This window comes from Bradyrhizobium sp. UFLA05-153 (assembly GCF_054185185.1).
Genome location: NZ_JBBIAM010000079.1, coordinates 1 through 45,560 on the forward strand (window position 1 = coordinate 1; position 45,560 = coordinate 45,560).

Annotated in this window: 38 protein-coding genes and 2 pseudogenes; 19 read left to right on the forward strand and 21 right to left on the reverse strand. The window is 60.1% G+C overall.

Annotation, left to right across the window (positions count from 1 at the left end; genetic code table 11):
* Positions 1 to 49 precede the first annotated feature (49 nt).
* Together Q2941_RS34225 and Q2941_RS34230 are read right to left on the reverse strand one after the other, a co-directional pair.
* A pseudogene (locus Q2941_RS34225) lies at positions 50 to 631 on the reverse strand (SOS response-associated peptidase family protein); the annotation flags it as partial.
* Positions 632 to 741: 110 nt separating this feature from the next.
* Positions 742 to 948 carry a hypothetical protein gene (locus Q2941_RS34230; protein ID WP_458195177.1) on the reverse strand — a complete coding sequence of 69 codons (207 nt, stop codon included), beginning with the start codon at positions 946 to 948 and terminating at the stop codon, positions 742 to 744.
* Positions 949 to 962: 14 nt separating this feature from the next.
* Between Q2941_RS34230 and Q2941_RS34235 the strand changes: the two genes are divergently transcribed.
* From Q2941_RS34235 to Q2941_RS34255, 5 genes and pseudogenes are all read left to right on the forward strand, one after another.
* Positions 963 to 1,556, forward strand: coding sequence for a hypothetical protein (locus Q2941_RS34235; RefSeq protein WP_458195178.1), 594 nt, complete (start codon positions 963 to 965; stop codon positions 1,554 to 1,556).
* A gap of 44 nt (positions 1,557 to 1,600) precedes the next feature.
* Positions 1,601 to 2,098, forward strand: coding sequence for a thermonuclease family protein (locus tag Q2941_RS34240; RefSeq protein ID WP_458195212.1), 498 nt, complete (start codon positions 1,601 to 1,603; stop codon positions 2,096 to 2,098).
* A 135-nt stretch (positions 2,099 to 2,233) separates the two neighbouring features.
* The gene (locus tag Q2941_RS34245) at positions 2,234 to 2,416 is read left to right on the forward strand and encodes a hypothetical protein (protein WP_027555090.1); all 183 of its coding nucleotides are present in this window, start codon (positions 2,234 to 2,236) and stop codon (positions 2,414 to 2,416) included.
* A 571-nt stretch (positions 2,417 to 2,987) separates the two neighbouring features.
* On the forward strand, positions 2,988 to 3,944 hold the full coding sequence (locus tag Q2941_RS34250; RefSeq protein WP_458195179.1) for an ArdC family protein: 957 nt from the start codon (positions 2,988 to 2,990) through the stop codon (positions 3,942 to 3,944).
* Positions 3,945 to 4,052: 108 nt separating this feature from the next.
* Positions 4,053 to 4,340 (forward strand): annotated as a pseudogene (locus Q2941_RS34255) (ParB/Srx family N-terminal domain-containing protein); the annotation flags it as partial.
* Positions 4,341 to 4,468: 128 nt separating this feature from the next.
* Here Q2941_RS34255 and Q2941_RS34260 read toward each other — a convergent pair.
* From Q2941_RS34260 to pqqA, 15 genes are all read right to left on the reverse strand, one after another.
* Positions 4,469 to 4,681 carry a (2Fe-2S)-binding protein gene (locus tag Q2941_RS34260; protein ID WP_458195180.1) on the reverse strand — a complete coding sequence of 71 codons (213 nt, stop codon included), beginning with the start codon at positions 4,679 to 4,681 and terminating at the stop codon, positions 4,469 to 4,471.
* Between the two features lie 126 nt (positions 4,682 to 4,807).
* Positions 4,808 to 5,818, reverse strand: a complete 1,011-nt coding sequence (gene cydB, locus Q2941_RS34265) for a cytochrome d ubiquinol oxidase subunit II (RefSeq protein WP_458195181.1) — start codon at positions 5,816 to 5,818, stop codon at positions 4,808 to 4,810.
* The gene (locus Q2941_RS34270; RefSeq protein WP_458195182.1) at positions 5,818 to 7,218 is read right to left on the reverse strand and encodes a cytochrome ubiquinol oxidase subunit I; all 1,401 of its coding nucleotides are present in this window, start codon (positions 7,216 to 7,218) and stop codon (positions 5,818 to 5,820) included. The genes cydB and Q2941_RS34270 overlap by 1 nt, the downstream gene beginning before the upstream one ends.
* A gap of 180 nt (positions 7,219 to 7,398) precedes the next feature.
* A complete protein-coding gene (locus tag Q2941_RS34275) occupies positions 7,399 to 7,842 on the reverse strand; it encodes a hypothetical protein (protein ID WP_458195183.1) in 444 nt (147 codons plus the stop codon).
* Between the two features lie 15 nt (positions 7,843 to 7,857).
* Positions 7,858 to 9,117, reverse strand: coding sequence for an NAD(P)/FAD-dependent oxidoreductase (locus tag Q2941_RS34280; RefSeq protein WP_458195213.1), 1,260 nt, complete (start codon positions 9,115 to 9,117; stop codon positions 7,858 to 7,860).
* Positions 9,118 to 9,270: 153 nt separating this feature from the next.
* Entirely contained in the window at positions 9,271 to 9,450 is a 180-nt protein-coding gene (locus tag Q2941_RS34285; RefSeq protein WP_458195184.1) for a hypothetical protein, read from the reverse strand.
* A 72-nt stretch (positions 9,451 to 9,522) separates the two neighbouring features.
* Entirely contained in the window at positions 9,523 to 10,308 is a 786-nt protein-coding gene (locus Q2941_RS34290; protein WP_458195185.1) for an enoyl-CoA hydratase, read from the reverse strand.
* 38 nt (positions 10,309 to 10,346) lie between these two features.
* Positions 10,347 to 11,570 (reverse strand): CaiB/BaiF CoA transferase family protein, encoded by a 1,224-nt coding sequence (locus Q2941_RS34295; protein WP_458195186.1) that lies wholly within the window; start codon positions 11,568 to 11,570, stop codon positions 10,347 to 10,349.
* Positions 11,571 to 11,599: 29 nt separating this feature from the next.
* Positions 11,600 to 12,451, reverse strand: coding sequence for an enoyl-CoA hydratase-related protein (locus Q2941_RS34300; RefSeq protein ID WP_458195187.1), 852 nt, complete (start codon positions 12,449 to 12,451; stop codon positions 11,600 to 11,602).
* Positions 12,452 to 12,496: 45 nt separating this feature from the next.
* Positions 12,497 to 13,699: an acyl-CoA dehydrogenase family protein gene (locus Q2941_RS34305; protein WP_458195188.1), complete on the reverse strand. Its 1,203-nt coding sequence runs from the start codon at positions 13,697 to 13,699 to the stop codon at positions 12,497 to 12,499.
* Between the two features lie 57 nt (positions 13,700 to 13,756).
* Positions 13,757 to 14,959, reverse strand: coding sequence for an acyl-CoA dehydrogenase family protein (locus Q2941_RS34310; protein ID WP_458195189.1), 1,203 nt, complete (start codon positions 14,957 to 14,959; stop codon positions 13,757 to 13,759).
* A 57-nt stretch (positions 14,960 to 15,016) separates the two neighbouring features.
* Positions 15,017 to 15,988: a 3-hydroxyacyl-CoA dehydrogenase NAD-binding domain-containing protein gene (locus Q2941_RS34315; RefSeq protein ID WP_458195190.1), complete on the reverse strand. Its 972-nt coding sequence runs from the start codon at positions 15,986 to 15,988 to the stop codon at positions 15,017 to 15,019.
* 14 nt (positions 15,989 to 16,002) lie between these two features.
* A complete protein-coding gene (locus Q2941_RS34320; protein ID WP_458195191.1) occupies positions 16,003 to 16,917 on the reverse strand; it encodes a 3-hydroxyacyl-CoA dehydrogenase in 915 nt (304 codons plus the stop codon).
* A 242-nt stretch (positions 16,918 to 17,159) separates the two neighbouring features.
* Complete coding sequence (locus Q2941_RS34325) at positions 17,160 to 19,625, reverse strand: membrane-bound PQQ-dependent dehydrogenase, glucose/quinate/shikimate family (RefSeq protein ID WP_458195193.1); 2,466 nt, start codon at positions 19,623 to 19,625, stop codon at positions 17,160 to 17,162.
* A gap of 111 nt (positions 19,626 to 19,736) precedes the next feature.
* Positions 19,737 to 19,883, reverse strand: a complete 147-nt coding sequence (gene pqqA / locus Q2941_RS34330) for a pyrroloquinoline quinone precursor peptide PqqA (RefSeq protein ID WP_458195195.1) — start codon at positions 19,881 to 19,883, stop codon at positions 19,737 to 19,739.
* 797 nt (positions 19,884 to 20,680) lie between these two features.
* Here pqqA and Q2941_RS34335 point away from each other — a divergent pair.
* Positions 20,681 to 26,593, forward strand: coding sequence for an AAA family ATPase (locus Q2941_RS34335; protein ID WP_458195196.1), 5,913 nt, complete (start codon positions 20,681 to 20,683; stop codon positions 26,591 to 26,593).
* 63 nt (positions 26,594 to 26,656) lie between these two features.
* Here the strand turns inward: Q2941_RS34335 and Q2941_RS34340 are convergent, their stop codons facing one another.
* Genes Q2941_RS34340 through Q2941_RS34350 form a run of 3 tightly spaced genes read right to left on the reverse strand, consistent with a single transcriptional unit; the run spans position 26,657 to position 30,200 of the window.
* A complete protein-coding gene (locus Q2941_RS34340; RefSeq protein ID WP_458195197.1) occupies positions 26,657 to 28,573 on the reverse strand; it encodes a PAS domain-containing sensor histidine kinase in 1,917 nt (638 codons plus the stop codon).
* The gene (locus Q2941_RS34345; protein ID WP_458195198.1) at positions 28,570 to 29,025 is read right to left on the reverse strand and encodes a response regulator; all 456 of its coding nucleotides are present in this window, start codon (positions 29,023 to 29,025) and stop codon (positions 28,570 to 28,572) included. Before Q2941_RS34345 ends, Q2941_RS34340 begins: the two co-directional genes overlap by 4 nt.
* Entirely contained in the window at positions 29,022 to 30,200 is a 1,179-nt protein-coding gene (locus Q2941_RS34350) for a sensor histidine kinase (RefSeq protein WP_458195199.1), read from the reverse strand. Before Q2941_RS34350 ends, Q2941_RS34345 begins: the two co-directional genes overlap by 4 nt.
* Before the next feature lie 71 nt (positions 30,201 to 30,271).
* Between Q2941_RS34350 and Q2941_RS34355 the strand changes: the two genes are divergently transcribed.
* Positions 30,272 to 30,526: a hypothetical protein gene (locus tag Q2941_RS34355; RefSeq protein WP_458195200.1), complete on the forward strand. Its 255-nt coding sequence runs from the start codon at positions 30,272 to 30,274 to the stop codon at positions 30,524 to 30,526.
* A gap of 737 nt (positions 30,527 to 31,263) precedes the next feature.
* Positions 31,264 to 37,179, forward strand: coding sequence for an AAA family ATPase (locus Q2941_RS34360; protein WP_458195202.1), 5,916 nt, complete (start codon positions 31,264 to 31,266; stop codon positions 37,177 to 37,179).
* On the opposite strand, the gene Q2941_RS34365 is transcribed toward Q2941_RS34360, so the two are convergent.
* Positions 37,145 to 37,537, reverse strand: a complete 393-nt coding sequence (locus tag Q2941_RS34365; protein WP_458195203.1) for a response regulator transcription factor — start codon at positions 37,535 to 37,537, stop codon at positions 37,145 to 37,147. The two genes, Q2941_RS34360 and Q2941_RS34365, sit on opposite strands and share 35 nt — an antisense overlap.
* Positions 37,538 to 38,121: 584 nt before the next feature.
* Between Q2941_RS34365 and Q2941_RS34370 the strand changes: the two genes are divergently transcribed.
* From Q2941_RS34370 to Q2941_RS34420, 11 genes are all read left to right on the forward strand, one after another.
* On the forward strand, positions 38,122 to 38,337 hold the full coding sequence (locus Q2941_RS34370; protein WP_458195204.1) for a hypothetical protein: 216 nt from the start codon (positions 38,122 to 38,124) through the stop codon (positions 38,335 to 38,337).
* Positions 38,338 to 38,560: 223 nt separating this feature from the next.
* A complete protein-coding gene (locus Q2941_RS34375) occupies positions 38,561 to 39,196 on the forward strand; it encodes a response regulator transcription factor (RefSeq protein ID WP_458195214.1) in 636 nt (211 codons plus the stop codon).
* A gap of 23 nt (positions 39,197 to 39,219) precedes the next feature.
* Complete coding sequence (locus Q2941_RS34380) at positions 39,220 to 39,498, forward strand: ATP-binding protein (protein WP_458195215.1); 279 nt, start codon at positions 39,220 to 39,222, stop codon at positions 39,496 to 39,498.
* Between the two features lie 198 nt (positions 39,499 to 39,696).
* Positions 39,697 to 39,987, forward strand: coding sequence for a putative quinol monooxygenase (locus Q2941_RS34385; protein ID WP_458195205.1), 291 nt, complete (start codon positions 39,697 to 39,699; stop codon positions 39,985 to 39,987).
* A gap of 697 nt (positions 39,988 to 40,684) precedes the next feature.
* On the forward strand, positions 40,685 to 41,155 hold the full coding sequence (locus Q2941_RS34390) for a winged helix-turn-helix domain-containing protein (protein ID WP_458195206.1): 471 nt from the start codon (positions 40,685 to 40,687) through the stop codon (positions 41,153 to 41,155).
* A gap of 46 nt (positions 41,156 to 41,201) precedes the next feature.
* A complete protein-coding gene (locus Q2941_RS34395; RefSeq protein WP_458195207.1) occupies positions 41,202 to 43,016 on the forward strand; it encodes an FUSC family protein in 1,815 nt (604 codons plus the stop codon).
* Positions 43,016 to 43,219, forward strand: a complete 204-nt coding sequence (locus Q2941_RS34400) for a DUF1656 domain-containing protein (protein WP_458195208.1) — start codon at positions 43,016 to 43,018, stop codon at positions 43,217 to 43,219. Before Q2941_RS34395 ends, Q2941_RS34400 begins: the two co-directional genes overlap by 1 nt.
* 11 nt (positions 43,220 to 43,230) lie before the next feature.
* Complete coding sequence (locus tag Q2941_RS34405) at positions 43,231 to 44,415, forward strand: HlyD family secretion protein (RefSeq protein ID WP_458195209.1); 1,185 nt, start codon at positions 43,231 to 43,233, stop codon at positions 44,413 to 44,415.
* Positions 44,416 to 44,654: 239 nt separating this feature from the next.
* On the forward strand, positions 44,655 to 44,963 hold the full coding sequence (locus Q2941_RS34410; protein ID WP_458195210.1) for a hypothetical protein: 309 nt from the start codon (positions 44,655 to 44,657) through the stop codon (positions 44,961 to 44,963).
* A 186-nt stretch (positions 44,964 to 45,149) separates the two neighbouring features.
* Positions 45,150 to 45,383, forward strand: coding sequence for a DUF6894 family protein (locus Q2941_RS34415; protein WP_458195211.1), 234 nt, complete (start codon positions 45,150 to 45,152; stop codon positions 45,381 to 45,383).
* 7 nt (positions 45,384 to 45,390) lie between these two features.
* The coding region (locus Q2941_RS34420) for a ClpX C4-type zinc finger protein (RefSeq protein ID WP_458195216.1) at positions 45,391 to 45,560 on the forward strand (170 nt) is incomplete at its 3' end.

Genomic DNA, 45,560 nt, shown 5'->3' on the forward strand with positions numbered 1-45,560 from the left:
AATGGTGATCACGATGCTCTGGAATGGGTGATCACGATGGCCTGGAATCGGTGATCACGATCGGCTGGAACGCGCACTCTTCGTTGGGATCGCATGTGAGAAAGCCATAAACATCGGTGGTGACTTCACCTTCCTTGGCCCTGCGCACACTCGTCCAGTTCGTCCAGAGGCCGGCGAAGGCGAGTAGCGGTCGGCTCTCGTCGGGCGCGAACCAGACGGGCACCTTCTTGCCGTCGATGGTGTCATACTCGCTGAACGACGTGAACGGTACCAGACAGCGATGCGCTGGATCTAGCCATCGTTTCCAATGCGCGCTGTTGACGTTGCGGATGTTGGTCGTGCCGCTGTCCGGCTCTGCCCGCAAGAGTTCCTTGAAGTCAACAGTCTTGCCCTTGGCCTCAAGCTTCTGCGCTCGCTTCTTCGTAGCGTCCATGAGTGCCCACTGCGACGACGGCATGCCCCAGCGCGCCATAACGATCTCAGTCCCATCCGGTGCGTTGCGGACGATCGGTGCCGGGTAGTCCGGGAAGATACCCGGCATCGACGGCAAGTTACCAACCCTGCTGTTGAGGGCGCCAAACAACCGGCGGATCGCATCCACGTTCTTGGTCATCGAATAGAGATTGCACATTCAGGGCTCGCTCTCGGTCATCAAGCATGAACTGGATCGCCATATCGGTGCCTGTTCGTCTGTCATAAAGTAATGTGCGGATGTTTCATCGTCACCTCAGTGCATGGCATCTAACCCGTGTAAGTCCGAAAGCGCCCGCGCGTGTAGGCGTGCGAGACAGCCTTCTTCAACTCCGAGATCTCCGATTCCAGGAAATTGTTCGTGACGATCAGCGCGCGAACGGCCGCGCGCCTATCGCCGCCGCAAACGGCGATCGCCTGCTCGACGGCGGCATCCAGCCCATCGTCCTGTTCGTTCGGCTCTGAGACCGAGGACATGGCCGTATTCCAGGTTGACCGTCGATGCGGCATGTTCTTATTTTGTTCTCATGGAGTCAAGCCGCCGTTTCAAGCCGCCCTGGACGTTGGTCCGGGAAAATTCCGAGTGCTACGTCGTCAGGGATGCCAACGGCGTAACCCTGGCGTGGCTCTATTGCCGCGATGACGCGCAGCGCTACAGCTTCGGCGTTGGCAAGCTCTCCTCGGATGAAGCGCGCCGGATCGGCAAGGCGATCGCGCGCATTCCGGAATTCCTGATGCCCCGCCAAGGCTTTTATCCACGCAGCGGCGGATCGCGCTGGCGCGCCGACCGGCCGTATCACGTGGCGCTCGAGGACCGTTATATCCGCGAGCACTGGGATGAGATCTACGCTCTGTGCAAGCTCAACAGCCTGCCGTTCAACGCAACTGGCGAAGTCATAAAGAGCGACGGCGTGTGGAGGGTCTATGAGTTTACCTGGCAAATGGATGCGATCTTGTTTTGGGACCGCTTCGAGGGTCGATGGCTGCGCGGCACGGAGTTTCATTTTCCCGGGCGGCCGGAGAATCTGCCGGTACTAAAGCCACTTGAGAACTGGCCGAAATCCAATCCCCGCGATCTGCGGTAATCCTTGGTACCAACGCTATGAACAAACACCGAGCCCTTGTGTTGATGCTCCTGCTGCTGTCGAGCTCGGCCCTGGCCGACAATTTTGTCGGTCAGGCCAGCGTGATTGACGGTGACACGCTGGAAGTTCACGGAACAAGGATCCGCCTTTGGGGTGTGGACGCTCCGGAAACTACTCAGCTGTGTCGCGGTGAGAACAGTTTACAGTACCGCTGTGGCTCGCAGGCAGCGAATGACCTCGACGCCTACATTGCCCGCCGTCCCGTCAATTGTGCCCCACTCAGCCTCGATCCATATGGCCGCACGGTTGCGACCTGTTCGGTCGGTGGCGCGGATCTTGGGGAATGGCTTGTGCGCAACGGTCATGCGTTGGATTGGCCCCAATACTCGAAGGGTAGATATCACGAAGCCCAGCGCGAGGCTGAGCGCGCCGGTCGCGGACTCTGGAAAGGCAGCTACGTCGAGCCGTGGCTCTATCGTGCATGCATCCGCGCGAACGGAAAGCCGTTCGCCTGTTCGGACGACGCAAATGCTCATCCTTGATGGGCTCCGCTGCGAGGCGTCAATCCGCAACGTGTGAAGGCCGATCACCACAGTTGCGCAAGTGGCTCTAGCGTGGTTTGGGCGACTCAAGTTAACCCATCATTCCGAACCACCTCACTGCACAATGGGAATGAAATGGTTGCAGCCAACCGTGAACTGCCGGCCTCTGGTTACGCGCTTGAAGTGGACGGCCGCCTCAAAGCCGAATTTGCAACCAGAGACGGCGCCAGAGCAGGTGGAGAAGAACTCAAGAAGCGTTTTCCCATGCTTCAGATCAGGATCTATGACGCGCAAACGAATGCGCGCGAGGAAATTTAGATCCTCCGACCAGCGGACTCTTCCGCTTGCGCGCGTGCGGCTGCCGCCGCATCGGGCCCTCGTGAACCGAGCCGCCTTGCGTCTCGGCCGTGCGGCGTCGATCCCTCGCGCAAAGACTGCGGAGCTCCTCGCCGGGGGCACTCGGGAAAGGGGCTCGCCTTCGGCGATCGCTATCACTGCCCCTGTCCCGGGTGCCGCTGTTAACCGGTCTCGTCGCTGCACTCGGACCCGCGTGCCCCTTCGGGGCGCTATGCTCACGTTCTCCGGGTGCCATTTTGCGTTGAGGCGATGCGCCATTGGCGCAAGCCTGTCGGGCCTGCGGCCATAGGCATCTCAAGACCAAGTGCCATGAAGAAATGGGACGGAAGGCGGGCCGGCTCGCGCGCATTCTCTCACTTGTGCATGCGGCGAGGGCCAGACCGGGCTCTCGCAAGCCGAACCACGCGGCCGCTTGGTCACACGGCATCGATTCCTCGCGTAGGAGGCTGAGAGTGAGAGTGCCGGCCGGGTTTTGCCGTGACGGGTTACAGGCTGCGAGAGAGGCTCGCGGCGCCCGTCGCGGAGACCCGCGATGTCCAGACATTATCCTCGGGCGCGCTCCGGTGGGGACCGGACAAGCCTTTATGACGAAATCACCGACAAGATCATTGCTGAGCTGGAGATCGGCCGTGTACCCTGGATTCAACCTTGGGGAACCGCAGCCGCCAAGGCGCCGCTTGCGATGCCGAAGAACGCGGCGACGAGTCGGCACTACAGCGGAATCAATGTCTTGATTCTGTGGGGCGCGGTTATCGAGCGCGGCTTCGCAGGCCAAAGCTGGCTTACGTTCCGTCAGGCCATGGCACTCGGCGGCCATGTTCGCAAGGGCGAGCGCGGAACGACTGTCGTCTATGCCGATCGCTTTGTGCCGGTCGATGAAAAGCGGCGCGCGAGCGAAACGGGCGATGAAGCGCAGGCCATCCCATTCCTCAAGCGCTTTACGGTCTTTAATGCCGATCAGTGCGCCGACCTGCCTTCGGAGATCGCAACAACAGCGCCGCCTCCGCCACCAGGCCTGATCGAGCCGCGGGTCGAAAAGCTCATCAAGGCGACTGGCATCGACTTCCGGATCGGCGGCAATCGCGCATTCTATGTGCCGGCAGAAGACTATGTGCAGGTGCCGCCACCGCAAGCCTATTTCGAGCCGATCAATTGGCATCGAACGGCCTTGCATGAGTTGGCCCATGCAAGCGGCCATCTGTCACGTCTCAACCGCGATTTGTCGGGCAGTTATGGTACCAAGAAGTATGCTTTTGAGGAGTTGATCGCGGAGATATCGGCTGCGTTCAGCTGCGCGTCGCTCGGTATTGTGCCGACGGTGCGCCATGCCGATTATATTGGCTCCTGGCTCGAGGTGCTGCGCGAGGACAATCGCGCGATCGTGCGAGCTGCCTCACAAGCCAGCAAGGCTGCGGATTATCTGCTTGGCTTTCTGCCGGAGTCCGTTGTTGACGTGACGACCGAGAGAGCGGAGCAGGAGGCAGCGTGAAGATCTCGCCAGTCGCTTCGGAAGCGAGAGTGAGAGGGGAGATGCGGTTTTCGCGACGGGTTGGAGGCCGAGAGAGAGGCTCCCGGCCGCCCGTCGTGGAGAATCGATATGACGAAGGCTGTCCAAAAGATCACCCTGTCGCCCTCGCGGGACATTCCGTTCAACAAGCTGGTGCTCAGCCAGTCCAACGTGCGGCGGGTGAAGGCAGGCGTTTCGATCGAGCAACTCGCCGAAAGTATCGCTCAGCGTACGCTCCTGCAAAGTCTCAACGTGCGGGCGGTCGTGGATGCGGAAGGTAATGAGACCGGCATGTTTGAGGTGCCGGCGGGCGGCCGGCGTTATCGTGCGTTGGAACTTCTCGTGAAGCAGAAGCGCATGGCGAAGACGCAAGCCGTTCGCGGGCGCCTGTCTGCCAAAGCGTGACCGTGGAATTTGCGAGCGGAGAGTCGCTCGTCTGGACTTGTCTCTCAATACGGACGGCCGCCGCTGCCGACCGGTGGAGATCGTTTGGTCGGCCGCCGCATCTAGGCCGACGAGAGATGGCGCAGAGGCTTGTGCCGCAAGATTCTTCTGACCGAGCGGGAGCAAAGTCCGCAATGCACCAAACAGCCGAGGCAATTGTAGACCTGCGCAGTCGAATTTAGCTCGGCATCAGCGGAGGTGAGAGCCTCTCTGATGTCATGATCGCTGATAACATTGCATGAGCAGATGATCATTCTGAGTGCGCTCTCTGGCATTCCGTCAGCGTGCGAGTGGATCTAATCCGCTGCCGACCCATCACTGCCCCAGACAAATAGTGGTCTACGACGTGGTCCAATGATGGGTCGTTTCAGCGCTTGACCTAGCAGATTGCCAAGAGAGGATCAGTGATACCCCACATCGGCGCGAACCTTTCCGCGAAACACCCAATATGACCAGCTCGAATAGGTCAGGATGACAGGAATCAGGAACAGCGTTCCCACCAGAAGGAAGGCCTGAGTGCGCGGCGACGAGGCGGCCTCCCACAGTGTCAGCTGGTAGGGCACGATCATCGGAAACAGGCTGATCGCCATGCCAATGTAGGCCAGGACGAAGAGTGCGATCGCGCCAAAAAATGGCGCCGCCTCGACCTTGCCGCCGAGAGACCGCCATGTCCCGAGCGCGATCATGCCGGACAGTACGGGTACCGGTGCGAACAGCGCGATGTTGGGCCAGCTAAACCAGCGCGCCGCCACCGCGGGGCTCATGATTGGGGTCCAGATGCTCACGATCGCGATCGCGGTTACGACACCGACGAGGCAGACGCGGCCTTGGCGACGTGCCGCAGCCTGAATGTCACCGTCGGTTTTCAGAATAAGCCAGCCGGCGCCGAGAAGACCGTAGCCGAACATCAAGGCGACGCCGGTCAGAATGGAGAAGGGCGTTAGAAACGCAAAGGACGTTCCCGCAAATTGCCCGTCGCGGACCGGAAAGCCCTGGACGAATGCGCCAAGCACGACGCCTTGCGCAAACGTGGCCGTAGCAGATCCGAGGCAGAATGCGTGATCCCAGAACGTCTTGTGTTCAGCGTCGCGAAACCGAAATTCGAATGCGACGCCGCGGAACACCAGTGCGAGCAACATGACCAGGATGGGAAAATACACCGCTGGGATGATCACGGCGAACGCAGTCGGGAATGCCGCCAGAAGGCCAAGGCCGCCAAGCACTAGCCAAGTCTCGTTGCCATCCCAGATCGGAGCAATCGAGTTCATGATGGTGTTACGGGAGCGCGTATCGGACGCCAAGCCAAAGAGCATCCCCACTCCAAGATCGAAGCCATCGAGCAGCACGTAGAAGAAGACGGCCAGCGCGAGGATTACCGTCCAGATCGGAACCAAATCGAGCACCTGGGTCATTACACTTCTCCTTTCACGACGTTGATTGCGGGGGCCAGGACCGGCGCGGCAGGAATGCCAGCCTCGATCGCCGAAGCCGATTCACTGGTCTCGAGCGGGCCTTTGCGAACGAGCCGAAACAGCAGGATTAGGCCCGAGGGGTAGATCAGCAGATAGGCCGCCATGTAAGCCAGGAGCGACAGCGTAACGTCATGGCTTGTCAGAGACGGCGACACCGAGGCTGCAGTTCGCAAGAGTCCATAGACTGTCCACGGCTGCCGGCCGACCTCGGTCACGAACCATCCGGCTACGACCGCGATAAAGCCAAGCGGAATCGCACACTGACATGCCAACAGGTACAGCCGTGTGTCATAGAGTTGCCCGCGCCACCGCAACCAGCCGCCCAGAAGCACGAGCCCCAGCATCAGACCCGCGCATCCGACCATCGCGCGGAAGGCAAAGAAGGGGATCGCGACGGGCGGACGCTGATCGGCGGGGAAGTCCTTCAGGCCCTTCACCTCGCCATCGATATCGTGGGTCAGGATCAGGCTTCCGAGCCAGGGAATTTCGATGGCGAACTTGTTATGCTCGGCCTTGTCATCCGGAATTGCGAAGACAGTCAGCGGCACGCTCTTCGCGGTTTCCCAACGAGCCTCAATGGCCGCCAGCTTCGCAGGCTGATATTTGCGGGTGTTGAGGCCGTGCATATCGCCGATCACCATCTGCAGCGGCACCAGCACGGTCAGCGCCCACAGCGCCATCGACATCATGGTACGTGCTTCCAGGACGGATCGATTGCGCCTGAGCAGGTATGCGCCCACACCGAGGACGACGAATCCGGTGGTCGTGAAGAATGCGAACGCCGTGTGCGCGAGCCGATAAGGAAACGACGGATTGAAGATCGCCTTGATCCAATCTGTCGGAATGAACTGACCGTTGACGATCTCGTAGCCTGCCGGCGTCTGCATCCAACTGTTGGCGGACAAGATCCAGAACGTGGAAAACAAAGTCCCGATCGCCACCATGAGGGCCGCGAAGAAGTGCGCCCATGGCGGCACCAGCTTGCGGCCGAACAGCAGGACACCGAGGAAGCCGGCTTCCAGGAAGAAGGCCGTGAGGCCTTCATACGCAAAGAGTGGCGAGAGGACGTCCCCGGCTGCGGACGCGTAGCGGCTCCAGTTGGTGCCGAACTGGAATGGCATGACAAGGCCCGTCACGACGCCCATGCCGAATGCGATGGCGAAGATCTTGGTCCAGAATATCGAGTTGCGGACATAGACTTCGCGTCCGGTCGCAAGGCTCAAGCCCTCGAAGACAGCGATGAAGGACGCACATCCGACGGTGAATGCTGGAAGCAGAATGTGCCAGGCGACGACCCAGGCGAACTGGATGCGTGAGAGCAGGACTGGATCAAAATGCATCGCTGGACCTCTTGTGTTGTGGGGATGTAGAGAGAGAGAGCGACCGAAGGAGCCCTCAAAGCCGCCGGCAGGCATGCAGGCTCGTTGAAAATAGACCGCGCAGTTCAGATGCATGAGTAAACGCTGCCAAATCGCGGCAAATTCTTCAAAGTGGAGGAAGCAACGACGTTGAGCACACGCTCAACGGTCATTGAGCGCCCGCAATTCGGCACGGCATTCCTCGCTGAAGGCCCGCAGTGGATTGACGGCGTGGCCGTTCATCAGCTCGCGAACTTCAGAGAGGGTCTTGTTGGGCATGAAATATGTGTCGATGATCAAATGAATGACCGCGTCTGCCTTCTCGATCACGGCGGTGCTTGATACGACGCGCATCCGGTTGATCAGCGCGTAGACGCTGACCAATGCGGAGACCTCCGCCCGATCGTGGACGAGCGCGTCGGCGTAGAGCTTCGAGGCCTCATCGATGAATTTCTTGTACAGCTTTTGCCGTCTGGTCTTTTCCCCCGACAGCCGTTTTGCGCGATCCTGATGGTGCAGCGTGAGCCAGGCTGACGCGAACGACGTAAGGCCGCCGATCGTCGACCCCGCCAACGCTGCCAATGCAGGGAGGTAGACCGTGTTCATGGCGCAAGCGGCCCCTCAATGATCGGACCCGGGAGTAGCGACCCGCGCGGGCTCGGGGATCAGGCGCGAGCTGCGCTGGCCGGTGAAGTACGACCAGAGCCACTGCCGCTGCACGCGCAGGCGATTCTGTAGCTGCGGCAGGGCGAGGATGTGAACGCACGCCCACACCAGCCAGGTCAGGGACCCGCTTGTCCGCAGCCAGCCTCGCTCCAGCACGGCGTAATTCTTACCGACGACCGCCATGTTGCCTTTGTCGAAATAATGGAACGGACGTTTCTCTTTTTGGCCCTTCAGCTCCTTCGCGATCAGCCGCCCGACGTAGCGTCCTTCCTGGATCGCGGCCTGCGCCACGCCCGGCACCGGATGTTCGTTCTGCATGACCGACGCCGCATCGCCCACGACGAACACGCCGGGCGCGTCTTCGACCTTCAGGAAGGGATCAACGAGTGCGCGTCCCGCGCGGTCGGTCTTGGTGCCCAGCATCTTTGGAATAGGCGACGCCGCAACCCCGGCGGTCCACAGCACGGTGGCGCTGGGAATCCGGCTTCCGCCGGCGACCACGCCCTCCGCATCGACCGTCTCGACCTTCACTCCGGTCAAGACCTTCACGCCGAGCTTCGTGAGCCGTCGGGTCACCCTGTGTGACAGCGGCTCAGCAAAGGTCGGCAGAACCCGCTGACCTGCGTCGAGCAGAATGATGCTGGTTTGCGCTGGGTCGATATGGCGAAAGTTTCCGCGCAGCGTAACCTTCACCATTTGCGCGAGGGATGCCGCGAGTTCCACGCCGGTGGGGCCTGCTCCGACCAGCACGAATGTCATCTGGCGCGCGCGTTCGCTTGCGTCCTCGGTCGTTGCGGCAACTTCGAACGCGCTCAGGATCTTGGCTCGGATCGTCTCGGCGTCGTTGAGACTCTTGAGCGCCGGCGCAAATCGCGCGAACTCATCGTGCCCGAAGTAGCTCGGGCGCATGCCGGTCGCGACCACCAGATAGTCGTAGGCGATCTTGCGGACGCCCACGCCAGGGGAGGACGACTCGATGGTGCGGGAAGCAACATCGACGCCGGTGACCTCCGCCAGGAGCACGCTGAGGTTTCGCTGCTTGACCTCGAGCTGACGGATCGGCGCTGCTATCTCGGCTGGCGAGAGGACCGCCGTCGCCACCTGGTAGAGCAGCGGCTGAAAGATGTGGTGGTTACGGCGGTCGATCATTAAGACATCGACCTCAGCGTGCCGCAGCGCCCGTGTTGCGGCGATCCCGGCAAAGCCACCCCCGATGACGACGACCCGCTTGCGCTCTTAAGGGGGAGCCTCGACAACAGCGGTTGCTTCGTCGGGTCGGGTCTCAGCCAGCATCGCGCACATTGGTTCACCTCGTTCGTGCTCATTGTCATCGATGACGTCAGCAGGCTTCTGTCGGAAGCGATACCCTCAACGCCCCAGCCATTCTAGCTCGCTACGGCATGGCGCATGAGAAGTCGCCATTTTGCAATGCGCGGACTCGCTGAGTGCCGTGACTGCACTGAGCGGCTCTGGCTTCAGCGTGATCAGGAACACCACGAAGCCCAGGGCTCCCAGGACGAGCGTGACCATGCTCAAGACGTGCTTCATATCAGCTCCACGCATTTCCGCTTGGCGCCGCGGCGACTCGACGCGGCGCCCATCAATTGCCGCAAGCACGGACTATTCGGCCGCCACGTGCGCCGGGCTCTTCTCAAAATTGGGCGGACGTTTCTCGCGGATGGCCGAGATCGCTTCCTTGGCCTCTGTCGAGCTCACCCGCTCCATGAACTCCTGGCTTTCACTCTTGATAGCCTCTTTGAGCTGGCCAATCGAAGCCTGCTTGAGGAGCCGCTTGCTCGCCAGCAACGCGCCGCTCGGTTTTGCCGCCAGCTTCTCCGCCGTTGCGGTGGCAGTCGCGAGCAGATCGCTGTCGGGCACCACGCGAGTCGCGAGGCCCAACTCCACCGCCCGCGGGGCCGTGAAGGGGTCTCCCAGTAAGTACAATTCCGCCGCCCGGAGATGACCCACGCGCGCCGGTATCGAAAAGCTCGATCCGAATTCCGGCACCAGCGCCAGGTTGATGAACGGCAGTTGGAATTTCGCGCTCTCGCCCGCGTAGACGAAATCGCAATGCGTCAGCATCGTGGTTCCTCCGCCGATCGCCGCGCCTTGCACGGCCACGACGATAGGCTTTTCGAACCTGACGAACGCTTCCATCAGGAGGCCCTGCGTAAATGCGCCCGGCCTGGGCGGATTCTTGAGAAAATCCCCAAGGTCGTTACCGGCGCAGAACGCGTCTCCGGCACTGTGCCAGAGCACGACACTGACCCCGTCGTCCTTGTCAGCTTCGTTGAGAATGTTGGCCAGGCTCGTGTACATGCTGGACGTCATCGCGTTCTTTTGGGCGGGGCGATTAAGCTGGACCCGCAGGATCGCGCCGGTACGCTCGGTGATAATGTCGCTCATCGTTTGCTCCTTTGTTCGCTATACTTCGTCGCCATTTTCTAGGCGTGTTCCTTGACTTTCGGCACTGCGCCGCTCGCGCGCAGGCCGTCGATGCCCTTAGCGTCAAATCCCAGGTCACGGAGGATCTCTTCGGTGTGCTCGCCGAGGTCGGGCCCGCGCCGGGCCGGGACCTTGGTGACACCGTGCACCTGTATTGGGCTGCTGATCGTCGTGTTGAGGTTGCCGCCGGCGCCTTCGAGCGGAACGACGATGTCGTTTGCCGCCAGCTGGGGATCGTTAATCACCTCTTGGGGCCCGCGCACGGCGCCGAACGTGACGTGCGCGCCGCTGAAAACCTCATACCAATGCGCCATCGGCTGCGCGGAGAAAACCTCGTCGAGGATGGCCGTGAGTTCCGACATGTTCGCCATCAGCTTCGCCGAATCGGCGAATCGCTGATCGGTCAACAGATCCGGTCGGCCGATTGCCTTCGCCACAGCGGCCAACTTGTCGGGCGTGACGATAAGAACGAACCAGGTGCCGTCGGCTGCGCGATACACGTTGAGCGCCGCATTGGCCGGATGCATGCGATCATGCAGCCCAAAGAACTTTGCACCGGCCAGCGCAGCCTGTATCGAAACGCTCGCCGACCAGACACCCTCGGCGAGCAGCGAGGTAGTGACATACGCTCCCTTGCCGGTTCGCTCGCGGCGGTAAAGCGCGGTGACGATCGCCGAATAGATTCCGACACCTGTCGCGTTGTCGCCGCTGCCGGCGACCGGCCAGGTCGGCGGCGCGCCGGCATCGCGCGTCATCGACAGCAAACCACTACGCGCCCAGTATGCCGTGATGTCGAAGCCCGGCAGATTAGCATCCGGTCCCTTTTCGCCGAACCCCGTAAGGTCCGCGTAGATCAGGCGCGGATTCCAGCGCACCACATCGTCATATTCGAGCTTTAACTTCTTGCGTGCGGGATGTGGCGTATTGACGATGAATACATCGGCCCATTTGACAAGCTGCTCGAGGACTTGAGGGGCGCTAGGTGACTTCAGATCGAGCGTGATACTGCGCTTGTTGCGGTTGACAAGATGCCACTGATAGGGCTCGTCTGCCGCCGGCTGCGGAGGGATCTTGTGCACATGTCTCCAAGGGTCGCCGTTCGGCGGTTCGACCTTAATGACGTCGGCGCCGAAGTCCGACAGGATGACGGCCGCGCCGGGCGCCGCGACGAAGCTTGAGAAGTCAACCACCTTCAGTCCAGAAAAAATGTTGTCGCTTGCCATTGGGTCTCTCCTAAATCACCGTGTTTGCTTCACCGCCCCGCGAACTGCGGGGCGCGCTTTTCAAGGAAGGCGGACGTGCCTTCCTTCTTGTCCTCAGTCCCGGCGCATAGGCCGAAGTATGAAGCTTCGAGGGCGAAGCCTTCGCTCTGGCTCGTGTCCAAGCCCTTGTTCACCGCTTCGAGCGATTGCCTGACGGCGATCGGCGCGTTGGAAGCGATCAGCTTCAGGATGGCTTCCGCACGCGCCATGAGATCGGCTGCCGCTACGAGCTCGTTGACGAGCCCAATGCGCCAGGCCTCCTGCGCGCTGATGGTCTCTCCGGACAAGATGAGCTGGAGCGCGCGGCCCTTCCCAACCAGGCGCGGCAGCCGCTGCGTGCCGCCGCCGCCGGGAAGCAATCCCAGCTTGACCTCGGGCTGGCCAAACTTCGCGTGCTCGACGGCGATTCGGATGGTGCATGCCATTGCCGTCTCGCAACCGCCGCCAAGTGCAAAACCGTTGATTGCCGCGATCACCGGCTTGCCGAGATTCTCGATGAGATCGAGCACCTCCTGGCCGTAGCGGCTGGACCGTTCGGCGTCGATTGAACTCGCATGCGCGAGTTCGCTGATGTCGGCGCCGGCGATGAAGGCCTTGTCGCCTGCGCCGGTAAGAATGACGCCGCGCACGGCAGCATCGTTCCGCGCATGCTCGAAAGCAGTTCGCAGATCCTTCCAGGTCGGCGTGTTCAGGGCGTTGAGCACCTTCGGCCGGTTGACGGTCACATAGGCGATCGCGCCGCGCTTGTCGTACAGGACGTTTGCGAGCGTCAGGACTTCCGTCGATGAATCGGCAGGCGTCGTCGTGGGCGAAGATGCGAGCGTCGTTGTTGTCGATGACATGTTGATCTCTCTTCTTAAGGTTACGAGCCGGCGCGCTTGTGAGTCTCAGATGAAGGCGCTGAAGCCGGTGATCGCCTTGCCGACGATCAGGTTCTGCATCTGGTAAGTGCCCTCGTAGGAATAGAGAGCCTCGGCATCGGCAAAGAAGCGGGCGACGTTGTAGTCGGCGATGATGCCGTTGCCGCCGAGCACCTCTCGCGCCCAGGAGACCGTCTCACGCGCCTTGGCCGTCGTGAACGCCTTCGAAAGCGCCGCTTGCTGGTCCGTCAGTTTGCCTTGGTCGGCGAGCTGGGCCGTGCGCACCACCATGCCCTGGCAGGCAGTGATGTTGGCGAGCATCTTGGCGAGGAGGTCCTGAATCAGCTGGAACGACCCGATCGGCTTATCGAACTGCAATCGCTCCTGGGTATACTTGAGCGCGTGCTCGTAGGCGCCCATCGCGCATCCCGTCGCCTCCCATCCCACGTAGTACCGCGTCCCACGCAGCACGCGCGCGGTGTCGCGGAAGGATTGGGCGCCCGACGCGAGCCGGTTTGCTTCCGGCACCCGGCAGTTCTCCATGGTGATCTGGCCGTTCTGGACCACCTTGAGCGCGATCTTGTTCTGCATCTTCTCGACACTGAAGCCGGGCGTCGACTTGTTCTCGACGATGAAGCCCTTGACCTGGTTGTCGTCGACGTCGCGTGCCCAGATGATCGAGATATCGCACCAAGGCGCGTTGCCGATCCACCGCTTCTGGCCGTTGAGGACCCAGGTGTCGCCATCGCGCTTTGCGGTCGTGGTGAGGCCACCGGCCGCTCCAGAGCCGACCAGCGGCTCGGTCAGGCCGAAGCAGCCGATCTTCTCCATCCGCGCCATAGACGGCAGCCACTTCTGTTTCTGTTCCTCCGATCCAGCGATCGCGATTGAACCCATCGCCAGGAAGTTGTGGACGCCGAAGAAGGTCGCGAATGAGGCATCGACCCGCGCCATTTCCACGCCAATAAGGCCGACCAGCAATTGATTCCCGCCGGCGCAGCCGTACCCCTGGATGCCGAGGCCCCCGAGGTTCAGCTCCCTGACTGCAGGCAGCAGCTCGAACGGGAACGCGTCCTCGATCCAGTACTTGTTGATGATCGGCGCGACCTTGGACTCCATGAACGTGCGCACACTCTGATGGATCGCACGCTCGTCGACGTTCAAGAGGTCGGCGTAGTCATAGAAATCACTGTTCGGCGTTGGAAGCTGCTTCGGGGTTTTGGTGAGCATTTGGGACTCCTGTTGCTGTGTTTGAAAGCTTGGGGCGCCGGCGCGCACTTGCAAATCTCACACGAAGGCGCTGAAGCCGGTGATCGCCTTGCCGACGATCAGGTTCTGCATCTGGTAGGTGCCTTCATAGGAGTAGATCGCTTCGGTATCGGCAAAGAAGCGCGCGACGTTGTAGTCGACCAGGATCCCGTTGCCGCCCAGCACCTCGCGGGCCCACGCGACCGTTTCTCGCGCTTTAGACGTGCAGAACGCCTTGACAATCGCTGCCTGCGCATCAGTCAGCTTGCCGTCGGTCTCCAGCTGCACCGAGCGAACCAACATAGATTGACAGGCCACGATGTTGGCCAGCATCTTTGCCAGCAGCTCCTGAATGAGCTGGAACGACCCGATCGGCTTGCCAAACTGCAAGCGCTCCTGGGAGTACTTCAGGGCATTTTCGTAGGCGCCCATCTGGGCACCGGTGATTTCCCAGCCGACGCCATGCCGGGTACCGCGCAGCACCAGCGCAGGATCGCGAAACGTTCCTTTGCCTCCCTGGAGACGATTCGCATCTGGCACGCGGCAGTCGGTCATCGTGATCTGGCCGTTCTGCACGACCTTCAGCGCGATCTTGTTCTGCATCTTCTCGACGCTGAATCCAGGCGTCGTCTTGTTCTCGACGATGAAGCCCTTGACCTGGTCGTCGGCCACATCGCGCGCCCAGACGATCGAGATGTCGCACCACGGCGCGTTGCCGATCCAGCGCTTCTGGCCGTTGAGGATCCAGCTGTCGCCTTCACGTTTCGCCGTGGTCATGAGACCAGCACCGGTCCCTGAGCCCACCAGCGGCTCGGTCAGCGCGAAGCAACCGACCTTTTCCATGCGCGCCATCGGCGGCAGCCACATCTGCTTCTGCTCCTCGGTGCCGGCGAGGTAGATGGAATTCATCGCGAGACCGGTGTGGACACCATGGAAGGTGCAGAACGAAACATCGGTCCGCGCGATCTCGAGGGCGATCAGGCCGAACAGCAAGGGGCTTCCGCCCGGGCAGCCGTAACCATTAATGCCGAGACCGGCGATGTTTAGCTCCTTGTACGACGGCAGCAGCTCGAACGGGAACGAGTCCTCGACCCAGTGTTTGTTGATGATGGGTGCGACTTTCGTTTCCATGTAGGTGCGCACCTTTTTTACGATCCCCCGTTCCTCGTCGCCCAGCGTTTCAGCGAATTGAAAGAAGTCGCTATTCGGCAGCGGAAGCTGTTTCGGGGTTTTTGTAAGCATTTTGGGTCTCCTCTTGTTGTGGCTTGAAAGCCGGGAACCTGCGCCTGCAGCGGATCGTTACTCGGCTGCGACTTCGCGCCGAGCAACCGTCTCTGACCGCTTGCGCAGTTCGATGAGGCCGAGCAAAATCTCGTCGCGCGCACGCTCCAGCTCCTGGACGGAGCGTGATCCGACTTCGGCATGGACGCTGTCGATGAGCTTTTTCTGCACTTCCGGCGTCAGCACGGGTGAGCCGAGGGTCTTCCACCAAGCCGTCATTGGACCGGAGAACTGTTGGAAGAAGTGCTCGATGCCACCCGGGCCGCCGCCGAGGTGATTGAGCAGCATGTTGCCCATAATCCCCCAGCGCAGGCCCGGCCCCCAGGAGAGGGCGGTGTCGATGTCGGCGGCGCTCACCACGCCCTCGGCGACAAGATAGTAGACCTCGCGCCCCAATGCGGACTGCAGCCGGTTTGCGACGTGGCCGGGCATCTCCTTGTTGACGCGCACCGTCTTCTGCCCGATTGACGTGTAGAATTCCGCCGCGCGCTGGATTGTCGCTTCCGAGGTTTTTGCTCCGCCGACAATCTCGGTCAACGGGATCAGGTGCGGCGGATTGAATGGATGGCCGATGACACAGCGCTCGGGATGCGTCGCGGCGCCCTTCTGGATTTCGCTCATGGTGAGCCCCGACGAGCTCGATGCGATGATCACCTCGGGTGGCAACAGCTCATCGAGCTGCCCGTAGAGCTTTTGCTTGAAATCGATCCGCTCGGGCCCGTTCTCCTGAACGAGGTCGACGCCGGCAAGTGCCTCCGCGAGATCTGCGGTGAACTTGAGGTTCGACTGCGACGCACCCGCCGACAGGCCCAAGCGCTTTAGCGCCGGCCAGGCCGTCTCCACGAACTTGCGGAGCGAGGCTTCTGCGTTCGGCGCGGGGTCGGTCGCGACAACCTGCAATCCCTTGGCGAGGAACAGCGAGGCCCAGCTCGCGCCGATCACGCCGGTGCCGATGATGGCGATGCGGCGAATGGATTTGGCGTTGGTCATGTCATGTTCTCCGATCAGATTTCGGCGTAGGCGATGCCGGTGAGATTGCCCTGGGCGTAGAGGAAGTTGCGCTCGTTCTTGCCGTCGAGATCGGCGGAATAGATCGAGCCGGCGAAGTCGGTGACGAACATCCGGTTGCCGGGCACGTCGAGGGCGATGCCGATGCCCTCCATCAGATGCGTGACCACGATCTCCGGGGCAGCCTTGGTGTCGATCGGCGCGCGATTGACGGTGTTGCCGCGCGGGGGATCGCCGCGGTCGGTCCAGTAGAGGATGCGGTTGGTCAGATCGAGCTCGAGGTCGATCGGCTCCGGCAGGCGATCGAATAGCAGCTCGATGTCGGAGCGGTTCGCCGGGGTTTCGCCCTTCGGGATGTCAATGTTGGCGCGGAAGATGCGGCCCTGCTCGCCGTTGTCGGGACCCTTTTGCGTCCAGTAGATGTGCCGGCGTTTGGGATCGACGGTGATTCCGACGCACCAGCGGTTTTGATCTTTCCGGTCGTCGTCGCTGCGACCGGTCTCGACCAGTGTTTCGACCTGCGAGCCATCGAGATTGGCGCGCATCACGCGCATGCCTTCACGGTCGCACCAATAAAGCTTCTTGTCCGCCTTATCGAGGTGCATCTGCTTCGGCGTATACGTAACGCCTTGTGGAATGACGACCTGGCGATTCCCGCCATCGAGGTCGACGCGTTCAATCGAACCATCGTTGAGAGGGGGTACGCCCATGTTGGTCCAATAGATGTGGCCCGCCTCGACATCCACGGCGATGCCATCCGGGAGACGGCCATTCGTGACGAGGACCTTGCGGTCCGCACCATCGGGGTTCATCGAGTGAATGCGGTCACCGCTCAGTTCGAGAACGAACAGTCGACCGGAGCGGGTGGCGCCCGATGAGTTCTTCGATTTGGTTGCTTCAAGTACCGTCATGATCGTTCCTTCGCTGTCAAAGTTGCCTTGTCTCGAATTGACTTGCTTGGTCTAGAGATGATGACCGTCATGAAAATATTTGACCCATTTGCTCCATCGTTGCGAGTAAAGGCCGGCAAATCCCGCCAAATTGCTGCAAGGCAGCGTGCTCGTGAGTCGGTCGGCTTGATCGCTGTCTCTGTGCCCAGACAGCACAACGCGCGGCATCGGGTGATGGCGCGCGTTGCGGAGATCGCGTACTCTTACTTCTTGTCAGGCAGAGCGTAGGCGATCAGAGAGTCGCCCGGGGGCGTCATCATGAAGTGATGGCCGCCGGCCATGATGACCACATACTCCTTGCCATCCTGCTCATAGACGATCGGCGTGGCCTGGCCACCCGCGGGTAGCACGTTACTCCAAACGATCTCGCCGGTCTTGATGTCGATCGCCTTGATCAGATCGTCGGTTGCCGCCGAGATGAAGATCAGTCCGCCTGCTGTCACGACCGATCCGCCATTGTTTGGCGTGCCGATCTCGAGCGGAATGAAGGTCGGCATTCCGAACGGACCATTCCGCCGGGCCGAACCGAACGGGCGATCCCACAGGGTCTTGCCGGTGGCGAGATCGATTGCACGGATGCCGCCGTAGGGAGGCCGCGTGCAGAGCACGCCCGTCGGCATCTGCCATCCCGCGTTGACCAGGATGCCATAGGGCGTTCCCGTCTGGGCGCCTGCGCCTTCAGCACTCGAGGCGCTTCCCGCCGCACGGGGATCGCCGGCGGGGAACAGGCCCATCCCGTCCGCGTCCTTGCGGGTCACGAGCGTGTCGTAGTTGGGCATGTCGTTATAGTTCGCGATGATCACCCCGCGGTGCGGATCAACGGCAACGCTGCCCCAGTCCGACCCGCCGTTGTAGCCGGGATATTCGAGGTTGTGGCGGCCGAGCTCCGGCGGAGTGAACGGCCCTTCATAGCGAGCGCGCTTGAAGTTGATCCGGCAAATCATCTGGTCGATGGGCGAGATGCCCCACATGTCGTGCTCGACCAGATCGGCTTTACGCAGCGTATGGTAACGCGAGAACGGCTGCGTCGGAGAGCGCTGGCTGGGTTCCGCGCCGCCCCGCGGGACGGCCACTTCGTCGACCTGGTGCAGCGGCTTTCCGGTGGCGCGGTCGAGCACGAACATGTCGCCGCTCTTGGTCGGCAGCAAGACCGCCGGCACCTTGCCGCTGGCGGTGGGGAATTCGACCAGGGTCGGTTGAGAACCGAGATCGTAGTCCCACACGTCGTTATGCACGGTCTGGAACACCCAGCGCGGCTTGCCCGTGTTCACGTCCAGCGCGACGAGTGCGGAGCTATACTTCTTCTCCTCATCCGAGCGCAGCGACGTGTAGTAGTCGCCAGCCGAGTTGCCCATTGGCAAGTACACGAGGCCGAGCTTTTCGTCACCGACGCCTGTGGTCCACATGTTCGGCGTGCCAAGGGAGTAGGGCTTTCCGTCCGGCGGCAGCTTCGTGACCTCGGGCTGATTAATGTCCCAGGCAAAGCGCAGCTCACCGGTGACAGCATCGTAGCCGCGGATGACGCCCGATGCGGCCCAACGGCGTTGACCATCGAGCACCTGATGCCCGGAGACGACGATCCCATGCACGATGACCGGTGCCGAGGTGATGGCCGCTGTCCCCGGAATGACGGGTGTAACGGCACCCGTGGCGCTATCCTTCTGCGCGAGTCCGGCCTTGAGGTCGGCGGCGCCGTTCTTGCCGAAATCCTGGCATGGCTGACCCGTCTTGGCGTCCACGGCGATCAGGCGCATGTCGAGCGTTCCCTCGATGATGCGTGCTGCGCAGGCCTGGCCGGCTGTGGCCTTGGGATTCTCATAGTACACCACACCGCGACAAGCCGCCGTGTATGGCACCCAAGACGTCGGAACCTCGGGATCGTACATCCAAAGCTTCTCGCCGGTCGCCGCGTTCAGCTTGAACAGCTTGTTCATCGGCGTGCAGCCGTAGATGGCGTCGCCGACCTTGAGCGGAGTCAGCTCCGATCCATACTTCTTCGGAATGTCGCCGGTATGGAAAGTCCAGACGCGCTTGAGGTCCTTGACGTTTGCGGGCGTGATCTGGGCGAGATCCGAATAGCGCTGCCCGCCCTGGCCACCGCCATAGGCGTTCCACTCACCCTTCTTGGGCGCATATGCGGAGTCTTCGAAGACGGCGTTTGCGTGCGCCTGAGGGAGTGGATCCGGTGCCGCCTGCTGATTGAAGATCGGGATCGGGACGCCGAGTGCGGCAACGAAGAGTCCGGCGCCGATCGAGCCCAGCTTTCGGACATGCCGGCCGATCGTCTTGTCAATTACGGGAGCAGCGAGAATGGCTAGGACGAGGAGGATGAAGGGACCGACAAGACGCGGGATCAACTCCCAGCCCGAGAGGCCGACCTCCCAAAAGCTCCAAACGGCCGTGAAAGCGAATGCGCCGACATAGGTATAGATGCCCGCGATGCTTCCCCTTATCATGAGAACGCCCGCAGCGAGAAGCATCGCGCCTACCACAACGTAATAGAGGCTGCCTCCCAGCGAGGCGAGGTAAGCGCCACCACCTGTGAGGATCAAACCGAGCAATGCGACGATCCCGCCCAAAACCGTGGGCGTCCACGCGAGGTATCTCTGCAACTCTGATGCCCGCTGTCGAGTCGGTGCTGCCGGGCCTACATCTACTGTCGAAGACATCTCTTTCTCCTTTTGAGAACTTAGATTTCAAGAACGACGAACCGAGCCGCTCCTGCCGCCGAGCGTTTGCACGCGCCGATGGCTCGAGGCTCAGCTCGTTGATTGCTGGCGCTAATTCAGCTCGGCGCGGGCGTAAGAGTTAATCTCAAGGCCGACGGCGACCTCGACGATGCGCGGGCTGGTCCACTTCATGGTCGCTTCCTTCCGAATCGATAACAGAAGCTGCGTCGACACTGGTTTGGCTGCTGTGATGGTCATTTGGATCTCCTTGGTTTTCACGCACGGATGCGCCGGTTTCCATTTGACCCGCATGCGCAGGCGGCGCGAGTGAAGCGCCGCAAATCGCGCCAAATTGTTGCTAGTGAGAAGGGCGTATCGGCGTACGCTGGATCAGGAAGATCGATGGACGGCCGGCATGTCTCGGCACCGATCGATTCCATCCAATGTCTTGAGACAGGACTACGATCTGCCCGTTCCGAACGCACAACGACGGGAGATCGGCTGAACATGCGAATGACTTCGAGTGCGCCAACGACCGAATATGCGTGAGTGTCCCCATTGCGGTTCTTCCGGCACGTTGCACGTGCTCGGACCGAATCCCACTCTCCCTCTCCTGCATGGCCTGGAGCACTGAAGTTGGTGCGCCGTCATTCAGCACGTCTCGATATGGATACATGCCTTGGAAAGCGTCCGGATCTCCAAAGGGCGGCTGAGCGAGAGCCGGGATCGCCGTCGCGGCCCATACAAGTGTGGCTGTGGCGACAGCTTTGAGTGAGGTCAAAATGTTGTCGCGTGCTTTCGTCATGTCTTCCCATTGTTTCACAACGCCAACGTTGGTCTCCAGCTAGGCCGCTTGAGCTGCCACTGCGAGTAAAGCCCCACAAATCGCGCCAAATTACTGATAACGAGGGGGGAGATCCGCTTGCGTTGGGACTAGGCAAGGTAAACAGATGACTGGCATTTCTCAGGCGATGCGGTACGATTTCTGCTGAGAGGCACAAGCAAAGCTCGGTCGGCTGAAATCGACTCGGAAGCCAGACACCGGAGTCTGTCAGGTGGTGCCGCATTCGCTGAACAGTGCGTACCCGGACGGTAGCTCCCAGATCTTGTGGGAGGACGGCGAACGCATCTTCAGGCGTGGCTGGCGACTGGACGGCGCGGGGAAGCGCTCTGCCGTGTTGCTCATCGCTCCGGCCGCCGACCCTCCTTCCCGATCAAGCCTCGACCGCCTTGCGCACGAATTCGAACTTAGGGATCAGCTCGACAGGGCGTGGGCACTGCGGCCGATGGACCTCATTCGCGATGCCGGTCGAACCGTGCTGGTGCTTGAGGATGCTGGCGGCGAGCCACTAGAGCGGTTGCTTGGCGTACCTCTGGAACTCGGGCGCTTCTTGGAGTTAGCCATCCCCATTGTTGCAGCGCTCGGCAAGCTCCACCAGCGCGGGCTCGTTCACAAAGATATCAAGCCAGTCAACATCCTGCTCAACGACGGGACCGGCGACGTGAGGCTGACGGGATTCGGGATTGCATCGCGGTTCGCGCGTGAACGCCAATCGCCTCACCCTCCCGAGACGATCGCCGGCACACTCGCGTACATGGCGCCCGAACAGACCGGGCGGATGAATCGATCAATCGATTATCGCAGCGACCTTTACGCACTTGGCATCACGTTCTATCAAATGCTCACCGGTACTTTGCCGTTTGCCGCCATGGAGCCGATGGAATGGGTGCACTGCCATCTCGCCAGGCGGCCGGTGCCGCCTGCCGAGCGGCTGAAGCAAATTCCCGGCACCATTTCGGCGATCGTGATGAAGCTGCTCGCGAAGATGGCCGAAGACCGCTATCGAACGGCGGCCGGCCTCGAGAGCGATCTTCGCCGCTGCCAGCGCGAATGGGCGGCGCAAGGCCGGATTGACGACTTTCCGCTCGGTGAACGTGACACGCCTGATCGGCTCGTGATTCCCGAGAAACTCTACGGGCGGAGACGCGAGGTTGAGACTTTGCTCGCCGCCTTTGATCGCATCGTCAACGGTGGCGCCCCGGAACTGATCCTGGTTTATGGCTATTCCGGCATTGGCAAATCGTCGGTCGTCAACGAGCTGCAGCCGGTGTTGGTGCCACCGCGTGGCCTGTTCGCTTCCGGCAAGTTCGATCAGCTCAACCGTGATATTCCCTACGCAACGCTGGCACAGGCGCTTCAGAGCCTGATCCGGCCGTTGCTTGGCAAGAGCGACGCCGAGCTTGCGCCATGGCGCGACGCCTTGCAGAAGACGCTGGGTTCCAACGCCGGACTGATGGTGGATCTCGTTCCGGAACTGAAGCTCCTTATCGGAGGACCATCGGCGGTCCCCGAGCTTCCGCCGAAGGACGCGCAGCGGCGCTTCCAAATGGTGTTTCGGCAGTTGATCGGCATCTTTGCTCGGCCGGAACATCCCCTGGCGCTCTTCCTCGATGACTTGCAATGGCTCGATGCGGCGACGCTCGACCTTTTGGAAGACCTGTTGATCCGGTCCGATCTCCGCAATCTTCTCATCATCGGTGCCTTCCGCGATAACGAAGTTACCGCTGCGCATCCGCTCATGCGCAAGCTGGAGGCGATCCGTGCAACCGGAAGGTCGCAGGATATCAAGCTGGCCCCGCTGACGGCCGGCGATCTGCGAAGCCTTGTCGCGGACTCGCTCCGATGCGATGCGAAGCAGGCAGATCCGCTCGCAGAGCTGGTGCACGCGAAGACGGGCGGCAATCCGTTCTTTGTCATCCAGTTTCTTCACGTCCTCGCCGGCGAGCATCTCCTGGCCTTCGATCACGACCGGGGGCAATGGTCCTGGGACATGGGAGGCATCCACGCCAAAAGATACACAGATAACGTCGTGGAGCTTCTGGCTGGAAAGTTGACGCGGCTGCCCCTCGACACGCAGGTCGCGTTGCGACAGCTCGCTGGCCTCGGCAATGTCGCAGACGTCGCTATCCTCTCGGTCGTTCTGGAAACGTCCGAGGAACAGGTGCACGCGGCTCTCTCGGAGGCCCTGCATCAACAGCTGATCGACCGCCTCGAGCGCTCCTACAAGTTCTTTCACGATCGGGTGCAGGAAGCCGCCTATGCGCTGATTCCGGAAGCATCGCGCGCCGAATTGCATTTGAGGATCGGCCGCCTGCTCGTGGCACAGACATCTCCGGAAAAACGCGACGAAGCGATCTTCGAGATCGTCAACCAGCTCAACCGCGGCGCGTCATTGATCGCCTCAGCCGATGAGCGCGAGCAGCTCGCCCGACTGAATCTGATCGCGGGCAAGCGCGCCAAGACGTCGACGGCCTATGGCGCGGCGCTGAAGTATCTGGCTGCCGGCGCGGCACAGATGCCGGAGGATTCGTGGGAGCACCGGCGTGAGCTCATGTTCGAACTGGAGCTGCACCTGACAGAATGCGAGTTCTTTACCGGCGAGCTGGCCGCCGCGGAGAATCGGCTGACGCTGCTGTCATCCCGCGCCGCCAATACCGTGGAACGGGCGGCCGTCGCGTGCCTGCGAATCGATGTGTGTACGACCCGCGGCCGGATGAGCGAAGCAGTCGCTGTCGGTCTGGAATGTCTCCAACATGTGGGCGTAGTGTGGTCCGCACATCCTGCGGACGACGAGGTGCGCCGCGAATATCAGTTGATCTGGTCGAAGCTCGGCGGCCGCGCAATCGAGAAACTGGTTGACCTGCCGCTGATGACCGATCCCGCATCCCTCGCCTTTCTCGATGTTCTGACCAAGCTCGGGCCGCCGGCGGTGTTCACGGATGCAAACCTGCTGGCGTTGGTCAGTTGCGGTGCGGTCAATCTCAGCCTCGAGCACGGCAATAGCGATGGCTCGTCCAATGCGTATGTTCGGGTAGGCATGGTCGCCGGCCCGTTTTTTGGGGACTACAAGGCCGGGTATCGGTTTGGACGGGTCGGCTACGAACTGGTCGAGCGGCACGATCTGAAGCACTTCCTGGCCAGGATATTCATGAATTTCGGCAACCAGGTGATGCCGTGGACGAGGCATGCGCGGAGTGGTCGTGATCTCTTGCATCGGGCGTTCGATGTTGCGAACAAGACGGGCGATCTCACTTATGCGGTGTACAGCCGCGCCCATCTGAACTCCAACCTGCTCATGGTGGGCGATCCGCTCGACGAGGTTCAGCGCGAAGTCGAGCTGGGACTGGCGTTGGCGCAGCAGATGCAGTTCGGACTCGTCATCGATGTCATCGCGACGCAGCTTGCGCTGGTCCGAATGTTGCGCGGGTCGACACGCCGGTTCGGCTCTTTCGACGACCAACAGTTCGATGAAGGCCTGATCGCAAGCCGTTTATCCGGCAACCGGAACCTGGCATTTGCCGAGTGCTGGTATTGGATTCGCAAGCTGCAGGGGGGCTTCCTGGCCGGCGACTTTTCTGCGGCTGTCGACGCGTCCCTTAGGGCGAAACCGCTGCTCTGGACGTCGCTGCCAGCCATCGAATTCGCGGAGTATCACTTTTACAGCGCGCTCGCGCGCGCCTCATCCTGTGACTCCGCTTCAGCCGATCAGCGCCGACAGCATTTGGAGGCTCTGGCAGCCCATCGCGAACAGATCGGAATGTGGGCGGAGAACTGCCCCGAAAATTTCGAGAACCGCGCGGCCCTTGTCGATGCCGAGATCGCCCGATTGGAAGGTCGCGAGCTGGATGCCGAGCGTCTTTACGAGCGTGCGATCCAATCGGCCCAAACGAACAGCTTCGTCCACAATGAAGCGATCGCCTATGAGCTGGCTGCCCGCTTTTACGCGGTGCGCGGTTTCGAGGAAATCGCACATCTCTACCTGGAAAACGCTCGTCACTGTTACTTGCGATGGGGAGCAGATGGAAAAGTGCGACAACTCGACCAGATCCATCCGCGGCTGAGGCAGGGGGTGCGCGCGCCAGCCCCAGCGGCTACGATCGAAGCGTCGGTCGAACAGCTCGATCTCGCAACAATGATTGAAGCCTCGCAAGCGCTTTCTGGCGAGATGGTGCTGGAAAAACTCATCGACAAACTCATGCGCGCGGCCCTCGAGCATGCCGGCGCCGAACGAGGTCTGCTGATTGTCCCGCGAGGCGATGAGCTGCAGATCGAGGCGGAAGCGATCGCCGGTGGAGACGATATGATCGTGCATCTGCGGGACGGGTCGTCCCACGGCACAGCGGAGTTGCCGAAGTCGTTGGTTCGGTATGGAACGCGCACCCATGAGATTGTGATTCTCGATGACGCGTCATCTCAGCATGCATTTTCTGCCGAACCCTATATTCTTCAGAGTCGTGTCCGTTCCATTCTCAGCTTGCCGTTGATCAATCAGGGTAAGCTCACGGCGATTCTCTACCTCGAGAACAATCTGGCGCCTAACGTGTTCACTCCTGACCGCGTCGCCTTATTGAAGGTGCTGGCGTCGCAGGCGGCAATCTCGCTCGAAAACTCGCGGCTTTATCGCGATCTCGCAGATCGCGAAGGCAAGATCCGGCGCTTGGTGGACGCAAACATCATTGGGATCATCACTGCCGACTTCGAAGGCCGAGTTTTTGAAGCCAATGACGCGTTTCTTCGCATCGTGGGATATGACCGTGATGACTTGGCTTTGGGCGACGTGCGCTGGACCGAACTGACTCCGCCGGAATGGCGCGACTGCACTGCGCGCGCCCACGAAGAGTTAAGAAGAACCGGCGTGGCGCAACCCATCGAGAAGGAATACTTTCGCAAGGACGGCAGCCGCGTGCCCGTGCTGATCGGCTATTCGTTGTTCGACGAACGAGGCAACGGCATTGCGTTCGTGCTCGATCTGACAGAGCGCAAGCGGGCCGAAGAGGCAATGCGTGAAAGCGAGCGAAGTTTGCGCTCGGCAATTGACGGTATACCAGGTCTCGTCGGAGTCCTGGCTCCGAATGGCGAGGTCGAGGCCGTCAATCGCCAAATCATTGAATATTGCGGCCAGTCGCTGGAGGAGTTGAGAAATTGGGGAGCAAACGGAACAGTCCATCCCGACGATCTTCCCTACGTCGCCGAAGTCTTCACAAGGTCGATCGCCTCCGGAGTTCCGTACCATCTCGAACAACGCCTGCGACGCTTCGACGGGGAATATCGATGGTTTGACAACCGCGGCGTCCCAATTCGCGATGACTCCGGGCGTATCACGCGATGGTATGTTCTCCTGACCGACATCGAAGATCGCACGCAGGCGTTGGCGCGATTGCAGCAGATGCAATCCGATTTCGCGCACATGAACCGTGTGAGCATGATGGGAGAGCTGGCAGCCTCGCTTTCTCACGAGATCGCGCAGCCGATCGCCAGCGCGCGCAATAACGCCCGGGCGGCCCAGAATTTTCTAAAAATGCAGCCGCCTGACCTGGGCGAGGTCAAGGAAGCACTAGCCTGTATCGTTGCGGACGCAGATCGATCTGGAGACATCATCGAACGCATCAGAGAACAGATCAAGAAGGCGCCGCCCCGAAAGGAGCGTTTTGATCTCAACACGGCAATCAGCGAAGTGATCGTATTGGCGCAAAGCGTGACCCTCAGGAATGGCGTTTCGGTTCAAACCCGGCTTGCGGAGGGATTGCCGTTGGTTCCGGGGGATCGCATTCAGCTGCAACAAGTCCTCCTGAATCTGATTCTCAACGCATCTGAAGCAATGAGCTTGGTTGAAGAGGGAGCACGAGAGTTGTTGATCAGCACCGAGCAAGACCAGGCAGGCGCCCTCGTGGCCGTCCGCGATTCTGGGCCGGGCATTGATCCTGCGCATCTCGATCGGATCTTCGACGCTTTCTATACCACGAAGTCCAGTGGAACGGGCATGGGACTCTCGATATGCCGCTCCATCATCCGTGCGCATGGGGGCGAGCTGTGGGCGGGAGCGAACGAGCCTCGCGGCGCCGTAATTCAGTTCACTCTGCCCGGGGCCGAAAAGGACATGACGAGAGCGCGGAATGCCGAAGTCTGATGGACGGTTCCGCATTGGTTAAACATAGCGTATTCGGACGGTTGCTCTCAGGTCTTGTACCATTCAGGATTCGACAGCCGGATTAGCAGGTGCAATGAAGCCGAAGATTGCGCCACGTGGCAGGTTAGGGCTGGCCCACAATCTTCCGTTGTGCGCTTCAATAATCGAGCGGCAGATCGACAGCCCAAGGCCCAAACCGCCCGATTTCGTGGTGTAGAAAGCGTCGAACAAGCGCTCAAGATCCGCAGGCGCGAAGCCCGGCCCTGAATCCTGCACCTCGACGCAGACGCCATCGGTTTCGTTGCGGGTACTGATGAGCAGCTCCCGATCTTCCTCGCCCACATCGCGCATTGCTTCGACGGCGTTGATGATCAGGTTGATGATCACTTGTTGCAGTTGAACCCGATCTGCTCGAATGGCTGGCAAGCCCTCGGCGAGCTGCGTCCGGACCGAGACGCCGTTCTTCAAAACTTCGCCACGAGTCAGGGCTATGACCTCAAGCAATGCCTCGTTGATGTCCAGGTCCTCCTTTCGTGGAGGCGCCCTCTTCATAAGGGCCCGGATACGGTCCATCACGTCGCCTGCATGCTTGCCGGCGCTGACGATAAAACCGAGCGTCTGCCGGACCTCCTCCAGATCTGGCGGTTGCGCATCGAGCCAGTTCAAGCCGGCATGTGCGCCGTTTACAACCGCGGCGATCGGCTGTTTGATTTCATGCGCAATGGAGGCCATGAGCTGCCCCATCGTCGCGACCCGGCCCGCGTGGGCCAGCTCCGCCTGCACTTCGCGATAGCGGTGCTCGCTGTCTCGTGCTTCGGCTTCCGCCCGCTTGCGTTCGGTAATATCATTGAAAAGGATTCCGACGCGTCTGCGCTGGGGGTCTTCGACCCGGAAGGCGTAAACGTCATACCAACGTCCGAGTTGCTTGGCTTCATTCTCAAAGCGCATCGGCTCGCCCGTCAGGGCAATCTTGCCGTAAATCTCGAACCAATGCTCTTCGTGCTCTGGCGCGATTTCGCGCATCCGTCTGCCAGCGGCATTCTTGATTCCCGTCTGCCGTTCAAACGATGGGCTGAGTTGCAAAAAATGATAATCGATCGGCTTTTCGTTCTGGTCAAACAAGACTTCAATCGTGCAAAAGCCCTCGTCAATTGACTCGAACAACGTGCGGTAATTCTGTTCCGATTCGCGTAATTCCGCCTCTGCGCGCTTGCGTTCGGTGATGTCCGTCAGGATGCCGTACCATTTGAGAACCGTGCCCTGTTCATCACGTAGTGGCACCGCCCGCACCAAGAACCAGCGGTATTCTCCGTTGGCACTGCGATGGCGGGCCTCGTTTTCGAACGGCTCACCACTTGTCATCGAATGATGCCACTTCGCTACGTGTTGAAGAAGGTCGTCAGGATGAATCGCAGATTGCCACCCCGATCCCGACGTCTCTTCTACGGACAGCCCAGAAAATTCGACCCACTGTCGGTTTGTCCAAATGCTGCTACCGTCGGGCTGCGTCGTAAACGCTATCGCGGGTATCGCCTCAACGGTATCCCGAAGCTCTTTTTCTCTCCGACGCAGCGCATCCTCGGCCCGTTGGCGCGATGCTCGATCGCCTGCCTCGCTCAGCGCGCGCCGCACGGCGGGCACGAGCCGCGACATTCGGGTCTTCAGAACATAGTCGGTGGCCCCGATCTTAAGGGCCTCGATAGCTGCCTCTTCGCCGAGAGTGCCAGAAACGAAGATGAAAGGCAGATTGGGGCGGACACTCAGCGCCAAATTCAACGCGGAGAGTCCGTCGAACGAAGGAAGTTTGTAGTCCGAGAGGATCAGGTCAAATTCGGCATTCTCAAGAGCTGCCAGAAACTCACTGCGACTTTGCACGCAGGTGATGCGACAGATTAAGTGATCGGCTTCAAGGAGCACTTCTATAAGGCCTGCGTCATTGGGGTCATCCTCCAGCAGGAGGATTCCGATTGGCGAACTCATGACACCTTCTTCGCGCTTCCAGGGGGCGGTTGATTTATGATCGCCCAGAACATGCCCAGCTCTTTGACGGCATTGACAAACTCGTGAAAATCCACCGGCTTTACGACGTAAGCGTTCACCCCGAGCTGGTAGGTCGCCAGCATGTCTTTTTCTTCGTGGGATGATGTCAATACGACCACTGGTATCATCTTCAGTTTCGGATCCGATCTGATTTGCTGCAAGACCTCCAATCCGTCCACTTTCGGCAGCTTCAGGTCCAACAGAATAACCGCTGGGTTGTCATCGGCGCGTGACGCGAATTGTTCTCGACAATGCAGATAGTCGAGAGCCTCTTTGCCGTCGCGAGTAATGATCACCTCGTTCGCGAGCTTGTGCTCATCAAGAGCTGTGAGCGTAAGCTCAACATCTCTCGGATCGTCCTCGACGATCAGAATTCGTCCCAGTTCGCTCATGGCGCGTTCGCTATCCTCTTCGCTGGAAGTGTGGCTTTCGGCAGTGAAAAATAAAAAGTTGCGCCTTGATCGACCGCGCCTTCGGCGCGCACCATCCCGCCATGGCGATGAACAATGCGCTGAACGGTTGCTAATCCTATTCCCGTGCCTTCAAACTCGTCAGCCCGATGCAGCCGTTGAAATACCCCGAACAGCTTATTGACGTACTGCATGTCGAAGCCGACGCCGTTGTCTCTCACGAAGATTTCGATCTTGTCTCCATTGGCATCCACAGAGCCAATCTCGATCTTGGCAGGGCGCCGTGTGCCTGAGAACTTGACCGCATTGGAGAGCAGGTTCATCAGAACTAGTTTTAGTAGCGAACGATCTCCATAACAGATCGGAAGTGCATCAATCGTCCAAGAGATATCCTGTCCCTTTGTTTGCGACTCTATCTCGGAAACTGCCTCCTTGACCAACTGCTGGAGGTCCACTGCCGTCGTCCTGCTTTCAGTGCGGCCGATCCGAGAAAACGCCAGCAAATCATCAATCAGGTTGCCCATTCTTTTTCCTGATTCGCGAATCGTCTGTATGTATCTTTGACTCTTGTCGTCCAGCATCGGCGTATGTTTTTGCAGAAGTTCGGAGTAGCCGACGACATGACGCAGGGGTGCCCGCAAGTCGTGCGATACTGAATAGGCAAACGCCTCGAGTTCCTTGTTAGCCGCTGCCAGCTCCGCCGCGCGCAGATTGAGCTGCTGATTGAGCTTGCTAATCGCTGCCTCGCGCCGCTGGCCTTGTTCGAGCTCGGCCTGAAGCCGGTCGCGTGCGTGGCGAAGGGTCTCCTCGATTCTAAGCCGAACAGCGCTGAAGGAGGCAACTATGATCGCCGAGAGAACAAAAACAAGAAAGTACGGGAGGTCTTGCGCTGAAACGTAGAAGGTGTGGACTGGCTCTACAAACATGTAGTTGAAGGCTGCCGTGCCCAACAGGACGGCCACGACGGCAGGCCCGGTCCCCGCGTACCAGGTGACAATACCGATGACGAGTACAAGAACCGGCAGCGCTACATCACGGAACTGGTATTGTTGGATCGCGAGCGCGGCGGCAATCGCGATCCCCACACAAACGACCGCGAACCCATACCGCAGGGGCGGCGACCGGACTCGCTGAAATTCGTTATCCCAATACGCCACGTTCCTCTACTCCGACGCGTATGCACGTGCGGCTTTGGGCAATTAGCCAATTATAGCAGGTTCGGGGCTGATTGTCCGGGCCTGCGAAGCAGGCTCTTCGAGGAGCGCGGGATACTGACGCTACCGCCGCGGCGGCGGAGTTCGAATTATTCTTAGAAGAAGAAATCCTGAACATGCAGTGCGGCTCGATCGAGCCGGCAAAATGGACACGCAACGCCCGCCGGGTCTCTTTCCCTTCTGGCCATGGGCGCAATCGTCTCGATCTATGCGCCGTGCTTGCCGCCAAACAGCAGCAGCGCGCCGGCAACTCCGTAGACGCGATCTAGTTCTGTCGCGTCGCTAATGAGTTGCTAGTTTCGCTGTGCGGTCCAATAGCCGGAGCAGCGTGCGCCGGCCGATTGGCCAGTCCAGGTTCCTCGGCCGGATGCCCCCGACAGCCTTCCCGAGCCCGACGCATACCTATCCTGAACAGTCACTGACGCGCGAACCGCACCAGACTGCGCCACGTAGCCTCTGAACCTTACGAGATTTGGATGGGTGACAACTCCGTTGGTGATGCTGACCGAAAAGTTATAGGTCGGATCGCAGGTGCCGCTTTGAGTCACAAAGATAAGATCCCATGACCCGTCGTAAGCCGAGCGCGCTTGCGCTGCGGAAGCAAACGCAACAAGGCTTGCCACGATGGTCACACGAAGCGAAAGCCTCTTCATAACAACCCCTCCGTGACAGATCACGACCAACCGCGCTTTTGAAACGCCTCGTCTTGCGTTTGCAGTACGGCGGACTTTGACTTGATGCGGACGACATTTCGCGCGATGGCACCGCGACATTCCTCGGTTAACGCGCAGGTGCTGCCGTCGCGAGTAAAGCGCAGCAAAGCGTGCCAAATTGTTGGTCACCAGAAGGCGTGGTTCCGCGCATTTGGAGCGCGGAGGTTCATTGGACGGCTGGCATTTCTCAGCCGATCGGATACGATTTCTTCAGGCCGGAGAGAGGCCGCGCGAATGACGCAAAGCTTGGCTTGGCGGACTCAATCGGAAGACCGAATGCCGGAGGCTCACAAATGGTGCCGCATTCGCAGAATGTCGCGTACTCGGATGGTGGCTCTCAGATCGTGTGGAAGGACGACGAACGTGTCTTTCGGCGTGGCTGGCGATTAGCCGATGATGGCAAGCAGCGCGCTGTGCTGATCGTTGCTCCTGCCGCCGACCACCCATCTCGTTCGAGCCTCGAGCGCCTCACGCACGAATACGAACTGAAGGATGAACTCGACGGAACGTGGGCGGCGCGGCCGCTGGAGCTCGTGCGCGATGCCGACCGGACCGTGCTGCTGCTCGATGATGCGGGCGGCGAGCCGCTCGACCACACGCTCGGCGAGCCCATCGAGGCGGGACGCTTCTTGCGTCTTGCCATTCCTGTCGCGGCGGCGCTAGGCAAGCTTCACCAGCGCGGACTCGTCCACAAGGACATCAAGCCGCGCAACATCCTGCTGAATGAGGCGACCGGCGAAGTGTGGTTGACCGGGTTCGGCATCGCCTCGCGCGTCGTGCGCGAACGTCAGCCACCTCGTCCTCCGGAGACGATCGCCGGCACGCTCGCCTACATGGCGCCGGAACAGACCGGACGGATGAACCGATCAATCGATTCCCGGAGCGACCTCTACGCGCTTGGCGTAACCTTCTACCAGATGCTCACCGGCGCATTGCCGTTTACAGCCACGGATCCGATGGAATGGGTGCACTGCCATCTCGCCAGGCGGCCGGCGCCCCCGATCGAGCGGAAGGAAATCCCAGGTGCCATTTCGGCGATCGTCATGAAGCTGCTCGCGAAGCGGGCCGAAGACCGCTATCAGACGGCCGCCGGTCTCGAAAGCGACCTTCGCCGTTGCCGAGCCGAATGGGAGGCGGAGCAGCGGATCGACGACTTTCCACTTGGCGAACAGGACACGCCCGACCGGCTACTGATTCCCGAGAAGCTCTACGGGCGGCGGCGCGAAGTCGAGACCCTGCTCGCCGCCTTCGACCGCGTCGTCGACGGTGGCGCCCCGGAATTGGTCCTGGTCTCGGGCTATTCCGGCATCGGCAAATCCTCGGTCGTGAACGAATTACAGCCGGTGTTGGTACTGCCGCGGGGGCTTTTCGCCTCCGGCAAGTTCGATCAGTACAAACGAGATATTCCCTATGCGACATTAGCACAGGCCTTTCAGAGCCTGATCCGGCAACTTCTCGGAAAGAGCGAAGCCGAACTGCGCGAGTGGCGTGAGGTATTGCTCGAGGCGCTGGGGTCCAACGGGCAGCTCATCATCGATCTCGTCCCGGAACTGCAGGTCATCATCGGCGAGCAACCGCCGCTGCCAGAACTTCCGCCGCAACGTGCGCAAAAACGTTTCCAGCTCGTGTTCCGCCGTTTTATCGGCGTCTTCGCGCGACCCGAGCACCCGCTGGCTCTCTTTCTGGACGACTTGCAGTGGCTCGACGCGGCTACCCTCGACTTGATCGAGGATTTGATGACGCAGTTCGACGTGCAACACCTCTTACTGATCGGCGCATATCGGGACAATGAGGTCGATTCAACCCATCCACTGACGCGCAAGCTGCACGCTATCCGCAAAGCAGGAGTGCGGGTGCACGAATTTGTCCTTTCGCCGCTCGCACGCGATGATCTGGGGAGTTTGATCGCAGATGCGATCCGCAGCCATCCGGCCTCGGTTGCGGAGCTCGCCCAATTGGTCCACGACAAGACGGGTGGAAATCCTTTCTTCGCCATCCAATTCCTCTCCACTCTTGCAGATGAGGAACTGGTCGCGTTCGATCATGCCACGGGGAGCTGGTCATGGGACCTCGCGCGCATTCACTCAAAGGGCTATACCGACAACGTCGTGGACCTCATGGTTCGCAAGTTGAGCCGTCTGCCAGCTGAAACGCGGACGGCGCTCACAAGGTTCGCTTGCCTTGGAAATATCGCGCCAACGGCCACACTCTCGCTCGTCCAGGGCACATCGGAGGAGCAGGTTCACCGAGATCTCTGGGAGGCTGTGCGCCAGGAGTTTATCGAGCGTCTCGACGGCTCCTACAAATTCATGCACGACCGAATCCACGAAGGCACCTATTCGCTGATCTCGAAAGAATGGCGCCCCGAAGAGCATCTTCGAATCGGAAGGCTGATCCTCCTGCACACAAGCGGCGAGAAGCGTGAGGAGAGTATCTTCGACATCGTCAACCAGCTCAACCGCGCCGCGGCCCTGATTACCTCGCGGGAGGAGCGCGAACAATTGGCCGCGCTGAATTTGATCGCAGGAAAGCGCGCCAAGGCGTCCGCAGCGTACGCTGTTGCGCTTACCTATCTGATTGTAGGTGGAGAACTGCTGGCGGACGACCGCTGGCAACAGTGCCGCGAGCTTACCTTCGAGCTTGAGCTCAACCGCGCCGAATGTGAATTTCTGACCGGTGACTTCCGTGCGGCGGAGCGGCGCCTGGAGAACATGTCGGCGTTCACCGCCGGCGCGGTCGAGCAAGCTCTCGTCGCCTGCTTGGGGATCGATCTCTATTCGGCACTCGCCCGCAGCGACCGAGCGGTTCAGGTCGCTCTCGATTATCTCCGCCAACGCGGTATCCACTGGTCGCCACACCCAGTGGACGCCGAAGTACGGCTGGAATACGATCGCATCTGGTCACTACTTGGCCCCCGTACGATCGAGGAACTCGTCAACCTTCCCCCGATGACCGATCCTGAGTCCCTTGCGATCGTCGACGTCCTGACCAGAGTCGGGCCGGCGGCGCAATTTACGGACAAAAACCTCCATGCGCTCGCCTCCTGCAAGGCAATCAATTTGAGCCTCGAGAAGGGCAATAGCGACAGCTCCTGCGGCGCATATGTCTTGGTCGCGACTATCGCGGGCCGTGACTTCGGTGACTACAAGGACGCCATTCGTTTCGGGCGGCTGGGGTGTGATCTGGTGGAGCAGCGCGGTCTCAAGCGTTTGCAGCCCGCTACCTATTGTTGGTTCGGGGGCCTTGTCCAGACCTGGGCGGAACACTTTCGATCCTGCAGGGATATGTTGCGCCGGACGTTCTCAGTTGCCAATGAGATCGGCGATCTCGGTTACGCTGTGTACAGCTCGAGCATCCTTATCTCCAATCTTCTCTGCGCGGGGGATCCGCTGGCGGAGGTCGAGCGCGAAGCCGAGCTTAACTTCGCGTTCGCGCAGCATGCCCGTTTCGGGTTCATGGTCGACACGTCCAGGGCGCATCTCGGGCTCATCCGGACGCTCCGTGGTCTTACGCGCGCGTTCGGCCGCTTCGACTACGGGGATTTCGACGAAAGCGAGTTCGAGGGCCAACTCCCGAGTAGCGCAGGTCAAGGCATTGCGGCTTGCTGGTGGTGGATCCGAAAGCTGCAGGCGCGGTTCTTTGCGAGCGACTACGTAGCGGCGCTCGAGGCTGCCACCAACGCGGAGAAGCTGCTGTGGGCCCAGCCTACAGAATTTGCGAGGTCAGACTATGGCTTTTTCGCCGCGCTTTCTCACGCCGCTTGCTGCGGCCCCGACAACGAAGGCAATCGTGAACGGCACCTCGAGGCGATGGCCGGCCGTCACCTTCAATTCGAAATCCTTGCGGAGAGTTGCCCGGACAATTTCGCGCACCGCGCCGCGCTGCTCGGTGCTGAGATTGCACGTATCGAGGGGCGCCCGCTCGATGCCATGAACCTTTACGAGCGCGCCATCGCGTCGGCACGCGCAAATAGCTTCGTGCACGACGAAGCGCTTGCCTATGAGTTGGCCGCTCGCTTTTACTCGGCGCGCGGCTGTCAGGAGATCTCACATCTGTATTTGGGGAACGCACGGCGTAACTATCTACGATGGGGGGCCGATGGAAAGGTGCGGCAACTCGATCAGCTGCATCCGTGGCTGAGGGCCGACGAACGAGCTCCGGGTTCAACGGGAACGATCGAAGCACCGGTCGAATATCTCGATCTCGCGACGATGATCGAAGTCTCGCAGGCGCTCTCTGGCGAGATGGTGCTGGAAAAGCTCATCGACAAACTTATGCGCGCAGCCCTCGAGCACGCCGGCGCTGAACGTGGTCTTCTGATTGTCCCGCGAGGTGATGAGCTGCAGATACAGGCGGAAGCGATCGCCAGTGGAGAGAATGTAGCCGTGCATCTGCGCGACGCCTCCTACAGCACAGCCGCGTTGCCGGAGTCGTTGGTTCGTTATGGAACGCGCACGCATGAGACGGTGATTCTTGACGACGCTTCATCTCAGCAGGGATTTTCTGATCCCTATCTTGGTCAGTGTCGTGTCCGCTCAATTCTCAGTTTGCCGTTGATCAATCAGGGAAAGCTCACCGGTATTCTCTACCTGGAGAACAATCTGGCACCAGGCGTCTTCACGCCCGATCGCGTCGCCTTATTGAAGATGCTGGCGTCGCAGGCCGCAATCTCGCTCGAAAATTCGCGGCTTTATCGCGACCTCGCGGATCGGGAAGGAAAGATTCGGCGTTTGGTCGACGCCAACATCATCGGGATATTCATTGCCGATCGCGAAGGTCGGATTCTTGAAGCCAATGACGCGTTCCTGCGTATCTTGGGATATGACCGCGAAGACGTGGCTTTAGGCCGGGTGCACTGGACTGAGTTGTCCCCGCCGGAATGGCGCGAGCGCGACCTGCGCACGCGCGCACAGCTGGACGCAACGGGGATCGTTCCACCCTTCGAGAAGGAGTATTTTCGGAAAGATGGCAGTCGCGTTCCCGTGCTTATTGGCGCCACGCTTTTCAAACAAGGCGGCGACGAGGGTGTTGCGTTCGTGCTCGATTTGACCGAACGCAAACGTGCGGAGGAAGCGCTACGTGAGAGCGAGCGAAGTTTGCGTTCGGCAATTGACGGGATACCGGGTTTCGTTGCGGTTCTAGCCCCGAATGGCGACGTCGAAGCCGTGAATCGTCAAATCGTCGAGTATTTTGGCCGACCAGTCGAAGAGCTGAGGAGCTGGGGAATAAACGGAATGGTACATCCCGAGGATCTTCCCCATCTCGCTGAAGTGTTTGCGAGATCGATCGCCTCCGGGACTCCCTACGAACTCGAACAGCGCCTGCAGCGCGTCGACGGAGAATATCGGTGGTTTGAGAGTCGCACTGTTCCAATTCGCGATGACTCTGGACGCGTTGCCCGTTGGTACATTCTCCTGACAGACATCGAGGATCGCAAACGAGCACTGGCACGGCTGCAGCAGATGGAATCGGATTTCGCTCACATGAACCGCGTGAGCATGATGGGCGAATTGGCTGCCTCGCTTTCCCATGAAATCACGCAACCGATTGCCAGCGCACGCAACAATGCCCGAGCGGCCCAGAATTTTCTGAAGATGGAGCCGCCAGACGTGGGGGAGGTCAGCGAGGCACTCTCCTGTGTCGTCGGGGACACAGATCGAGCCGGAGACATCATCGATCGCATCCGAGAGCAAATCAAAAAAGCGCCGCCGCGAAAAGAGCGGTTTGATCTCAACGCGGCGATCAACGAAGTGATCGCGTTAGCGCAAAGCGCGACCGTCAGGAATGGCGTGTCGGTCCAGACCCGGCTTTCGGAGGGGTTGCTTCCGGTTCTGGGGGACCGCGTTCAGCTGCAACAAGTCTTGCTGAATTTGATTCTCAACGCGGCTGAATCAATGAGCTCGGTTGAAGAGGGAGCAAGAGGGATGTTGATCAGCACCGATCAGGACGAGGCAGGCGCCCTCGTGGCCGTGCGCGATTCAGGGCCGGGCATTGATCCTGCGCATCTCGATAGGATCTTCGATGCCTTCTACACGACGAAGTCGAGTGGGACAGGCATGGGGCTGTCGATATGCCGCTCCATCATCCAAGCTCACGGGGGCAAGCTGTGGGCGGGAGCGAACGAGCCCGGCGGCGCTGTATTCCAGTTCACCTTGCCCGATACCGAAAGAGAGCTCACGACTGCGTTTCAGGCGAGCCATCGGAGTTGAAAGCCGCGCTAACACATCGCGTGAGTTGGTCCTCGTCTACCGGCTTGCGCAGGTAACACAAGACGCCGTCGTTTAGCGCGCGAGCCCGGTCGACGTCATTGGGAAATGCCGTCACAAGGATCGTCGGAATTGCGTGGCCCGCATCGATAAGGCGCCGGCAGAGTTCGAGCCCGGTCATGGCGGGCATATGAATGTCGGTGATCAGGCATGCTGTTTCGGAGAGGCGCGGGGAGGCGAGAAATTCGGTTGCTGACGAGAAAACGTCGACCGTATGGCCCAAGGATCTCATGAGCCTGCACATTGACTCTCGAAAGAACCGATCATCGTCGACGACCGAAACTAGTACCTTTTTCATCATGCCCTTATGCCATTCGCAGGCCCCTTCGTGCGGGCAGCTAACGGTGCCGTAGATCCGCGTGGGATGGCTTGACTTGCGTCAAGAATGCCATCGATGCAATGCCGATGCGCCTAAACTTTGGCTTATGCCGACGGAGAAGGGAGTCCTGGCAGCCATCGCTTGGGACGCAGAACTCCGCGCCGGACGAACGTGATCGCTGGTTTCATACCCGGCGACCTCAGGGTCACGTCCGGGCCTTGTAAGCCTTCGTATCGCTGCCCGCCTCCTTTGGATGCCCGTTTTCGACCTGCGCTCAATTGAGGTGCTGGTGACAATCCTCCTAGTCTGCATGCATCCGAAATGCGCAGGGGCCAAAAGGAGAGAACAATGGCTTACCGCTTGGAAACTCACGGGTCTGACAGGTCCACTCGATGCGCAATCTGTGATGGCAAGTTCGGTCTCGTCCGGCATTATTCGTGGCGAACCACGCTTTGCTCCAAGGAGTGCGTCGACCGCTTCGCAGCTCGCCGCCAAAGTGACCGTAATTGGTTGGGCTTGCTCCAAATGCCCTTCGACCAGTCGCCCGAACACCGCGCGAGGGCGTCATGACGCTTCAGATCTCACCACGAGGCAAGCAGTATCTGAAGACCGCGCAGACTTTGCTCCGCACCGCCAAAACCATGACTGACCTGGCGATTGCGGGTCAGCTAAGGGCTCTTGCCGACGATTACGAACGGCGAGCTGAGAAGGCTGCCCGCGATGATGCGGCCAAGGCACTCGCTCGATCGGCTGTCAGCGCTGAAGGCGAATGGCTTGCATGAGGTGATGGGCGTCGCTCAGCTGCGATCGGGCGAGCCATAGATCCTAAAGTCGATCCACGCCTCGGACGGGTGCGCTGTGTCAGGTCGTAAACTTTGGTGTACCCCACGCGCATGCTTTGGGAACAATGGGGCTGTTCAGGTTCTGGGATTAGGACTAGAAATGCGCGATCTGGCCGAAAACGAAGATACAGGCTCATTTTCGCGGTCCCTTCGAGCAGCAGCGATGCCTGACGCCACCTCCACCGTGCTGGTCGTCGACGACGACCCGGACCTCCGCGCGTCGGTCGGGCGGCTACTGCGATCGCTCGGCATCGATGTTCAGCTATTTGCGTCCATTTCCGAGTTCCTCAAGTCCGATCTCCCGGATTGCCCCGCCTGCCTGGTGCTCGACATCAGAATGCCTGGCCAAAGCGGCCTCGATCTTCAGCGCGAGCTCGTTACGGCAAATAGGGAAATCCCGATTATCTTCGTCACAGGACATGGTGACATACCAATGTCCGTGCAGGCGATGAAAAGGGGCGCCATCGAGTTCCTGACCAAGCCGTTCCGCGACCAGGATCTCCTCGACGCCATTGAGCTCGGTCTCTCTCGTGATCGTGCACGGCGGGAAAATGAGAAGGACTTGGTCGCTCTCAGGGAGCGCTTCGGGTCGCTGAGCCCCAGGGAGCGCGAGATCATGATTCAGGTCGCCCGCGGCCGTCTGAGCAAACAGATTGCCCACGATATCGGCATCGCCGAAGCCACCGTGAAGGTGCATCGCAGCAGGGCGATGCAGAAGATGCAGGCCGGTTCGCTTCCCGAGCTCGGCCGGATGGCTGACAAGCTCAAGCTGGTACCTGATAGGCCGCAACGCTCCTGAGCTGTCCCATTGCGTGGCGCGCAATTGGCGCGCTCAGGGGTCCAACTTCAGCAAGTCGTGCCTACCTCGTTCTCAACGCCTTGCAGGCGATGGGGGCAGTTACTGGCCGCGCTCAACAGGTGCTAATCACCACCCGCCAGATCGAATTGAATGATCTGTACGTTGGGGTTCAGGATACCGGCGTCGGGCTCAGTCTGGAGACCCTCCCACGTTTCTTTGAACCATTCTACACCACAAAACCCGACGGCATGGGAATGGGACTAACAATCTGCCGTCCAATCGTCGAATTCCATGGCGGATGACCTGTTGGTCAGCGCGAGCCAGCCACGCGGGTTCTGTTTCAGTTTGCGATCCCTGCTCGACCGTTATGATCAACCGATTGCCTAGCAGCACTTTGGCGCCATTTGCCGAGCTTTACCCCCGGCGCCTTGGCGCATGCCGGTAAGTAGCCCAATACGCCCGGCAATAGAACGACGCACTCAAAGTCGATGGTGATGCGAATGTTTGGAACTGTCGCAACGACCAACATCAAGGAAGGCAAATGCGCGGACTTCGAAAAGGTCGCGACTGAACTCGTCAAGAAGGTCAACGAAAACGAGAAGGGTTGTCTGCTATATCAGCTCTACCACGGTGAAATGCCGAATACCTATGTGTTCATGGAGCGTTACGCCGATCAGGCAGCGGTCGATGCCCATCTCAGCACAGAATATTTCAAGACGCTCATGGGGGCGATGGCTGAATTCATGGACGGCAAGCCGGCCATCCACCGGTTGAAGCAGGTCGAGACGTAAGACGAACTACGAGGCGACGTCTCGCGACATATTGCGCGGCCGCGCCAATTTGGTCGCTAACGGAGCAAAGCGGGTGCGGCGCCGTCGCGTCAGACCATCGCGTTTTCCGATACACCGCCTACGATTGACCAGGCTGTTCGTCACGAGCCGGCGCACACTTTCCGAAATTGGGTCGACGAGGTAGCTCGCAGATCAAGAAGGGCTCTCGCGTATTTTGGCAGATCCCTCGATTGCCTCTTGCAACTGCCGGCTCACAGGTTCGGTTCCGCCGCGATTCTCTGCCCTGCGCGTTTGAGCAAAGCCAAATCCGGATAGCCGAGCACTTGGTGATCCGCATGGAGTGACGTTGTCGCAGGATGACGACTGGCTCCATTGCAGGTCGGTAGGGCGCGAATGCACGGAAAAGAGAGGCGCACTACCGAATCCAAATGCAGCCAATTATGCGCTGGTTTATCGATCACGGGCGCCGCGCATAAGCGCGTTAGCGACAGGAATGTCAGGCCTCGTCGATCCGGCCCGAGCAATCACAATGCGCGGCCCAACTCCTCCACTCGGCTTGTAAATCTAGGTTTAGGCAACGCGACTAAATCTGTCATTGCGCGCGACCCACGTGGAATAGCTCGCGGCGCTCCAAATCGTCAGATTACGGTCAGTGGCATCTTTGCGGGATCAGCCTGCCAAAGCACGCGAGGTCATAATGCGCGCATCAGCTTCGACTGCAGCTTTCGGACGCTTGGAGCGATTTCATCCCGAACCGGAGCTGGACGCCGGGCGCACCGCTCAGGCTTTCGAGGCGGCTACACCGCACTCCAATAAACGAAGCGGATCGGCCGGCGCCGCCCCAGCCGACGTTTCCTTCGGACCATTTCGCCTGCTTCCGACGCAGTTTCTTCTACTGGAAGAAGACAAGCCCGTGTGCCTCGGAAGTCGTGCTCTTGAGATCCTGATTGCTTTGCTCGAACGCCGCGGTGAGCTGGTCAGTAAGCAGGAGCTGATGGCCCGGGTCTGGCCCAATGTCTTTGTCGAGCCTGCGAACCTCACGGTCCATATATCCGCGCTGCGTCGTGCGTTGCGTGACGGCCGGGACGGACATCGGTTCATCGTCAACGTCCCTGGGCGTGGCTACTGTTTCGTCGCCTCGGTCGATGTATCGGGGCGTGACAACTGAGCGCGAGTGACGAAGCATCGGCAGAGGCACGACCGTGATCGCGACAATGTCCGAGCAGCCGCACATAGTAGCGAATATTCCGGTCAGCTCCTGGAGCTTCGCCCTTCGCGTCTGGCTGGCTACCATCCTCGCCTTGTTCGTGAGCTTTTGGCTGCAGCTCGAATCGCCGACGACGGCCGCGCTTACGGTTGCGGTTCTCGCCGAACCAACCCGCGGCCAGGCGCTGGACAAGGCAGGTTTTCGATTGCTTGCCACTGTGGTGGGCGTAACAGTGTCAATCGCAATCACGGGCCTCTTCTCGCAGGCGAGAGACCTGATCCTCGTGGCGTTTGCAGCGTGGCTTGGCATTTGCGTCTTTGCGGCAAAGCTCTTGGACGGCTATCGGGCTTATGCAGCGGTGCTGTCCGGATATACCGTCGCATTTATTGCGACACAGCAGATCGACAATCCGCAGCACGTGTTTGAATCCGGCATGGCGCGTGGCGCCGCAATCGCGGTCGGCATTCTTTCGATCGCCGTGGTGAACACGTTCATGTTTGCTCCAGACCGCCAACCGCGCATGGTCGCGCAGCTGGCGGCGATCCATCGCCGCATCCGCGCTTATGCAAGCGCTGCCTTCCGCGGCGAACCAGGCAACTCAATGACATTCCTGACGCTGCTGCGAGAAATTGTGGCGCTCCGGCCGGAGATCGCAAGCCTGGCTCCGGAGTCGACCAGCGGCTCGGTCAGGAGCGCTGCCGCCCGCAGCACCGCGGTTTCGCTAATCTCCGAATTACAGGCTGCGCGGACCTTGAGCAGCGGTTGTGTTCGCGGCGGGGACGCTCGAACCGAAGTCTCGGCACGGAACGAGTTCGTTCGACGGGACGAAGAGGTTCGACAAGAGCTGATCGCTCTGAGATCGGTCAAGTGGCCGCTACTATCGTGGCGTGCACCCTTGTATCGCTCCTATCGAATTGCCGCGGAAAGCGGTCTCCGCGCCTCTCTATGGTTTGCAATGGGCTCGGCCTTCTACGTTTGGGCCGGGTGGCCAGCGGCGAGCGTTTCCCTGTCTTTCGTGGCGCTGATGATCGGATTAGGGGCCACAACTCCGAATCCGCGCGGCTTCACCGCGATCGCGCTTGCTGCTGCGCCGATCGCAATTGTCCTAACCGGCATACTCGAGTTCATCATCCTCGATGGCGCCGACGCCTTTCCTCTGCTGGCCACCGGTCTCGCTCCCCTTACGGTCGGTGCAGCACTCCTCATCACCTCCAAAAGACTTCTGTGGTCATCACTTGGTCGCACCATTCTACCTTACACCATGCTCATCCTGGCGCCGAGTAATCCCCAGACCTACAATCCGCAGGCCTTCCTCTTCACGTCTGCGTTTATTGTAGCGGCAGCTGCATTCCTGCTTGCGGCGCAAACACTAATTCCCCCGGTATCCGATGACAAACGCAGGATGCAGCTTCTAGCGGAGGCTCGCAGCGAGCTGCAGAAACCTGTCTTCGGGAATGGAGAAGCGCCCGAAGAAGCAACATTCCGGGACGCTTCGCGGATAGCGCAGTTTCTCGCTGCCGGGGGAGCGCAGGACAGTCGCGCCCTCGCGAAAATACTCACTTGCTTCGACCAATCGGCGATGCTCCGGCATTGCGATGCGCAGCTGATGAAATTCGCCGACGGGTCACTTGCGCCACTCGCAGACGAAACGCGCGCGGCGATCATCAAGCGAGATACGGCCGCCTTGCGCGCTATTGCCCACCGAATTCGTGAGCAGGCTGCGCAGAACGATTCGATCCAGGTAGATGTCGCGGCATGCCTTGTCCTTGCAAGCAACATCTTTGATCGGAGCCAAAATCTCGATTTGTCGGAGGCAGTCTGATGGCACACACCTTTGCAGAGTTCGTGGTCGGAGGCGTTCTGATGGCGCCACTTGTAACCTACCTGGTGATAGCTCTCGTCGTGATCATTATGCTTCGGCCGGTTTTGCATGTCGTCGGTTTTGCGAAGATGTTCAGTCACGGCGCAATCGCAGAGTTGAGCGTCTATGTGACGGTTCTCGGCCTATTGATTCTGTTGTTCTAGAGGAGGGCGCCATGGATGCGGTCGTTCATGATGAGACTGTTCGAGAAGACGCGATGCAGGCAATCGTTGCGCGTACTTCGCTGATTGACCCTGAGGAGCCGGCTCGCCAGGCGAGCGAGTTCGACCAGATCTTCCTAAGGGTATCGGAAGGTCACCGGGAGGACGAACAACTTGCCCCGGCCCCAGCGAAATCAATCCCACCGCGGCGAGACAATGGCTGGCGAACCGTGCGGCTTCTGTTGCGCAGGCTGGCGACGGTCGGAATGGTCGCAGTTGCTGCCGCGGCCGCTCTCGTAACGTGGGACCAGTACAACGCCGGGCCGTGGACGCGAGATGGGCGAGTGCGAGTGCAAGTTGCAAGTGTGGCGCCGGACGTTTCCGCAAAAATCAAAGAGCTGCGAGTCACCGACAATCAATTCGTTCGCAGGGGTGACATCTTGTATGTCATCGATCCGTTCGATTTCGAAGTCGCGCTGCGTGCAAACAAAGCGGCCCTACAGCAAAAGATGGCCGATTTGAACGTGAAGGAGTTGCAGTCTGAGCGGCGAAGCCGCTTGTCTGATTTATCTGCGTCCGTTGAACAGAAGCAGGTCTATGAGGGAAATGCGCTTCAGGCAAAGGCCGCCGTCGATGCGGCCCAGGAGCAGGTGCGGCAGGCGGAGAACAATCTGCGGAACACCGAGGTGCGCAGTCCGGTGAATGGCATCGTCACCAATCTCATGCTCCGAAAGGGAGACTATGCGCATCAAGGTACGGCCAACGTCTCCATCATCGACACGGACAGCTATTGGGTGGACGGCTACTTCGAGGAAACAAAGCTGGCCCGGCTGTGCGTGGGTGACCGCGCCGAAGCGAAGTTGATGGGCTACTCTGAGCCCGTAATAGGTCACATCGCAACGGTGACGCGCGGCGTCAGCGTTTCCAATGCAGCGGCTGCGACACAGGGGCTGCCCAACGTCGATCCGGTTTACACCTGGGTACGGTTGGCCCAGCGAGTGCCGGTCCGGATCGCGATCGATTACGTGCCTGCCGGTGTGCCTTTGGTGTCGGGTTTGACCGCAACGGTCACGATCCGGGACGGCCAGGACGGGACGCTTTTGCAAAGAATCCGCGCGGAACTCGTGACCAGCTTCTTCGGATTGATCGGCGAAGCTTCGGCGCGGCCGGGCTGCATTCCGAGCCCTTCATCTCCGTAGTCGTAGAAAGCGGCTATTGCAGCGCACGTGACCGTGTCAGCTCTCCACCGAGTGTGGTGCTGCCTCTCTCGCTAAGAGAGGTGGCACCTCTGCCGCGTGCGAAATCGTCTCTCACGTTCTTTTAAGCCAAGGTTTATGTGGGGCAACCACAGCCGTACTCGAAGCGACTCGCGTGCAATAGAACATAGACCTGAAGAATGTAAGTCTCCTCTCAACAACTCGCTTTATGGAGTGCGCTGATGAGGAGAATCGCCGTTCTCATTGTTTCTGCCGCGATTAACGCATCTACGATTCCTGCGGTCGCGGCGGGCTGCGCCTCAAACAAGAACATCGACGGCTCTTGTGCTCGCTTGGCGGCGGTACAAAGCCAACTCGACAACACCGCCGACAAAGAGAAGCGCTGTCGCGCCTACGCCACCTCATTCTATGAATCGGTGGTGTTGCGACAAGCCGCTGCCAACCGCGTCGACGGCGCGCAGGTGTTGGCTGCAATCGATTCAGTGATCAACGCGTTCAACGACCTGTTGGCGACGAAGTGCGGCGGTTGAGCAACACTATTCCTCCGAAAATCGTGATCCGCGAGGTGCTCAAATGATCCTCTTTCCTCTCTTGGCTACCTGGATGTGGTTCCAGATCTTAGCAGCGTCGCCCCTCCCATCATCGCGACCTCTCCTTGAGGACTCGAGCGACGCGTGCCTCTCGCTGCTCCCCATCCCATTCAATGGAGACTGAACATGACCCAGGTCTACTTCCACTGCTCCAACACGAAGAAGGTTTTCGTCGATCGCCGCGGCGCCGTGGTGGACGATCTTGCCGAGGCCCGCGATCATGCGACCCGCGTCGTGCAATCCTTTACCAATGAGAGCAGTCTCGAAGACTGGCGTGACTGGATCTTGCACGTCAGCGACGACCAGGGTGATGAGCTCTTTGTTGTCCCTTTCACTTTTGTGCTCGGCAAGCCGCACTGAGGTCCTCATGACAGTTCAGTCACTCTCCAATAGCACGCTGTATTGCTCGTTCTGCGGCAAGAGCCAGCACGAAGTCCGCAAACTGATCGCGGGTCCCACTGTCTTCATCTGCGACGAGTGCGTCGAGCTCTGCATGGACATCATCCGTGAGGAGAACAAGTCCTCGCTGGTGAAGTC

What these genes read in the sequence shown, in the direction of transcription:
- Q2941_RS34230 (WP_458195177.1), bottom strand. Translation starts at nt 948, where the DNA reads ATGTCCTCGGTCTCAGAGCCGAACGAACAGGACGATGGGCTGGATGCC.
- Q2941_RS34240 (WP_458195212.1), top strand. Translation starts at nt 1,601, where the DNA reads ATGCTCCTGCTGCTGTCGAGCTCGGCCCTGGCCGACAATTTTGTCGGT.
- Q2941_RS34245 (WP_027555090.1), top strand. Translation starts at nt 2,234, where the DNA reads ATGGTTGCAGCCAACCGTGAACTGCCGGCCTCTGGTTACGCGCTTGAA.
- Q2941_RS34250 (WP_458195179.1), top strand. Translation starts at nt 2,988, where the DNA reads ATGTCCAGACATTATCCTCGGGCGCGCTCCGGTGGGGACCGGACAAGC.
- Q2941_RS34260 (WP_458195180.1), bottom strand. Translation starts at nt 4,681, where the DNA reads ATGCCAGAGAGCGCACTCAGAATGATCATCTGCTCATGCAATGTTATC.
- cydB (WP_458195181.1), bottom strand. Translation starts at nt 5,818, where the DNA reads ATGACCCAGGTGCTCGATTTGGTTCCGATCTGGACGGTAATCCTCGCG.
- Q2941_RS34270 (WP_458195182.1), bottom strand. Translation starts at nt 7,218, where the DNA reads ATGCATTTTGATCCAGTCCTGCTCTCACGCATCCAGTTCGCCTGGGTC.
- Q2941_RS34275 (WP_458195183.1), bottom strand. Translation starts at nt 7,842, where the DNA reads ATGAACACGGTCTACCTCCCTGCATTGGCAGCGTTGGCGGGGTCGACG.
- Q2941_RS34285 (WP_458195184.1), bottom strand. Translation starts at nt 9,450, where the DNA reads ATGAAGCACGTCTTGAGCATGGTCACGCTCGTCCTGGGAGCCCTGGGC.
- Q2941_RS34290 (WP_458195185.1), bottom strand. Translation starts at nt 10,308, where the DNA reads ATGAGCGACATTATCACCGAGCGTACCGGCGCGATCCTGCGGGTCCAG.
- Q2941_RS34295 (WP_458195186.1), bottom strand. Translation starts at nt 11,570, where the DNA reads ATGGCAAGCGACAACATTTTTTCTGGACTGAAGGTGGTTGACTTCTCA.
- Q2941_RS34300 (WP_458195187.1), bottom strand. Translation starts at nt 12,451, where the DNA reads ATGTCATCGACAACAACGACGCTCGCATCTTCGCCCACGACGACGCCT.
- Q2941_RS34305 (WP_458195188.1), bottom strand. Translation starts at nt 13,699, where the DNA reads ATGCTCACCAAAACCCCGAAGCAGCTTCCAACGCCGAACAGTGATTTC.
- Q2941_RS34310 (WP_458195189.1), bottom strand. Translation starts at nt 14,959, where the DNA reads ATGCTTACAAAAACCCCGAAACAGCTTCCGCTGCCGAATAGCGACTTC.
- Q2941_RS34315 (WP_458195190.1), bottom strand. Translation starts at nt 15,988, where the DNA reads ATGACCAACGCCAAATCCATTCGCCGCATCGCCATCATCGGCACCGGC.
- Q2941_RS34320 (WP_458195191.1), bottom strand. Translation starts at nt 16,917, where the DNA reads ATGACGGTACTTGAAGCAACCAAATCGAAGAACTCATCGGGCGCCACC.
- Q2941_RS34325 (WP_458195193.1), bottom strand. Translation starts at nt 19,625, where the DNA reads ATGTCTTCGACAGTAGATGTAGGCCCGGCAGCACCGACTCGACAGCGG.
- pqqA (WP_458195195.1), bottom strand. Translation starts at nt 19,883, where the DNA reads ATGACCATCACAGCAGCCAAACCAGTGTCGACGCAGCTTCTGTTATCG.
- Q2941_RS34340 (WP_458195197.1), bottom strand. Translation starts at nt 28,573, where the DNA reads ATGAGTTCGCCAATCGGAATCCTCCTGCTGGAGGATGACCCCAATGAC.
- Q2941_RS34345 (WP_458195198.1), bottom strand. Translation starts at nt 29,025, where the DNA reads ATGAGCGAACTGGGACGAATTCTGATCGTCGAGGACGATCCGAGAGAT.
- Q2941_RS34360 (WP_458195202.1), top strand. Translation starts at nt 31,264, where the DNA reads ATGGTGCCGCATTCGCAGAATGTCGCGTACTCGGATGGTGGCTCTCAG.
- Q2941_RS34365 (WP_458195203.1), bottom strand. Translation starts at nt 37,537, where the DNA reads ATGATGAAAAAGGTACTAGTTTCGGTCGTCGACGATGATCGGTTCTTT.
- Q2941_RS34370 (WP_458195204.1), top strand. Translation starts at nt 38,122, where the DNA reads ATGACGCTTCAGATCTCACCACGAGGCAAGCAGTATCTGAAGACCGCG.
- Q2941_RS34375 (WP_458195214.1), top strand. Translation starts at nt 38,561, where the DNA reads ATGCCTGACGCCACCTCCACCGTGCTGGTCGTCGACGACGACCCGGAC.
- Q2941_RS34385 (WP_458195205.1), top strand. Translation starts at nt 39,697, where the DNA reads ATGTTTGGAACTGTCGCAACGACCAACATCAAGGAAGGCAAATGCGCG.
- Q2941_RS34390 (WP_458195206.1), top strand. Translation starts at nt 40,685, where the DNA reads ATGCGCGCATCAGCTTCGACTGCAGCTTTCGGACGCTTGGAGCGATTT.
- Q2941_RS34395 (WP_458195207.1), top strand. Translation starts at nt 41,202, where the DNA reads ATGTCCGAGCAGCCGCACATAGTAGCGAATATTCCGGTCAGCTCCTGG.
- Q2941_RS34400 (WP_458195208.1), top strand. Translation starts at nt 43,016, where the DNA reads ATGGCACACACCTTTGCAGAGTTCGTGGTCGGAGGCGTTCTGATGGCG.
- Q2941_RS34405 (WP_458195209.1), top strand. Translation starts at nt 43,231, where the DNA reads ATGGATGCGGTCGTTCATGATGAGACTGTTCGAGAAGACGCGATGCAG.
- Q2941_RS34410 (WP_458195210.1), top strand. Translation starts at nt 44,655, where the DNA reads ATGAGGAGAATCGCCGTTCTCATTGTTTCTGCCGCGATTAACGCATCT.
- Q2941_RS34415 (WP_458195211.1), top strand. Translation starts at nt 45,150, where the DNA reads ATGACCCAGGTCTACTTCCACTGCTCCAACACGAAGAAGGTTTTCGTC.